At 50.9% G+C, this 57,671-nt stretch carries 56 protein-coding genes, 1 tRNA gene and 1 pseudogene (1 of these 58 running past the window's edge); 2 read left to right on the top strand and 56 right to left on the bottom strand.

Annotation, left to right across the window (positions count from 1 at the left end):
• The 34 genes from B5F29_RS11255 to ychF all read right to left on the bottom strand — a co-directional run.
• Positions 1 to 649: the 5' portion of an ABC transporter ATP-binding protein gene (locus B5F29_RS11255; RefSeq protein WP_087154732.1), read on the bottom strand. The gene continues 275 nt to the left of window position 1, outside the view; only the first 649 of its 924 coding nucleotides appear in the window; it begins with the start codon at positions 647 to 649; the stop codon falls past the left edge of the window.
• A gap of 40 nt (positions 650 to 689) precedes the next feature.
• On the bottom strand, positions 690 to 1,514 hold the full coding sequence (locus B5F29_RS11250) for an ABC transporter permease (RefSeq protein WP_087154731.1): 825 nt from the start codon (positions 1,512 to 1,514) through the stop codon (positions 690 to 692).
• Positions 1,511 to 2,506 carry an ABC transporter permease gene (locus tag B5F29_RS11245; protein ID WP_087154730.1) on the bottom strand — a complete coding sequence of 332 codons (996 nt, stop codon included), beginning with the start codon at positions 2,504 to 2,506 and terminating at the stop codon, positions 1,511 to 1,513. Before B5F29_RS11245 ends, B5F29_RS11250 begins: the two co-directional genes overlap by 4 nt.
• A 6-nt stretch (positions 2,507 to 2,512) precedes the next feature.
• Complete coding sequence (locus B5F29_RS11240) at positions 2,513 to 4,192, bottom strand: ABC transporter substrate-binding protein (RefSeq protein ID WP_087154729.1); 1,680 nt, start codon at positions 4,190 to 4,192, stop codon at positions 2,513 to 2,515.
• Positions 4,193 to 4,301: 109 nt separating this feature from the next.
• Complete coding sequence (locus B5F29_RS11235) at positions 4,302 to 5,852, bottom strand: ABC transporter substrate-binding protein (RefSeq protein WP_087154728.1); 1,551 nt, start codon at positions 5,850 to 5,852, stop codon at positions 4,302 to 4,304.
• A gap of 109 nt (positions 5,853 to 5,961) precedes the next feature.
• Complete coding sequence (locus B5F29_RS11230; protein WP_087154727.1) at positions 5,962 to 6,669, bottom strand: ABC transporter ATP-binding protein; 708 nt, start codon at positions 6,667 to 6,669, stop codon at positions 5,962 to 5,964.
• A gap of 20 nt (positions 6,670 to 6,689) precedes the next feature.
• Positions 6,690 to 7,481 (bottom strand): ABC transporter ATP-binding protein, encoded by a 792-nt coding sequence (locus tag B5F29_RS11225; RefSeq protein ID WP_087154726.1) that lies wholly within the window; start codon positions 7,479 to 7,481, stop codon positions 6,690 to 6,692.
• Position 7,482: 1 nt separating this feature from the next.
• The gene (gene nikC, locus B5F29_RS11220) at positions 7,483 to 8,334 is read right to left on the bottom strand and encodes a nickel transporter permease (RefSeq protein ID WP_087154725.1); all 852 of its coding nucleotides are present in this window, start codon (positions 8,332 to 8,334) and stop codon (positions 7,483 to 7,485) included.
• Positions 8,334 to 9,278, bottom strand: a complete 945-nt coding sequence (gene nikB / locus B5F29_RS11215) for a nickel ABC transporter permease (RefSeq protein ID WP_087154724.1) — start codon at positions 9,276 to 9,278, stop codon at positions 8,334 to 8,336. The genes nikC and nikB overlap by 1 nt, the downstream gene beginning before the upstream one ends.
• Entirely contained in the window at positions 9,275 to 10,117 is an 843-nt protein-coding gene (locus B5F29_RS11210) for a class I SAM-dependent methyltransferase (RefSeq protein WP_087154723.1), read from the bottom strand. Before B5F29_RS11210 ends, nikB begins: the two co-directional genes overlap by 4 nt.
• 109 nt (positions 10,118 to 10,226) lie before the next feature.
• The gene (locus B5F29_RS11205; protein ID WP_162608411.1) at positions 10,227 to 11,132 is read right to left on the bottom strand and encodes a LysR family transcriptional regulator; all 906 of its coding nucleotides are present in this window, start codon (positions 11,130 to 11,132) and stop codon (positions 10,227 to 10,229) included.
• A gap of 50 nt (positions 11,133 to 11,182) precedes the next feature.
• A complete protein-coding gene (locus B5F29_RS11200) occupies positions 11,183 to 11,932 on the bottom strand; it encodes a class I SAM-dependent methyltransferase (RefSeq protein ID WP_087154721.1) in 750 nt (249 codons plus the stop codon).
• 93 nt (positions 11,933 to 12,025) lie between these two features.
• Positions 12,026 to 12,955, bottom strand: a complete 930-nt coding sequence (locus B5F29_RS11195; protein WP_164488378.1) for a SufB/SufD family protein — start codon at positions 12,953 to 12,955, stop codon at positions 12,026 to 12,028.
• Between the two features lie 15 nt (positions 12,956 to 12,970).
• The gene (locus B5F29_RS11190; RefSeq protein WP_087154720.1) at positions 12,971 to 13,696 is read right to left on the bottom strand and encodes an ABC transporter ATP-binding protein; all 726 of its coding nucleotides are present in this window, start codon (positions 13,694 to 13,696) and stop codon (positions 12,971 to 12,973) included.
• Positions 13,697 to 13,799: 103 nt separating this feature from the next.
• Positions 13,800 to 17,423, bottom strand: a complete 3,624-nt coding sequence (locus B5F29_RS11185; RefSeq protein ID WP_143449149.1) for a coiled-coil domain-containing protein — start codon at positions 17,421 to 17,423, stop codon at positions 13,800 to 13,802.
• 2 nt (positions 17,424 to 17,425) lie between these two features.
• Positions 17,426 to 19,783, bottom strand: coding sequence for an efflux RND transporter permease subunit (locus B5F29_RS11180; RefSeq protein ID WP_162608410.1), 2,358 nt, complete (start codon positions 19,781 to 19,783; stop codon positions 17,426 to 17,428).
• Positions 19,784 to 19,926: 143 nt separating this feature from the next.
• Positions 19,927 to 20,469: a TetR/AcrR family transcriptional regulator gene (locus B5F29_RS11175; protein WP_087154717.1), complete on the bottom strand. Its 543-nt coding sequence runs from the start codon at positions 20,467 to 20,469 to the stop codon at positions 19,927 to 19,929.
• A 20-nt stretch (positions 20,470 to 20,489) separates the two neighbouring features.
• A complete protein-coding gene (locus B5F29_RS11170) occupies positions 20,490 to 21,251 on the bottom strand; it encodes an AIM24 family protein (RefSeq protein ID WP_087154716.1) in 762 nt (253 codons plus the stop codon).
• An 83-nt stretch (positions 21,252 to 21,334) separates the two neighbouring features.
• The gene (aroD, locus tag B5F29_RS11165; RefSeq protein WP_143449148.1) at positions 21,335 to 22,087 is read right to left on the bottom strand and encodes a type I 3-dehydroquinate dehydratase; all 753 of its coding nucleotides are present in this window, start codon (positions 22,085 to 22,087) and stop codon (positions 21,335 to 21,337) included.
• Positions 22,088 to 22,094: 7 nt separating this feature from the next.
• Positions 22,095 to 22,964, bottom strand: a complete 870-nt coding sequence (locus B5F29_RS11160) for a quinate/shikimate dehydrogenase (protein WP_087154714.1) — start codon at positions 22,962 to 22,964, stop codon at positions 22,095 to 22,097.
• Positions 22,965 to 23,056: 92 nt separating this feature from the next.
• Complete coding sequence (gene ftsZ, locus B5F29_RS11155) at positions 23,057 to 24,193, bottom strand: cell division protein FtsZ (protein WP_191394124.1); 1,137 nt, start codon at positions 24,191 to 24,193, stop codon at positions 23,057 to 23,059.
• Between the two features lie 128 nt (positions 24,194 to 24,321).
• Positions 24,322 to 25,056 carry a cell division protein FtsQ/DivIB gene (locus B5F29_RS11150; RefSeq protein ID WP_087154712.1) on the bottom strand — a complete coding sequence of 245 codons (735 nt, stop codon included), beginning with the start codon at positions 25,054 to 25,056 and terminating at the stop codon, positions 24,322 to 24,324.
• Positions 25,057 to 25,087: 31 nt separating this feature from the next.
• A complete protein-coding gene (gene murA / locus B5F29_RS11145) occupies positions 25,088 to 26,338 on the bottom strand; it encodes a UDP-N-acetylglucosamine 1-carboxyvinyltransferase (RefSeq protein WP_162608409.1) in 1,251 nt (416 codons plus the stop codon).
• A 65-nt stretch (positions 26,339 to 26,403) separates the two neighbouring features.
• The gene (locus B5F29_RS11140) at positions 26,404 to 27,507 is read right to left on the bottom strand and encodes an FtsW/RodA/SpoVE family cell cycle protein (protein WP_087154710.1); all 1,104 of its coding nucleotides are present in this window, start codon (positions 27,505 to 27,507) and stop codon (positions 26,404 to 26,406) included.
• Between the two features lie 87 nt (positions 27,508 to 27,594).
• Positions 27,595 to 28,551 carry a phospho-N-acetylmuramoyl-pentapeptide-transferase gene (gene mraY, locus B5F29_RS11135; RefSeq protein WP_087154831.1) on the bottom strand — a complete coding sequence of 319 codons (957 nt, stop codon included), beginning with the start codon at positions 28,549 to 28,551 and terminating at the stop codon, positions 27,595 to 27,597.
• Positions 28,552 to 28,678: 127 nt separating this feature from the next.
• A tRNA-Gly gene (locus B5F29_RS11130) sits at positions 28,679 to 28,749 on the bottom strand.
• Between the two features lie 190 nt (positions 28,750 to 28,939).
• Entirely contained in the window at positions 28,940 to 30,691 is a 1,752-nt protein-coding gene (locus B5F29_RS11125; protein ID WP_442911278.1) for a peptidoglycan D,D-transpeptidase FtsI family protein, read from the bottom strand.
• Positions 30,692 to 30,782: 91 nt separating this feature from the next.
• The gene (locus tag B5F29_RS11120; protein ID WP_242955648.1) at positions 30,783 to 32,954 is read right to left on the bottom strand and encodes a peptidoglycan D,D-transpeptidase FtsI family protein; all 2,172 of its coding nucleotides are present in this window, start codon (positions 32,952 to 32,954) and stop codon (positions 30,783 to 30,785) included.
• Between the two features lie 24 nt (positions 32,955 to 32,978).
• Positions 32,979 to 33,464 carry a cell division protein FtsL gene (locus B5F29_RS11115; protein WP_143449147.1) on the bottom strand — a complete coding sequence of 162 codons (486 nt, stop codon included), beginning with the start codon at positions 33,462 to 33,464 and terminating at the stop codon, positions 32,979 to 32,981.
• Positions 33,465 to 33,493: 29 nt separating this feature from the next.
• Positions 33,494 to 34,429, bottom strand: coding sequence for a 16S rRNA (cytosine(1402)-N(4))-methyltransferase RsmH (rsmH, locus tag B5F29_RS11110; protein WP_087154707.1), 936 nt, complete (start codon positions 34,427 to 34,429; stop codon positions 33,494 to 33,496).
• 11 nt (positions 34,430 to 34,440) lie between these two features.
• Positions 34,441 to 34,872 carry a division/cell wall cluster transcriptional repressor MraZ gene (gene mraZ, locus B5F29_RS11105; RefSeq protein WP_087154706.1) on the bottom strand — a complete coding sequence of 144 codons (432 nt, stop codon included), beginning with the start codon at positions 34,870 to 34,872 and terminating at the stop codon, positions 34,441 to 34,443.
• Between the two features lie 240 nt (positions 34,873 to 35,112).
• A complete protein-coding gene (locus tag B5F29_RS16315) occupies positions 35,113 to 35,274 on the bottom strand; it encodes a Spo0E family sporulation regulatory protein-aspartic acid phosphatase (protein ID WP_143449146.1) in 162 nt (53 codons plus the stop codon).
• On the bottom strand, positions 35,240 to 36,133 hold the full coding sequence (gene lgt, locus B5F29_RS11100) for a prolipoprotein diacylglyceryl transferase (protein WP_087154705.1): 894 nt from the start codon (positions 36,131 to 36,133) through the stop codon (positions 35,240 to 35,242). The genes B5F29_RS16315 and lgt overlap by 35 nt, the downstream gene beginning before the upstream one ends.
• A 112-nt stretch (positions 36,134 to 36,245) precedes the next feature.
• On the bottom strand, positions 36,246 to 37,346 hold the full coding sequence (gene ychF, locus B5F29_RS11095) for a redox-regulated ATPase YchF (RefSeq protein ID WP_087154704.1): 1,101 nt from the start codon (positions 37,344 to 37,346) through the stop codon (positions 36,246 to 36,248).
• Positions 37,347 to 37,585: 239 nt separating this feature from the next.
• On the opposite strand from ychF, the gene B5F29_RS11090 reads away from it, so the two are divergent.
• The gene (locus B5F29_RS11090; RefSeq protein WP_087154703.1) at positions 37,586 to 39,493 is read left to right on the top strand and encodes a DUF6020 family protein; all 1,908 of its coding nucleotides are present in this window, start codon (positions 37,586 to 37,588) and stop codon (positions 39,491 to 39,493) included.
• Between the two features lie 46 nt (positions 39,494 to 39,539).
• Here the strand turns inward: B5F29_RS11090 and rseP are convergent, their stop codons facing one another.
• The 8 genes from rseP to B5F29_RS11050 form a co-directional block, all read right to left on the bottom strand.
• Positions 39,540 to 40,571, bottom strand: a complete 1,032-nt coding sequence (rseP, locus tag B5F29_RS11085; protein ID WP_087154702.1) for an RIP metalloprotease RseP — start codon at positions 40,569 to 40,571, stop codon at positions 39,540 to 39,542.
• A 1-nt stretch (position 40,572) separates the two neighbouring features.
• Complete coding sequence (locus B5F29_RS11080) at positions 40,573 to 41,715, bottom strand: 1-deoxy-D-xylulose-5-phosphate reductoisomerase (protein ID WP_087154701.1); 1,143 nt, start codon at positions 41,713 to 41,715, stop codon at positions 40,573 to 40,575.
• A 44-nt stretch (positions 41,716 to 41,759) separates the two neighbouring features.
• Entirely contained in the window at positions 41,760 to 42,575 is an 816-nt protein-coding gene (locus B5F29_RS11075) for a phosphatidate cytidylyltransferase (protein ID WP_087154700.1), read from the bottom strand.
• On the bottom strand, positions 42,575 to 43,285 hold the full coding sequence (locus B5F29_RS11070; RefSeq protein WP_087154829.1) for an isoprenyl transferase: 711 nt from the start codon (positions 43,283 to 43,285) through the stop codon (positions 42,575 to 42,577). Before B5F29_RS11070 ends, B5F29_RS11075 begins: the two co-directional genes overlap by 1 nt.
• A 91-nt stretch (positions 43,286 to 43,376) precedes the next feature.
• Positions 43,377 to 43,931: a ribosome recycling factor gene (gene frr / locus B5F29_RS11065; protein WP_087154699.1), complete on the bottom strand. Its 555-nt coding sequence runs from the start codon at positions 43,929 to 43,931 to the stop codon at positions 43,377 to 43,379.
• Positions 43,932 to 43,944: 13 nt separating this feature from the next.
• Positions 43,945 to 44,640 carry a UMP kinase gene (gene pyrH, locus B5F29_RS11060; protein ID WP_087154698.1) on the bottom strand — a complete coding sequence of 232 codons (696 nt, stop codon included), beginning with the start codon at positions 44,638 to 44,640 and terminating at the stop codon, positions 43,945 to 43,947.
• 178 nt (positions 44,641 to 44,818) lie between these two features.
• Entirely contained in the window at positions 44,819 to 45,850 is a 1,032-nt protein-coding gene (locus B5F29_RS11055) for an IS30 family transposase (protein ID WP_087154697.1), read from the bottom strand.
• Positions 45,851 to 45,893: 43 nt separating this feature from the next.
• Positions 45,894 to 46,145, bottom strand: coding sequence for a helix-turn-helix domain-containing protein (locus B5F29_RS11050; RefSeq protein WP_087154696.1), 252 nt, complete (start codon positions 46,143 to 46,145; stop codon positions 45,894 to 45,896).
• A gap of 136 nt (positions 46,146 to 46,281) precedes the next feature.
• Between B5F29_RS11050 and B5F29_RS11045 the strand changes: the two genes are divergently transcribed.
• Positions 46,282 to 47,268 carry an exonuclease domain-containing protein gene (locus B5F29_RS11045; protein WP_087154695.1) on the top strand — a complete coding sequence of 329 codons (987 nt, stop codon included), beginning with the start codon at positions 46,282 to 46,284 and terminating at the stop codon, positions 47,266 to 47,268.
• 37 nt (positions 47,269 to 47,305) lie between these two features.
• Here the strand turns inward: B5F29_RS11045 and B5F29_RS11040 are convergent, their stop codons facing one another.
• The 14 genes and pseudogenes from B5F29_RS11040 to B5F29_RS16440 all read right to left on the bottom strand — a co-directional run.
• The gene (locus B5F29_RS11040; protein ID WP_087154694.1) at positions 47,306 to 47,488 is read right to left on the bottom strand and encodes a helix-turn-helix domain-containing protein; all 183 of its coding nucleotides are present in this window, start codon (positions 47,486 to 47,488) and stop codon (positions 47,306 to 47,308) included.
• Between the two features lie 222 nt (positions 47,489 to 47,710).
• Complete coding sequence (locus B5F29_RS11035; protein ID WP_087154693.1) at positions 47,711 to 49,225, bottom strand: glucosaminidase domain-containing protein; 1,515 nt, start codon at positions 49,223 to 49,225, stop codon at positions 47,711 to 47,713.
• Position 49,226: 1 nt separating this feature from the next.
• Positions 49,227 to 49,634: a phage holin gene (locus B5F29_RS11030; RefSeq protein WP_087154692.1), complete on the bottom strand. Its 408-nt coding sequence runs from the start codon at positions 49,632 to 49,634 to the stop codon at positions 49,227 to 49,229.
• Between the two features lie 107 nt (positions 49,635 to 49,741).
• The gene (locus tag B5F29_RS11025) at positions 49,742 to 50,074 is read right to left on the bottom strand and encodes a hypothetical protein (RefSeq protein WP_087154691.1); all 333 of its coding nucleotides are present in this window, start codon (positions 50,072 to 50,074) and stop codon (positions 49,742 to 49,744) included.
• A 142-nt stretch (positions 50,075 to 50,216) separates the two neighbouring features.
• A complete protein-coding gene (locus B5F29_RS16560; protein WP_164488377.1) occupies positions 50,217 to 50,366 on the bottom strand; it encodes a hypothetical protein in 150 nt (49 codons plus the stop codon).
• 16 nt (positions 50,367 to 50,382) lie between these two features.
• Positions 50,383 to 50,745, bottom strand: coding sequence for a hypothetical protein (locus B5F29_RS16310; RefSeq protein WP_143449145.1), 363 nt, complete (start codon positions 50,743 to 50,745; stop codon positions 50,383 to 50,385).
• The gene (locus B5F29_RS11020; RefSeq protein WP_087154690.1) at positions 50,627 to 51,817 is read right to left on the bottom strand and encodes an RNA-directed DNA polymerase; all 1,191 of its coding nucleotides are present in this window, start codon (positions 51,815 to 51,817) and stop codon (positions 50,627 to 50,629) included. The genes B5F29_RS16310 and B5F29_RS11020 overlap by 119 nt, the downstream gene beginning before the upstream one ends.
• A 136-nt stretch (positions 51,818 to 51,953) precedes the next feature.
• Positions 51,954 to 52,112, bottom strand: coding sequence for a hypothetical protein (locus B5F29_RS16445; RefSeq protein ID WP_162608408.1), 159 nt, complete (start codon positions 52,110 to 52,112; stop codon positions 51,954 to 51,956).
• A 13-nt stretch (positions 52,113 to 52,125) separates the two neighbouring features.
• Complete coding sequence (locus tag B5F29_RS11015; protein ID WP_087154689.1) at positions 52,126 to 52,740, bottom strand: hypothetical protein; 615 nt, start codon at positions 52,738 to 52,740, stop codon at positions 52,126 to 52,128.
• 72 nt (positions 52,741 to 52,812) lie between these two features.
• Positions 52,813 to 53,943, bottom strand: coding sequence for a hypothetical protein (locus B5F29_RS11010; RefSeq protein ID WP_087154688.1), 1,131 nt, complete (start codon positions 53,941 to 53,943; stop codon positions 52,813 to 52,815).
• Positions 53,944 to 53,978: 35 nt separating this feature from the next.
• Complete coding sequence (locus B5F29_RS11005; RefSeq protein WP_087154687.1) at positions 53,979 to 55,007, bottom strand: hypothetical protein; 1,029 nt, start codon at positions 55,005 to 55,007, stop codon at positions 53,979 to 53,981.
• A 15-nt stretch (positions 55,008 to 55,022) separates the two neighbouring features.
• Positions 55,023 to 56,063: a siphovirus ReqiPepy6 Gp37-like family protein gene (locus B5F29_RS11000; RefSeq protein WP_087154686.1), complete on the bottom strand. Its 1,041-nt coding sequence runs from the start codon at positions 56,061 to 56,063 to the stop codon at positions 55,023 to 55,025.
• 12 nt (positions 56,064 to 56,075) lie between these two features.
• Positions 56,076 to 56,951, bottom strand: a complete 876-nt coding sequence (locus tag B5F29_RS10995; RefSeq protein ID WP_087154685.1) for a phage tail domain-containing protein — start codon at positions 56,949 to 56,951, stop codon at positions 56,076 to 56,078.
• Between the two features lies 1 nt (position 56,952).
• Positions 56,953 to 57,671 (bottom strand): annotated as a pseudogene (locus tag B5F29_RS16440) (phage tail tape measure protein); the annotation flags it as partial.

The following is a 57,671-nucleotide window of genomic DNA, read 5'->3' as shown; positions in this document are numbered from 1 at the left end:
TCCGGTCCACCGTCTCCAGGGCCAGCTCCAGATCGTGCGTGATGATCAGCACTGCGGCTCCCATATCCGCCAGTTCCCGAAAATGCCGCATGGCGCGTTTGGCCACCTTCAGATCCAGCCCCGGCGTGGGTTCGTCCGCGATCACCAGTCGGGGATTCTCGATCATGGCCGTGGCGATCAGCACCCGCCGGTTCATGCCTCCCGACAGTTCAAACGGATACAGATCCTCCACTTCTTTTTTTAAGTCATATCTTTTGAATATATCATCCAGTCTCTGCCTGGTCTGCGCGTCTTTCCGGCCTTTTCTGATCTGGTATCCCACCTTCGCGAACGGGTTCAGATAAGAAAGACTCTGCGGCACCAGGACAATCTCATTTCCCCGGAGACGCGCGATCCGGTCCGCGGTCAGTTCTTCTCCGCGATAAACGATCTTTCCTCCCATGGACGCGTTATAAGGCAGGACGCCCATCACGCCGTGGGCAAGAAGACTTTTCCCCGATCCGCTGGAGCCTACTACCGCCACGATTTCGCCTTCATGCACTTCCACATTAAGATCCCGGATCGTAGGAAGCTCCACCTGACGCATGCCTCTGTCGTACTGTGTAAACGATATATTCATATGTTCGATTTTCAGAACCGGAACTTTCATCTTGGTCTGTCCTCCTCCCGTAATATCCCGGATCATGCGCCTACTGATGCACGCTGTTCGGATCCAGCAGTTTTCTCAGGCTCTCGCCCATCACGTAGAACATGACGACTGTAAATACCAGCAGGAGCCCCGGGAAGAGAGCCAGCCACCATTTTCCCGTCACCAGGTACTTCATGGCTTCCGAAAGGACGATGCCGATGGCGGGCTGTTCCGTAGAAAGGCCGAACCCTAAAAAAGTAACGCTGGATTCATGCAGGATGGCATGAGGAAAGAGCAGCACCAGTCCGACGATAAACTGGGGGATAAGATGGGGAAGCATATGTTTTCCCGCGATATACCATCTGCCTTTTCCCAGCCTGCGGGCGATCTGGATATAAGGGCTTTCCCTCAGCTGGATGACTTCCGCGCGGATCAGACGCGCAAGAGAAGGCCAGTGGGTCAGGGACACACCGATGATCACACCCCGCAGACCCTTTCCCAGAGCCACGGATATCAGGATCAGCAGCAGGATATGCGGCACTCCCATGATCAGGTCGATCAGGAAACTGATCACGCTGTCCGCCGCCTTTCCCATCGTGGCGGATGTGATCCCCAGAACCAGGGCTACGGCCGCGCTGACCGCCGCGGAGAGGATTCCGATCCATATGCTCATGGAAAGCCCCTTCAATGTCCGCGCCAGCATGTCTCTGCCCAGCCAGTCCGTTCCGAAGGGATACCGGAGGCAGGGCGGGATATTCACACGGGAAAAATCCGTCACTCTGGCAGTTTCTGTGCTCAGGCTGCCCCATATGCATACCACCGCAAGAAAGGTAAGTGAAAAGCCCAGTCCTGCCAGCACCCGGATTCTGCGGTTGCCCATTTTCATTCTGCCGTCCCCCCTCTCCGTATCCGGGGATCAATGACCCCATACAGAATATTGGCGGCCAGATTTCCTCCGAAAACAAACAGCGCGCTGACAATCGTGATCGCCATCAGAAGCGGCATGTCGCTTCCCAGACCCGCCGCAACCGCCGCCTGCCCCAGGCCGGGATAGGAAAAGACCTGCTCCACCAGCACGGAGCCGCCGAATATCTCGCTGATCGACGCGAAATGGAGCGTAACCGCAGGGAGCAGGACTCCGCGCAGAGCATAGCGCCGGAGCAGTCTGAGACCTTTCTCCCCCCGCATCCTTGCAAAAAGAATATAGTCGCTTCCCATGACCTCGATCATCTTCTCCCTGGTATGCAGCGCAATATTGGAGATTCCCGTAATACTGAGCGTAAGCGCCGGGAGCACCGCATGGTAGATCCGGTCCGCCAGAGTCACCCCGCTGGCCTCCACTCCGATGGGAACGCTCAGGCCTATGGGGAACCATCCCAGCCAGACGGCGAAGACCATCAGCAGAAGCAGCGCCAGCCAGAAAGCCGGCGTACTGGAGATCACCAGGCAGTATCCTTTGATGCATTTATCGACCAGCCTGCCCTGGTTCATACCGGCCAGAGCGCCCAGGGCAAACCCCAGGATTCCGGACAATATCCAGGCCATCACCATCAAAAACAGCGAATTGGACAGTTTGACCGCGATCACCCTCGTCACCGGCTGGCGGTAAAGCAGGGAAGTACCCATATCTCCCCGGATAAAATCTCCTGCCCACGACAGATATTGTTCCACCGGGGACGTATTCACGCCCCAATACTCTTCCAGCTTTTCCCTCTGTTCCTGGCTCATGCTTCCCAGGGCCGCCTGACCCACATTCGCCTGCAGAGGGTCTACCGGGGAAGCTTTCATCAGCCCAAACGTAACAATACTGATGCAGATGACCAGCAAGGTCATCCGCACCAGATTTTTTAACAGAAAAACAGGCCATCGTCTGTTCATATCCGCTTACCCTTCCCAGGACCACTGATCTACGTTGTTTACGATGGACCAGCCGTGGCCGTGCGGATGGATTTTCTGCTCCGCAACCTGAAGGCCGTCCCTCACAAAATACAGATGATCCACATTGCACAGCCAGATCCACGGGATATCTCCGTCCTGCGTGACGCCGGTCGTGCCGTCCCACTGGGCCTGCTGCCACAGCTCATACGACTCTTCCAGGGAGTCTGCCTCCAGGGCCGCGTCCATATAAGCGTCCACGGTCTCGTTGCCGTACGGCGAATACTCTGCCAGACCGATTCCCGTATCGGAAAGCGTATGGTAAATATTGTACAGTTCCATCGGCGTATGCGCTCCCCAGCCCCATACCAGAGGGTCCGACTGCGCGCGGTCATAAGCCACGTCCCAGCCCACGCCTTCTGTCGTCACTTCGATGCCCAGCTCCCGGAGCTGGTTGGCCGTATCCTCCGCAAGAGCCTGACGGACAGAATCGCCGGTACTGAACATCAGCGTAAACTCTGCGCGCACGCCGTCCTTCTCACGGATTCCGTCGCTGCCTTCCGTCCATCCTGCTTCGTCCAGGATCCTTTTCGCTTCTTCCAGGTCATATTCCACCTCGGCGCCACTGTTGTACCACGGCATCTTGTCGCATACGCTGTACGCCGCCATACCATAACCGTTCAGCACATTGTCGATCATCTCCTGGCGGTCAATGCCGATATTGATAGCCCGTCTCACATTTACGTCCGAAGTAAACGCGTTCCCATATACGATCCCGTCTGCTTCCTCCGGTTCCGTACACGGGAGATTGAAGCCGCGGTTGTCCACCGTCTGGACGCTCAGCAGCCCGTATCCGTCTATCTCCTGGTCGCTGTAAGAGGCCGCCGTGTGCGCCACGTCCACCTGTCCCGCCATGGCTGCCGCCAGCGCCGCATCTTCTTCCATGAACAGCACCGTCACTTTTTTGATCTTCGGCTCTTCCCCGTAATAATCCGGGTTAGCCTCAAAGATCACCTGCTGGCCCTGATCCCACTGCGCCATGATATAACGGCCGGAGCCGATGGGGTTCATCCCGTAGTTCTCAGCATACGCATGCTCCGGGACGATTCCCACGATCGCCATGGTGTACGGCCAGATGGAGTAAGGCCTCGTCATATGAAATTCCACCGTCGTATCGTCCACTGCCACCGCTTCTTCCATCATGGTAAAATCGTTGACCGAGCTCTTTTCTTTGCAGTTATTGTATGTAAACGCCACATCCTCCGCCGTCAGCGGCTCTCCGTCCGTAAATTTCACATCGTCACGGATCTTCACGGTCCAGGTCAGGCCGTCCCCGCTCACACTGTATTCCGTCGCCAGATCGGTATCGATCTGGAGATCCTGCGTGGTCACGGTCAATGTGCTCTGGATCAGCGGTTCATGCACATGCTCTCCCGCTCCCCATCCGTACGCCGGATCAAATCCGGAAGAGGGCTCCGATGTGGGCGGCATGGTGACGACGACCTCGTCCTTCACTGCGGTCTCTTCTGCCGCTGCCCCCTGGGCATCCGTCTCATCTCCGCCCTCCTGCGTATCCGCTGTCTGCGTCTGCTGTGTCTCCTGTGTCCCGACCTCTCCCCGGCCGCATCCTGCAAATACACCTGAAACCCATATCACCGCGCACAAAAAAGCGGCTGCTTTTCTCTTCATAATCTCCCTCCTTCATAAGTTTGACAAGAGTGTAGCAATCCGCTTTTTTCATCACAAGCCCCGGTGGGGGATTCCGGCCATTCCAAGTCAGAATGAAGCCATAACTGATTCAGTTTTTATCCAGATCTACCGTGATCTCATAATAATCGCAAGGATGCGCCGTCAGTCCGGTTACCCCTTCTCCTGAAACGATCGACATCTTCAGATGGGAAGCAAAGACAAATGCGTTGTCGTCCAGGATCGTCTGCGTCATCTTCGTAGCCAGCACCGCGCGTTCCTCGGGGTCGAAGGTGCCGCTCATCTGCTCTTCCAGTTCTTCCAGCCGGTCGCTGTGATATCCGCCCCGGTTCTTGGTAGAATCATCCAGGCAGTGAGTGGTAAAGAAATATTCCGGGTCTCCGGTGGGGGCGCAGACAAAAGCGCTCGCATAGATGTCCCATTCACCGTTTTCGATAAAATCCAGATGATTGGCGGTACAGTTCACCTCTACCAGGATACCGATCTCTTTCAGCGACGCCTGTACGCTCTCTGCCAGAAGCGGCAGCTCCTGTCTGCTGGGATAAGTCAGCCAGCGGATCGAGAGGATCTCGCCGTCCTTGTCCACATAGCCGTCGCCGTCCGTATCAGTCCATCCGGAAGCGGCCAGGAGCCTTCTGGATTCCTCCGGATCATAAGGCTGCGCAGTCACAGAAGCATCGCCGAACGCGAAGCTCTCCGGAAACGGCCCATTGGCCGCGCTTCCGTTGCCTTCCAGCAATACCTGTGTGAATCCCTCTTTATCAATGGCCCCGGCAATGGCCGCACGCACATTGGGATCCTGCAGCGCCTCCGTCGCGTAGTTCATCTGCGCGAAAAACGATCTGGACGTCTCCACGGAAGAGATGGTATAAGGATCATTTGCGAACAGGGACAGACTGGAATAAGGGAGTCCGTATGCCGCGTCCAGTTCTCCGGTCTGCATGGCCATCGTCATCGTATCGCCGTCCGTGATCGTCCGGACGTAGATCGTATCCAGTTTGGGCGTCCCGTTCCAGAAATTCTCGTTTTTCACCAGTGTCAGTCCCACGTCCGTCTCCACTTCTGTCGCACGGTACGGGCCCGTGCCCGACACATTCCCGTCTTCGGTGATGCCCGCCTGCATATCGATGATGCAGCCATAAGGGTCGGCCAAATAATTCATCAACGCCGGGACCGGCTCCTGCGTGCGGATCGTCAGCGTCTGTCCGTCTGCTGTAATCTCCCGGATCTTCAGATCTCCTTTCGCGCGTTCATGCACCTCGACCAGGTGATCCAGGCATTCCTTTACCGCCTCCGCGTCCATGGCTCTTCCACTGGTAAATGTCACTCCGTCCCGCAGCGTGACGACCCAGGTATTTTCGTCCACCAGTTCATACCCCGTGGCCAGCCACGGTTCCAGTTCCATGGAATCAGAATACTTGAATAAAGTTTCCCCAATCCCGTACCGGATGCACGCCCATCCGGAATAACCATTATGCGGATTGACGTCTTTCTCGTCATTTTCCGCGTTAAACGTGGTATCGCCGTAATAAAACACCTTTTCGCCCGTGCTCTCCGCTGTCCCCTGCTCCGGCGAACCGCAGCCGGACAAAAGGCAGACAGCCAGAAGACAGACGGTCAAAATACCGGATCTTTTTTTCATCGATATATTCCTCCATGCTTTTCATTACAATGATGTTGGGGTCCCAAGGCCGAAAATCCTCCTGCAGGCAAGCTTGCATCGGATTTCCGGCCTTTTGACCCTGGTATCATCACAATATAGCTTCTACCAGCAGTCTGGTATAAGATTCCCTGGGATTCTGGATCACCTCATCCGGAATGCCCTCCTCTATGATCTTTCCCTGATACATGATCAGTACCCGGCTGCAAAGATACTGCACCAACGCAAGATCATGGCTGATCAGCAGAAGAGACATGCCGTTCTCTTCCTGAAGGCGTTTCAGAAGCGCGGCAATTTGTGCCTGTACGGTCACGTCCAGCGCGCTGGTCGCTTCATCGCAGATCAGCAGCTGAGGTTCTACTGCCAGCGCCCTGGCGATCGCCGCCCGCTGGCATTCTCCTCCGCTTGCTTCATGGGGATATCTGTAAAAAAATCTTCTGTCCAGTTCCACCAGATCCAGCATCTCACAGGCCCTTTCCTTTGCCTGCTTCTTTCCCATTCCCTGATTGCACATACCCTCCATGATTCCGTCTCCCAGCGTGCGCCTGGGGTCAAAGGAATCCTGCGGTGTCTGAAATACCATCTGTACTTTTCCGTCCAGACGGACGCTTCCCTCCTCAGGCATGATCAGACGGGTTATGATCTTTGCGATGGTGCTTTTTCCGCATCCGCTTTCTCCCGCCAGTCCCAGACATTCGCCTTTTCCGATATGGAAGGATACTCCGTCCACCGCTTCAAAAGGCACTCTGTTTTTATAAAATACTTTTTTCAGATCTTTTGCTTCCAGAATATTCTGCATACTGCCTCCCGGCCTGCCTGTCAGGCCTGTCTTCTGCGCACGCGCAGTACGGCGTCCGTCAGTTTCCTGGTATACGGATCCTGAGGGCTGCGGATCACCGTCCCGGCATCTCCATATTCCACCAGCTTTCCCTGATACATTACCGCGATCTTATCTGCCATATATTCCACCACGCCGATGTTGTGGGTGACGACCACGATGCCTGTCCCGTACAGATCTCTCATCCGCATCATTTCCCGCACGGCCTGTTTCTGTACCGTCACATCCAGCGCGCTGGTAGGTTCATCCGCCAGCAACAGATCCGGTTTCAGAATCATCGCCATCAGGATTCCTGCCCTCTGGCTCATTCCCCCGGACAGTTCAAAAGGATAACTGTCCAGGATCCTGTCTCCGTCGGAAAGGCCCAGTTTCCCCAGAAGCTCCTTTGCCTGTCCCCGAATCTCCTCCCGGCCCATATCTGTATGTTCCCGGACACACTCACACAGCTGGTCTCCTACCGTCCGCACCGGACAAAGCGCCGCTCCGGTATTCTGGAATATCATGCCCATACCGGGTCCTCTCAGCTTCCGGGCTTCCTCGCCCTTCCTATGAGTTATATTCTGCCCCTTATAGAAGATCTCTCCTCCTGTGACCGATCCCCCGCTTCCCAGAAGGCCCATCACCGACCGCAGCAGCGTGCTCTTCCCGCTGCCGGATTCTCCTACGATCCCCAGGATCTCTCCGGGATTCATCTGCAGGGACACATCCCGGACAACTGTTTCTCCGTCATAGGAGATACTGACATGCCTCATATCCAACAGCGGCTGACTCATATCACTCTCTCCTCCTTTTTCCGCGGTATCTGGGATCCAGGAAATCCCGTACTGTATCTCCGGTCAGGTTAAAAACCATAACCGTCAGAAAGATCGCGCATCCCGGCGAAAGGATCACCCAGGGCGCGGTCTGGAGCATGCTTCTTCCGTTGCTCATCATGGATCCCCATTCTGCCGTGGGCGGAGCCGCTCCCAGCCCCAGGAAAGAAAGTCCTGATATCTCCATGATCATCGTCCCGATATCCAGAACCGCGGTCACAATGACCTGCCCGGCGATATTGGGAATGATATGCTTCCGGATGATTTTCCACGTACCGGAACCGGACAGTCTGGCCGCCATAATATACGGAGCGTCCTTCACAGCCAGCACCTGGCTCCTGGTGATACGGGCATATCGGGGCCAGGAAATACACGCCAGCGCGATCACCGCATTCAGCACGCCCCCGTTTAACACGCTCGCCGCCGCGATGGCAAATACCATCCCCGGAAAAGCCAGAAACACATCCGAGACTCTCATCAGGAAAGAATCCAGCTTCCCGCCGTAATATCCGCAGACGATCCCTACCGCACCGCCTGCCAGAGTAATGATTGCCACCAGAAGCAGCGCAGAAAAGATCGTGGTCCGGGACCCCATGATCACCCTGGACAGCATATCCCGCCCGTACCGGTCCGTGCCGAGCAGGTGATCCGGCCCCGGAGGCTGCAGCGCATTTGACAGATCCTGCGCGTAAGGATCATACGGCGTCAGATAAGGAGCAAAAACAGCAATCAAGATGACACAGAGAGTCAATATTCCAAAGATCAAAAGTTTATATCCTGCGGCTCTTCCCGCCTTTCTTTTTCGTCCTGCCATCACGCTTCCTCCTGCCCCAGGCGGATCCGCGGATCCAGATAATGATAGATCAGATCTGTGGCCAGGTTAATGACCACATAGATCACTGCCATCCAGATCACGTAGGCCTGAATCACCGGATAGTCCCGCATGGCAATGGCGTCCACTGCCATCTTGCCCACGCCGTCCCACATGAAGATGGATTCTACGATGGCAGTCCCTCCCAGAAGGGATCCGACAGAAAGCGCCAGCAGCGTGATAATCGTCAGCATGGATGTTTTCAAAACGCTTCCAAAAAGGATCTTTCTTTCCCTGACGCCTCTCGCTCTTGCCCCTGTCACGTAATCTTTCTTCAGTTCTTCCAGGACCGCCGCCCGGACTTGTCTCGTATACTTTGACGCCATGGCAATGGCCAGAGTCAAAGTGGGAAGGACAATGCTTTTCCATCCCCCGCTGCTGCCCATAACCGGAAAAAGCCCTAATTTCAGGGAAAAGAAATAGATCAGCAGAAGTGATACGAAAAAGTTCGGAAGAGAATTGCCGATAAAGCTCAGGAAACGGATCAGATAGTCTGTGAAATGATTCTGCCGCACTGCCGACAGTATCCCTAGCGGGACAGAAATCAAGATCGTAACCAGCACCGATGAAACAGTCAGACTGATCGTCGCCGGGAGTTTCGAGACAAATTCCGGAAACACCGGACGGCCGGATACGAAGGACTCTCCCATATCTCCCTGCAGCGCCCGCAGCAGCCATCTCCCATACTGCTCCGGAAGAGGACGGTCAAGCCCCAGTTCTTCTCTCATCTCCTGCTTTTCTTCCTCCGTCAGCGCGCTCCCTGTGGAAGATTCCATCACGTCGATGACATCTGCCGTTCCTACATTCATAAGAATAAAAGACAGCAGCGTGATTCCGAACAAAATCGGAACCAGCTGCAGTACTCTTTTCAATATATATCTTTTCATACCTGTGTCCTGCTCTTTTTCTCCGCGCAGATCTGGAACAGAGGCGTCGCCTCATAGTGTACCTTTTCCCACTCTTCCCACACACGTTCACCCGCATTGGAGATCAGGGCCACAAGCTCCAGGTCTGTCTCCCTCAAAGCCTCCGCGTCCCATTCCGGACGGTGTTTCCTGGAAAGAGGCAGTTCTCTTGCCAGATTCTCCAGATATTTTGCCCGTTTTCCTCCCAGCTGGTCATGGACAATCCCCGGATACAGTTCATGATATCTGGCATGCGCCGCGTCGTGGCGTTTTTTCTGCTCTTTGTCGAAAAGATACAGATACCAGTTGGCGTCAAAATACACCATGCGTCCGCCCGGACGAAGCACCCTTTTCCACTCTTTCAGAGCGCCTTCGGGATCCTCCATGTTCCAGAGCACATTCCTGGAAACCACCAGATCAAAACTCTCCGACTCCAGCGGAAGATGTTTCCCGTCGTAGGAAAGGAAACGGATCTGCGCGCCATATGCCTCCGCATTTTCTTCGGCGTGTCGGAGCATCTCCTCCGTCACATCCACGGCTGTCACATGATGTCCTGCCAGAGCCAGGTTCATGGCAAAAAAGCCGGGTCCCGTACCCACATCCAGGATCTTGAGACTCTCTCCTTCCGGCGCATATTCCAGGATCATATCTCTCCATACATCCCTGCGCCAGTCGTTCATCTCCGCCACATTCTGACGGGAATAGCTCTCAGAGCGCACGCCCCAGTATGATTTAAGTCCATCCAGAACTTCTTTTTTGCCATCACCGCACACAGTCACGGAAATTTCCTGACAGACGGCTGCTGTTCCCTGTTTACTCATACTTTATTCTACCTCACTTTACGCTACCTATTATACGAACCAGAAAATAATACCGCAACCCCGCCGGGGGGTTGCGTATCCATTCCATTTTTTTATCCATTTATTCCAATCAGATATGCTCCTGGATGAAACGCAAAAACTTGTCTGCCCATTTCCCGGGAATCTCCCCATCTTTCCGGATATATCCGAAGCAGACCGGCCTGTCCTCTCCACTGAGAGAGATTCCCTGACGCCGCCCCGGCTCTTCTCCCGCGTCCAGATAATCGCCGCTGATATTTCCGAGGCCTGTACGGCAGAGAAGATCATTCATCACATAATCGCTGTTGGTTATCACAGCCACCTGGATGTTATTCCTGCCGTCTTTTCCTCCCGTCATGCCCCAGGACCGGTCCAGAGAAAATTCATCCTCATAGCACTGCACCAGTCTAACGGGCCTGCGCAGGTCCTGTCCGGCCGAATCCGGTTCTTTCTCTCCGGAACCATCCCCCGGATACAGCATCGCGCGCACTCTTTTTAACTCTGTAAACGCCAGATGGCCCCGTTCCAGCTGATACTCAAAAAAAGGCATCTGATCTTCCATCACATAGACAAATCCCAGTTCGTCGATTCCTCTGGCACACCTGCGGATCACTTCCTCCGTACTGGCTGTGACCACATGAAAGCAGACGTTTTCCTGCTGGTTCGCATTGTAGAAATCCGCAAAACAGGCAGAGATCCAGGAACTGGGGTTAAAAGAGACATGCAGTTCTTCCGCGCTGTCGGTTCTGGACAAAGACATCATCTCTTCCATGTTGTCCATGACTCTGCATGCATATTCATAGACCTGCTCTCCCCTGGCCGTAAGGCGGATCCCTCTGGTCTCCCGCGCGAAGATCGGAAATCCCAGTTCTTCCTCCAGAGACCGGATCACTTTGCTTACATTGGGCTGCGTCGTATACAGCACCTCCGCCGCTCTGCTGAATGATTTCAGGTCGGCACAGACCACCAGGTACTGCAGCTGCTTTGTCTCTATCATAATATCCTCCAAAGATGACTCTATGTGAAAAAAGCCGGGGGACGATACCCTCAGCTTTTCACCGCGCTCACCAGAAACATGGGAGTCGATGCATAGTTTACTTTTTCTTCCTGATCCCAGACCCTTTTCCATACCTGTTCATCTGCCCAGACCTGCGCTCCGCTGCAGGCGCGCAGCGTCTTCAGATCCCATGCGGGACGCATGGTCCGGCTCATGGGTACTTGTCTGGCGATCTCTTCCATGGCGTCAATATCTGTGCAGGTATAATGATCGTCCAGATGAAGCGCTTCCACCGCCCGGCGGTCCTTCTCGTACTCCCGACGCTTTTCCTCGTCGAACAGATGATGGTACCAATTGGCGTCAAAATTCAGGAGACGGCCTCCTTCTTTCAGGACCCGCATCCATTCCGCATAGGCTCTCTCCGGCTCTTCCAGATTCCAGGTCAGATTCCTGGAGATGACCACGTCGAACGTGTGATCGGGAAATGTCAGATGCTGGGCGTCCATCCTGCAGAAATGTATCTTTTCTGCCAGAGCGCCCGCATTCTTTCTCGCCTCTTCCAGCATGGCTTCCGTATAATCCACCGCCGTCACATCATATCCCTGCCGGGCAAGCAGAATGGCAAAAAATCCGGGGCCCGTACCCACATCCAGGATTTTCAGCGCCTTCCCTTCCGGCAGATACCGGGAAATTTCCCGAAGCCACACCCGATCCTGCCCTGTGGACAGTTCATGCTGATTTACCTGAGAATAGCCCTCGGCCCTTCCTGTCCAGTAGTGCTCTATCTGTGATAAAATCATATGATCTTCCTCCGATTTTCAACATCAGAAAAAGTTTATCATACGCCAGAAACACACACAAGCCGGGTGGGGGGATACTTTTGGCTGCATCTGTTATTTCAGGAAACCGCTTACGATCTGTTCTTCCGCTTCCTTCTCCGTCAGCCCCAGCGTCATCAGCTTGATGATCTGGTCTCCGGCGATCTTGCCGATGGCTGCCTCGTGGATCAGGCTGGCATCCAGATGGTTGGCGTCCAGAGAGGGCACTGCGTTCACATGTCCCTGATCCATCAGGATCGCGTCGCATTCTGTATGTCCGTAGCACTCATTATTTCCGCAGATCTTGGAATTGAAAACCTGAGTCGATTCGCCCTTCGCCACAGAACGGGACACTACATTGGCCGTGGATCCCTTACCGTTCAGATCCACCTGGAAATTCGTCTCCGCGTACTGCTTTCCGTGAGTCATGATTTTTTCTTTAATGATCAGTGTGGCTCCGTCATCCAGGTCGGCTTCCGTCTCACGGATCGTGGAATCCACACCCTTAATCTGGGTCGTCTCCATCTCCATGTAGCTGTCCGCGTCCATATGAATGACTGTGGTAGGATTCAGAATCCTTTCTCCGGTTCCTTCTCCTTCTCCATAATGTTTCTCTACGTATTTTACTTTGGCGTTTTTGCCAATGTGGAATGTATGGATACCGTCATGCTCCGTCGTATCGTCTCCGCCGCAGTGGATACCGCATCCGGCCACAATCGTCACATCCGCGTCTTCTCCGATGTAAAAATCATTATATACAAGATCTTTCAGTCCGTTCTGGCTGACGATCACAGGGATATGCACGCTCTCGTTTTTGGTGCCCGGCTTGATGATAATGTCGATGCCCGGTTTATCTTCTTTGCTTACAATATCGATATTGGCAGTCGTATTGCGTCCGGCAAGGGATCCGTTGGAACGGATATTGTATGCGCCTTCCGGCACGCCGTGGAGATCCGCGATCTTCTCCAGCATGTGCATCTGCAGCTGATCTATTTTCTGCTCCATCTTCTGTCCCTCCTTCTATACAATCTTGTCCATCAATGTGCTGCACGCCTCTGAGGAAGTCAGAAGCTTCGGCAGGATCTCTTCCCGGCTCCCCTGCATGGTCACTTCCCCGTCCGCAATCACGACGATGCTGTCCGCAATGTTCAGGATCCGTTCCTGATGAGAGATGATAAGGATCGATCCGTTAATGGATTCTCTCATCCCTTCAAATACACGGATCAGATTGTTGAAGCTCCAGAGGTCGATCCCTGCCTCCGGCTCGTCAAAGATGGAGAGCTTTGTGCCTCTCGCGATCACCATGGCGATCTCTATCCGCTTCAGTTCTCCGCCTGACAGGGACGCGTTGACCTCCCTGTTAATGTAATCTTTCGCGCAGAGTCCCACTTCCGACAGGTATTTGCACGCTCTGTTCAGCGATAACGGCTCCCCGTGCGCCAGATTGATCAGATCCAGTACCGTCAGTCCTTTAAAACGCACCGGCTGCTGGAATGCGAAACTGATTCCTTTCTTCGCACGGTCTGTGATAGACAACTCTGTAATGTCCTCTCCGTTGAACAAAATACGTCCCGACGTTGGCTTCACGATACCGGCGATGATCTTTGCCATCGTGGATTTTCCGCCGCCGTTCGGTCCCGTGACCGCTACAAAACTGTCTTCTATCTTCAAATTTACATGTTTCAGAATTCCTTTTTCTTTGGAATCTTCTGTAACCTGATAACAGATATCCTGTAACTCGAGCATATATCCGCCTCCTGTGTATCATTTTCCATGGAGCGCCGGCGGCACTCCATTAAATTATGATAACAGTGTAGAAATTCTTTGGCAAGACCTATTTCGGGAAATCTCAGGAAGTTTTTTTCTCAGTTTTTTTCCGGTTTTTTCTCACGTACCGGAACAGTCCCGCCGCGGCAGCGCACAAAACTGCTGCGGCAGCGGCGCCCTCCCATGCTGGAACTTTTTCCAGTTCTAAAATGTACCCGCTTTTTTCCATGTGCAGATCAGCGGCCAGAAAACTGCCTGTCTTTTCAGTCTCCGGCATACCGTCCGCCAACGCAGTTTCTCCGGAAATCACAGCCAGACAGTTCCCCCTACGGGAGCTTTTCACTCTCAGGGAAACCTCTGATCTCAGGTTCTCCTCCTGATCAATCTGATAAACGTAAACGCCTTTTAACCGATAAGCGCCGGACAGCCCCTGTTCTTCCAGCATCTGCTCGAAACTCGCTGATTTTTCCTCGGACACTTCTCTGACTTCCAGCGAGCTGTCCGGATAAAATTCTCCTCCCAGCAGGATCTGTACATTCCCATCTTCCGTACCTGCCGACAGAGAAGGAATATACGCACGGTATATGGAATGCACCGACAGATTCCTCCTGACAGAGCTCAGATCCTTGCTCTCCCAGAAAACATATTCCCCTTCAGGAGCGTCAAGCTGCGGATAGTCTTCCTCCGGCAGACTGTCCCCATAAGAAAAACTGCCCTGCCATACGACATCGTCTCCATCCACAAAGCGCACGGTAAATTCCCGGAAATTCCCGGGCATGTCATTTATCGACAGCATTTCCTCATAGCTTACCGACGCGGCTTCGCTCTGCCTGGTCACTCCGTCCACGGCCCCGCTGCCGTTATCTACAAAATAGTTGTCATTCACAGTTCCTTTTGCATCTCCCGCGACGGCTCCTCTGTACGCGCCTTCTTCATCGGGTTCCAGATAGGCACAGATATAGCATCCGCTGATATCTTCTCCCTTTCCTGCCGCGCCTCCCAGATAGGATTTGCCGCCAACGCCTCCCAGGAAATAACAGTCCCGGATCAAAAGTTCCGACCGTCCGGCAATTCCGCCCACATAGCTTCCGTCCTCTGCCTGTACATCCTCATAACTCTCGCAGGAAGCAATCACGCCATAATCTGCCTTTCCCGCAATGCCTCCGGCATAGTCTTTCTCCACCAGCACCGCCGCCGTATTGACACAGTCCATGACAAGCGCCTGGACATGTCTGGTGATCGTCTCTTCTTCATCATTTTCATCCTCGTCTTTTTCGCCCAGAAGATCCGACATCCATCCGGAGATGTCCCCGGACCCGTCTTTTGAAATACTTCCGACGATTCCGCCGCCCTGGCTGTCCGCCCGGATCTCTCCGGAATTATCACAGGATACGATCTTCCCGTTTTCTTCCGTCCCGTCCATCAGTTCCGACATATCCACGTAAACGGACCGGTCTTCGATCCTGCGCGACAGATCGTCCAGACCGTCGGATAAAATTCCCCGGATATTTTTAAAACACTGTTTCATATCATCCATGCGGTCCAAGAGCGTATCCAGATCGCTCTCCAGAGTCTCTCCTGTCAGATCCGCCCGGTCGGAAACGCCGTCACCCCGGCTCTGCAGATCTTCTCTCATCCCATCCAGTTCGTCCCCGAAATCATCCAGCGTGTCCTGGACAGATGAAATCAGCGCCTGAATCTGATCGTCCATTGTGATAAAATCCTGACGCAGGCTCTCCGCTCTTCCAGGCAGCGTGCCGAGGGTTTCCACGATTCCCTGCAGCTGGACGCGGATATCTTCACCGAGCTCTTTTAGTTCCTGTATCAGAGCAGCCGCCTGGGCAGCCTCCGCTTCTCCCGGAAGCAGGGATCCTTCCGTTGTCTGCACATATGCCACCCGAATCATCCTGCCTGCGGCGGAGGCGGTATCCGCCCCCTCTTCTTCCTCCGCAGACTCCTCCGGTTCTGCGGCAGGTTCCGCAGTCTCTACATCGGACGTTTCTGTCTCCACGGCGGGCTCCTCCTGCGCCGCGGCGGGTTCCTCTGCATCAGCGGCAGATTCCCCTGTCTCAACGGCGGGTGCCTCCGGCTCCTCCCCGGATTTCCCTGCCTCCCCGGCAGGCTCCTCCTGCGCCGCGGCAGATCCCTCCGCATCAGCGGCAGGTCCCTCTGTCTCAGCGGCGGGTGTCTCCGGCTCCTCCCCGGATTCCTCTGGCCCCGCGTCAGACGTCTCCTGTTCGTCGGCAGTTCCTTCCTCCGCCGGGACATCGTCGGTTTCTCCCGGGTCTTCCTCCCCGGCTCCGGCGCTCTGCAGATACCCCTCCAGTGCCTTTAGTTTTTCTTCAAGCTCACCCATCTGAGCCTGATACTGCTCCAGAACTGTCTGGAGCTCCCCTCCGGTCTGCTCCGCATACGGTTTCAGCAGTTCCAGGATCTCCTGCATGCGCTGCATGTCGTTTCTGATCTGAGCCGTCCGTTCTGTCAGGGCTTCCAGATCCATGCCGAGCTGCATACCGTCGATCGTATCTTCCAGCGCGTCGATCCGGTCCTGCAGTTCATCCCGTCCTTCTTCCGCAAGATTTCCATAATCATCCAGATAACCGCTGACCGACGCGCGGAGGCTTTCCAGCTGGTCCGACAGCGCATCCACATTATCCCACAGATGGTCCCCGGTCTGCTCCGCGGCGTCCGCAAAAGCATCCGCCGCGTCGGACAAGGCGTCCAGCTCGTCTTCCAGTTCCCCGCGGTACTCCCGGTCATAGGCAGCCGCTTCGTAAGGCTCAAAATATCCTGCTATTCCTCCTACGCATTCTCCGCCGGACACGACGCCCTCATTCCGGCTGTAAGTCAGGCTGCCGCTCTGGCTTCCGGCAATTCCTCCCACAGCTTTTCCTAGATGCTCGTATCCCACGGTACCCTGGTTGACACAGTACGCGATCGTACCGGACGACACGCCGGCGATTCCTCCGGTACGATCCGAGCGCTCATCCTTTGCAAGGCCTGTCACAGCATTCGGAATAGAGACTTCCATTCTGCCGTCCCCGTCCATCTCCTTTTTTACTTCCTGGCTGGTATTGATTCCTCCGGTATTGACACAGTCGGTGACAATTCCCTCATTACAGCCGGCGATCCCTCCGGTACTCTCCCTTCCGTCGATCAGCGCCTCATTCGTACACCGCTGTATTTTCCCGGTCTCCTGATTCACCCCGGCGATTCCTCCGGTCTGGTTCTGCCCGTTCAGCGTCCCGCGGCTGACGCAGTTTCGTATAGTACCTGCGTTGTTCCCGGCTATGATCCCCACATGTTCCTGGTCTTCACCGCCCAGTATCTCTGCTTCCACCGTCAGATTAAGAATCGAGCCATCTTCTCCCACATACCGGAACAGCCCGTAGTCCGACGTCCCTTCCTCCAGAACCAGTCCCGTGATCTGATGACCGTTTCCGTCAAACGTCCCATTCATCACAGGTATACAGATATCCTGATACCCGCTCAGATCCAGATCCGCCTCCAGACGGAAAATTTTCCCGGTGGAAAACGTTTCTTCCCTGCATTGATCCGCCAGAATCAGGAGTTCATCCTCACTGGAGACCGGGATGGGCTGTGGCTCCTCCGCCTGTACATGTATTCCTGTCTGTGCTGTTAAAATCGATGCCGTCAATATGGCAGCCAGCATCATTTTTATTTTCTGTGTAACTTTTCTTTTCATAATCAACGTCCCTCCGTCGGCCGCGCGTTCTGTCTCTGATGTCCGTGTATTCTTCTCATTCTCCGTATATTCCATTTTACGCTGCTCTTCTGTATCAGGCCGTCAAAAACATACAAGAGCTGCGGCAGCACCAGCATGACCAGGACAATCGAAGTCAGCGTTCCGGTTCCCAGTGTTGTCCCCAGAGAAGCGATCACGGAGTTGGAAGTCATCTGTCCGATCAGAAATCCTGCCACGGTCAGGATACTTCCGGAAGTAATAATCGTTGCGAAACACTGACTCAGGGTTTCTACCACCGCGGTTTTCTTATCCTTTATCGTTTTTCTCAATTCCACGTAACGGTTGGTAATGACGATCGCGTAGTCGATCGTGGCTCCCATCTGTATCGAACTGACGATCAGATAGCTAAGAAAAAACATTGGCGTTCCCGTGACCGTCGGCATTGAAAAATTAATCCAGATACTGCTCTGTATAGTCGCCACCATGATAATCGGAAGACTGTACGAACGGAATGTAAAAAACAGGATTACCAGCACAAAAACAGCCGTCAATATGCTGATCATCACATTATCGGTCAGAAATGATTTGCTCAGATCATAATCACTGGTAGAATCCCCGACCACATAGACTTCATTATAATATTTCGCCGCGATTTCTCTCACCCTGTCAATCGTCGCAAATGTCTCATCGCCTTCTACCGGGCCGGACATGGTGAATAAGAGACGGGAATATTCTTCTCCTTCCAGCTGGTTCCTCGCTTCGCTGATCTGTTTGTGCATGTCCTGAATATCCTGCGACAAATCCTCCGGGAAATCAAACGTCTCATTTTCTTCTTCTCCATAAAGGAAATCGATCATGGAGATGAGCGGAATCTCAAATTCGTCAATGGAGTCCAGAAACGCGCCGTATTTTTCCTCTTTCCAGGCATAGAACCGGTACAGAAGCCTGACTGTCTCCATATCCATACCTGTGACCTCCGCCATCTCGCGGGGGTTCAGACGGTCAGTCAGGACGTATTTCTCATCCTCGTCGACCGCAATGTTCGCCAGTCCCATCGTCGATTCCACCTGATCCAGCTCTTCGATCTCCGCCATAACGGCGGCTTCTCTTTCATAGTCTCCTTTCGGCACTACCACTGCCATACTGTTATCCAGTTCAAATTTTTCCGAAATCTCCTTTTTGGAAGTCAGATATTCATTCATCTTTGCAGATTCTACAGAATTGACATCATATATGTACGGACAGTTTCCCGACAGCCAGATACCCAGCGCCGCCGCACACACAAAAACGGGCAGCGTTACTTTCCGCACATCGACGACCAGTCTTCCCCACCCGTCGATCCTGGGAACAAAGCTTTTGTGCATCGTCCTTTCTATATACCGTTCTCCAAACATAATCAGGGAAGGCATAAACCCGAACACAGAAAGCATGCTCATAACAATCGCCTTTGCCATCACCCTTCCCAGGTCCATCCCTATGCCGAACTGCATGAACATCAGCGCCACCATTCCGGCAATCGTGGTCAGGGAACTGGAGGCGATCTCCGGGATCCCTTTTGTCAGCGCACGGATCAGGGCTTCTTCACTGCTGACCAGCGCTTTTTCTTCCATATAACGATGGAAGAGGATAATCGCGTAATCGATCGCGAGAGCCAGCTGAAGTACAACGCCCACCGCGTTTGTGATGAATGAAACCGTTCCGAAGATAAAATTCGTTCCCATGTTCAGCACAGCGGCCATACCGAACGTCAGCATAAAAATCGGGATCTCTGCATACGTGCCCGAAGTGAACCACAGAACCAGAACGATGATCACCACCGCGATGACCAGGATCACTCCCATCTCCCTCTGCAGTTCCGCGCTGTCATCTTTATCCACCGTAGTGTAAACCCAGGCGTCGTAATCTTCCAGAAGATCCCGGATTTCCGCCATGGCATGCTGAACAGCTGCTTCTTCCTCTTCGCCCTCAAATGTGATGCTGTACAGGGCGGACAGATCACGGTACACATCCCGGAGCGCTTCTTCGTCCGTGACCTCTCCAAGTTCCTCTGCCTCTTCATCACTTTCCTCATAAAACTCCACTTCGGAGACACCACGGATCTCCCTCAGACGGTCTGCCAGCTCCTGCGCGGCACGGAAATCAATATTATCCACCATCACCTTCGCGGTTCCCAGCGTAACAAACTGTTCCTCCATCAGATCGAGCCCCTGCCGCGTCTCCGTGTCCTCTGCCAGATAACTGGTCAGTTCATTTTCCACTTCTACTCTTGGGATCATAAAAAGACAAAAAACAAACAGGACCATGAAACCTGCAAAAATCTGGTTTCTCCTGCCTACAATCCATTCTGCTGTCTTCCTCAAGTCTCTTCCTCCTTGCTTCGATGTTACAAGTGTAACACCCGTGTCAGGTATCATAATACAAAACACGATGCGAGACAAGCGCGCAGAACCGGATTGTGACAAAACCGCCCTGTTTGTTTTCTAAAGATTATTCTTGACGCCGGTCAAAGTTCCGGAGTCTCATTTTTCAGAAGGAGATCCGCCATCTGTCCCGGAGATTCTTTCATTCCGTTTTCCATCCAGCATAAGATAAGCATGCCAAACTTTCCGGCTTCTCCATAAATCCAGTATTCGGTCTCCGGGGATTGTTCCATTCCGAAAACATGTTCCGCCAGATACCCGCAGTACTGGATCAGGTTTTTCATGATCCGGTCATACAGCTTGGCATGATACACATTTTTCAGAAGCAGGTGATTCTCCCCGCAGATGCGGAAGAGTTCTTCTGCCAGCCATTTTTTGTCAGGATTTTGCATCTCCCGGATCCGGTTTAAAAGATTCCGGAATACTTCATCGGCATATTGTTCCAGGATATCGTCTTTCGACTTATAAAGCCGATAATACGACATACGGGAAACTCCCGCTTTTTTTGCGATCTCCGTGATCGTAATATCTTCATATGGCTTCTTTTCCATTAAAAGTAAGAGTGCCGTATACAGGCACTCTTTCGTCATTGTCTCTATTTTTTTGTCCGTCGTATGCTCCGTCATCTTATTTCTCCTGAGCGCGTCTATTTTGCCACAGGCGCAAGCAAAACTTTTCCTGTTCCGCGATATACGTTGACCAGACCTTCTCCGGATGCTGCGGAACCGATCAGAGATTTTCCGGAACGTTCCACTGTAAATTCCAGACTTCCGCTCCAGGCAATCGCCATATTGCCGTCCACTTTCAATACATCATTATTCAGCGTGATCTCGATCAGCTCCTCACGGGGACTCACAGACTCCAGACACACTACTCCCGATCCGCTCAGGCCCAGATTGAACAGGCCTTCTCCTCCCGCCACTGCGGACGAAATATTGGATCGCATCACTGCTTTATGCTTCAGGCTGGATTCACATGCCAGAAAAAGACCGTCGTCCAATACGATCGACCCATTCCAATCGCTTACATCTTCCAGAAGAAGATATCGGTAAGTCGGTTCAAGCACCAGGACGCCGTCTCCGGTGTATTCCGGTTTGATCGCGGATTCGCCCGTCACCTTGCCTCTTACGGCTTTGCCGAACAGATCCCCCACACCTTTGATCCCGGTCGTAGCGTTCACATTGCCCGCCATCCACTGCATGGCCCCTGCCTGTATGGTAACGTTCGCCTTGCTCAGATCGCAGATCACCTGACGTCTGCGCACATTCATCTCATTGCAGAAATACGCGTTCTGCGCGCTGGACGGCGTGACGCTCAAATCCCGGAGATATTCCACAGTCGTAAAAGCTCCGCGGTTCTCCAATATCCGAATATCGTCGTTGTCTGTAAAATTCTTGATCTGAAACATAATACCCTCCTCCTTGGAATTAACTCTATAATCTCATTATATTTCAAATCTGCCCGGAGCACAACTTAAGGTTCTCTTAAATATTATAGTATTTCCAGCAGCTCCGACATCTTTTCCACCGGGATCTGTCCGGGAGCCGACGCGGTACCGGCGGAAGCGAAGGTCACTGCCGATCCGGTCAGCCTGCCGCTCATCCTGCTGACCGCGCCCAGCTCTCCCATGGACATGGTTATCACCGGGATCCGCATCTCCCGGTCCGCCTGTAATGTGGCCTGCATAAGGTTCAGCACTTCCTGCTCTTCACAAGGCATCACCGCCAGTTTGGCCGCGTCCGCCCCCAACTCTTCCATGCTGAGCAGCCGATTCCTCATATCCTCCACAGAGGGCGTGCTTTCAAAATCATGGCTGGACGCGATCACCCGGCATCCGTGCAGCTGCAGCAGCCGGATTGCCGAAGAAGCATGCTCGCCAAGCCGAAAGACCTCCAGATCCACCATGTCCGCGCATCCCGAAGCGGCCGCCGCCTGGCAGAGGCGCAGATATGCTTTCTGATCCGCCGTGTACTGCCCGCCCTCTGCAGCCGTCCGGCAGGTAAACAGAAGCCTTTTCTCTCCCAGCCGTTCCTTTATCCCCTGCAGGGTCATGATCACATCTTCCGGACTGTCCGCGCGCTCATAAAAATCTGCCCTCCACTCCGCGAGATCCACAGAAAGACTGCGGATCCGTTCTGCCTCCTGCCAGATCTTTTCCTGCTCTGTCTCTACGATCGGCACGCAGATGCCGGGGCGTACTTTTCCGAAAGTATCTTCTGCTGTCAACCAAGTCTTTTTCATCATCCGCACCTTACCTGAAATATTTCTCTTTGATCAGTTCCACCGGCATCTCTTTCCCGGTCCAGAGAGAAAAAGCATAGGCTCCCTGATACAGGAGCATATACAGTCCGTTGAACGCGGGGCATCCTGCTTCTTTCGCCATCTTCAAAAAGCGCGTCTCTCTGGGATTGTAGATCACATCTGATACGATCAGCTCCGGACGCAGGTAAGAAGCATCCGGGAGAAGGCATCCGTCTTCCCTGGGACTCATACCCACCGAGGAAGCGTTGACCAGTATTGCGCTGTCTTCGATACTTTTTCTCATCTGATCCGTATCCCTCAATTCATACATGCAGATCCGGCAGTCCGTACTCTCATTGACCCGGCTCACCACCTGGGATACCGCATCCCAGGACGCTCCCGGCCTGGCAAAGAGATCGATCCCGCGCACGCCGTCCAGCGCCGCCTGCGCGATGATGGAAGCGGCCGCTCCCCCGGCCCCGAACAGTGTCATCTTCCCTCCAATGATCTGGTATCCTGCGTCCTTTACCGCGCGCATGTAGCCTTTCCCGTCTGTATTGTATCCGGTAAGCACTCCGTTCTCCTGCACCACCGTATTCACAGACCCGGTCAGCCGGGCCTCCTCGGACAGCACGTCCACGCGTTCGCACATGGCCCGTTTAAAAGGCATCGTACAGTTCCATCCCCTGGCATTCATGGCGATCAATCCGTCTACAGCCTGCTCAAAACGGTCCTCTTCCACATCAAACGCCAGATACACATAATCCAGTCCATGATAGTGAAACGCTTCATTATGCATGGCCGGAGAGATACTGTGTTTCGCCGGGTGCCCCAGCAGACAGGTCAGGCCCGTATATCCGGTAATGGGCAATTCTCTCATTTTTTCTCCTCCATTTACTGTATGCGCAAAAAGAAGCCCTCGCGTGACAGTTCTCTCATACCGCTCCGCGATGGCTTCCCCTATCTTCGTTTTTACCTGTTCTTCTGGAAAAACTGCGGAATTTTAATCTCCTGTTCCTCCACAGAACTCTCCGGCTTCTTAAAGGTCTTCAGGCCTGGAAGAGGCTGAACTGATGTCTTCTTAAGCTCTGGTTTCTTCAAACCGGACACAGGTGTCTGTGTCTTCTGGCCTACCGGTCGGTAAGCCGGCAGAACAGATTTCGCTCCGGCGGTATCCTGAAGGCCGGTAGCGATCACGGTAATGCTGACTTCATCTGTATGACTGGAATCATACATGGCTCCAAAGATCACATTCGCGTCCTCGCCTACCTGCTCCTGTACATAGCTTGCCGCCTCGTTGGCATCAATCAGAGAGATATCACCGGATACATTGATGATGACATGAGTCGCTCCGGCGATAGTAGTCTCCAGAAGAGGACTGGTTACAGCCTGTTTTACCGCCTCCAGCGCCTTGTCGTCCCCTCTTGCCGTACCGATACCGATATGCGCAATACCCTTGTCAGTCATGACTGTCTGTACATCTGCGAAGTCAAGATTGATCAGGGCAGGCATATTGATCAGATCCGTGATCCCCTGTACTGCCTGCTGCAGCACCTCATCCGCTTTCTTTAAAGCTTCAGGCATGGTCGTCCTGCGATCCACAATCTCCAGAAGTTTGTCATTAGGAATCACAATCAGCGTATCCACAGACTCTTTTAACTTTTCGATCCCCAACAGCGCATTATTCATGCGCTGTTTTGCCTCAAAACGGAAAGGCTTCGTCACAACTCCCACCGTCAGGATGCCCATCTCTTTGGCTGCTTTTGCAAGTACCGGAGTAGCTCCCGTACCGGTTCCGCCGCCCATGCCGCAGGTCACAAATACCATATCCGCTCCCTGAATGGCTTCCTTCAGTTCCTCAATGCTCTCTTCTGCCGCCTTCTCTCCAATTTCAGGCTTCGCGCCTGCTCCAAGTCCCTTGGTCAGCTTCTCGCCGATCTGGATGGCAGTCGGAGCTTTACAAAGCTTCAGAGCCTGCTTGTCCGTATTAACCCCGATAAACTCTACTCCACCGATCTGCTCATCTACCATTCTATTTACAGCATTATTTCCTGCTCCGCCTACACCGATCACGATGATACGGGCAGCTGCTTCAGTTTCATTCGTCATGATTTCCAACAAGGCAATTATCCTCCTTCAAACACGATATCCCACGCTATCTTACAATACTATTATTCTAGCCCCTTTTGCATAAATACGCAACTACATTTTTGCGGTTTTATGCATTTTTTTCAGGCTTATTTGGCTGCTTCCAACGAGATGTGGGTACTCTCATCGGTATAATTTTCCATATGTAGTGTTCCGGTCTTATCTTCAAGATCCGGCTCCAGCTGTTTAAGCCTGGCCACCTTCTCATCCAGATTGTCTCCTTCTCCAAGAGCCACCCTGACGCCTCCCATCTGGAAATACAATTCTCCCGCACTGCCGAACCGGATTTCATCCGGCTTCAGATCATATTTGGAAAGCAGCTGTGTCACATCCAGAATTGTGTCAAAGATACTTTCGTCCTCCACACGCAGAGTCTGATACAGAGTCAGCTCTTTAAAAGATAATCCGCTGATCAGCGGCACATCCTCCATCACTTCCTCTGAAATCTCCACCACGATTCCATCCTTGTCAAAGTACACATTTTTCCCCAGATACCGTACATACGCCACGATACTTTTTTCATATACCCGGATCGTGACGCTGCCGGGCGAATCGATCGTCACTTCCATCGTATCAATGAAGGGAATTTCCGGCTGTTCCATGTAGTGATACTGAAAATAAAGATACAAAGAATTTCTTTTATACCCGTCCTGTATCACAAAATCCGCAATTTCTTCTTTTGTATAATACTCATTCCCGATCACGGTCACCTGGCGGATCTGAAAAAAGCCCGCAACAGACAAAAGCAGTACCGCTACAACTGCCAGTACCGCTGTTGCCAGAATCACTTTTTTGATACCTTTTTTCTTCTCATGATACCGCATCTGTCCCAGATCATTTCCTTTGCTTTTCTGCTTATTGTACCATAATCCCCAGTTTTTTCAAATCCCCAATTATATCTTCATAACCGCGCTTCACATATTCCATTCCCCGGACACAGGTCTCCCCTTCTGCTGCCAGCGCCGCCATAATCAGGGCTGCCCCGCCGCGCAGTTCTTTTGCCTCCACCTGAGCGCCGTGCAGTCTGGAGTTTCCTTCCATCAGGACAAAAGACTCTTCCCCCTCGATGTCCGCCCCCATGCGCCGCAGTTCCGGCACGATCTGGAAACGTGCCTCAAAGACTCTCTCCTCGATAAAGCTCATACCGGACGCCACAGACAGTACTGCCAGCAGCACCGACTGCAGATCTGTGGGGAATCCCGGATAGGGCGCCGTCACCACATAGGGAACCGGACTGCACTGGCGGTCCATACGTACATAAATCCAGTCATCTTCCGATTCCACATGGGCCCCCAGTTTCTCCAAAAGTGTGGGAATTCCTCCCAGATGCGCCACAGGCACATGCAGGAGCCGGATATCCCCTTGTGTAAGAAGCGCCCCGAACAGATACGTCCCGGCTACGATCCGGTCTGCCGGGACGATATATTCTGCCGCATGGAGCTTTTTCACCCCTTCAATCTCTACAAGAGAAGTACCCTCCCCACGGATCCTGGCTCCCATTTTTTTCAAAAAGCTTGCCAGTTCCACTATCTCCGGCTCCATAGCCGCACCATGGATCGCCGTTCTGCCTTCCGCCAGCACGGCTGCCAGCAGAATGTTCTCCGTAGCTCCCACACTGGGAAAATCCAGATAAATCTCTGCTCCGCGTAACTTCTGTACTTCTCCTACCAGGGCGTCTTCCCGGTGTCCGAAGATCACGCCCATCTGCTGAAGCGCCTTCAGATGCAGATCAATAGGACGTTTGCCGATAGTGCATCCGCCGGGATATGGAAGTTCCGCCCGATGCAGACGTCCCAGCAGACTTCCCAGAAGCACCAGCGTCGAACGCATCTTGCCTCCTCCAGTTCCCGTGATCCGGTGATTGCCCAGCTGCCGGGTATCCACGATCAGCATATGTCCTTCCCAGCGGGATCTGCACCCCGCCATTTCCAGCATTTCCAGCATATGGTCCACATCAGAAATATGCGGGCAGTGATGCAGCAAAAATACTCCCGATCCCAGTACCATGGCCGCCAGAATCGGCAAGGCCGCATTTTTGGATCCTTGTATCAGCAATTCCCCATGCATTCTCTGGGGACCTTTGATATACAGTTCATTCCCGTCCAAATCCATTCCCTCCACGCCCGTCTCGCGGGTCTGCCGCTATATACCAGTATATGCGTTCTTTCCTCTCAATGTTCCTTTTTCACCTCTCTGGATACACTCAGAGCCAGACCGATCTCTGCCAGCAGAAAAACCACGGACGTGCCTCCATAGCTGATAAAAGGAAGCGTAATGCCGGTATTGGGTATGGTATTGGTCACTACAGCAATATTCAGGATTACCTGGATCATGATATGTCCCATAATTCCAGCCGCCAGGAGGGAACCGAACAAATCCTGCACGTGCGTGCTGATCACCATCAGCCTCCAGATCAGAAGTCCGAAAAGCAGAATCACCCCAACCGCGCCGGACAGCCCCAGTTCCTCACAGATGATGGAAAAGATCATGTCATTCTGCGCCTCCGGCACAAATCCCAGTTTCTGCATGCTGTTGCCCAGCCCCACCCCAAAGATTCCTCCTGATCCGATAGCATAAAGTCCCTGCATGGTCTGATATCCCTTTTCGTAAAGTTCCGGGTTTCGCCAGATAGCCAGACGCTCCAGACGATAGGACTCTACGCTCAGGAAAATGCTGATAAATCCGGTTCCCAGAAGTCCCATCCATATAAAAGGAAGATATCTTGGATTCGCCACAAAGATCAGAATCACCGCGATTCCCAGGATAATGACTGCCGTGCTCAGATTATTGGTCCCCACCAGTCCTACAATGGGCAGCACCGCCAGGATCACCAGAAACATATATTTCCAGGATCTCATATGCGACGCCTGACGGCTGACGATCGCCGCCAGCAATACTACTACAGCCAGTTTGGCAAATTCCGAAGGCTGAAAAGAAAGCGGTCCCAGCGCCAGCCATCTTTTGGATCCGTTATACTCCTGCCCCACAAACAATACCGCTGTAGACAAGAGCAAAGACAGCAGATATCCGGGGACAGCCGCTCGGATCCAGATATGATAATCTATCTGCGACACCAGATACATTGCCATCAGGCCGATACTGCTGGCAAAAAGCTGCTTTTTAAAATAATAGGCAGGATCTGCGAATTTGACCCTGCCATTATACGCGCTCGTACTGTAGAGAATGACCAGCCCGAATACAGCCAGGATCAGAACCAGGATCAGGAGTACATAATCTACAGATTCTTTCGTATCTGCCTGCCTCTGATTCGCCATGTTTTCCTCCGGCTTCTCATGCGTCTCTTATTTAGTTTATGCGCGTACCCGCAAAAAAAGAATCCCGCTTCCGCAGGATTCTTCTCCTCAGATCGCCGCAAGCGCCACCAGGCAGCACAGAGCGGTTATAATAGAAAACACCGTCACCACACGGGTTTCCGACCATCCGCATTTTTCAAAATGATGATGAATCGGCGCCATCTTAAAAAATCTTTTTCCATGTGTCGCTTTAAAATAAGTAACCTGAATAATCACCGAGAGCACCTCAACCAGATAGATCAGCCCCACAATCAGAAGAAACAGCGGAAGCCGCATCATATATGCCGCGGACGCCACAAAGCCTCCCAGCGCCAGTGAACCCGTATCTCCCATAAATACACTGGCGGGATATACGTTAAACAGTAAAAACCCCAGAAGGCCCCCTGTCACCGCACAGGTCACCGGAGCGATGCCGCTGTTCGTTCCCACAGCCACCACAGTAAAAAACACCGCCACCATCACTGTTACACTGGCCGCCAGACCGTCCAGGCCGTCCGTAAAATTTGTACCGTTCACCGTACCTATCACTGCGAAGAACAGAAGCGGAACCGCCAGCCAGCCGATATCCAGATATTTTCCTCCGCTAAAAGGAATCAGCATTGTCAGTCCTACATCCGATATCTGCACCATATAATATGCAAATACTGCCGTGACCACCAGCTGCCCTGCCATCTTCTGCGCAGGCGTCAGTCCCTCTGAGCGGCGCAGCACTACTTTGATAAAATCGTCCAGAAATCCCACCACACCGAAACCTACCGTCATAAACAGAACCGGAATAATCTTTGGAAAATCTTTCACATAAAAGAGAGACGTCACTACCACACCCAGCAGGAAGATGATCCCTCCCATGGTGGGTGTGCCATTCTTTTTCAGGTGGGTTTGCGGTCCGTCGTCACGCACTGTCTGTCCCACTTTCAGTTTTCTCAGTATGGGAATGATCACCGGTCCTGCCGCCGCACTGATAACAAAAGACAGAAGTACCGGAACAGCCACGCCAAAATCCATCATTTTTCACACCTCAACATTCATTCTTTCGTTTTCATTCTTTAAGAGTATACGTCTTTTACGGCTGATTATCAACCTGAATCAAATATTTTTATAGGATATAAGATCGCCGAAGGGCATAAGAAAAAGCAGGTAATGGGAATCGAACCCACCTCTCCAGCTTGGGAAGCTGGCGTTCTACCGATGAACTATACCTGCGAACGAAAATATTATACAACAATGAATTCAAAAAAGCAAGAAAATTTTCCCTGTAAACTTATCCTGTAAACTTATCATAGATTTCCCGGAATACGACAAAACAGAAAAGGACCCCGCCGCCGAACAGCGGCGGGAAACATGGCCAGGACCCCTGCGGCAGGAAATAAGGAACCCCTTTCAAAGTTCGCATTTACTCCTGTTCTTCTGTACCTTTTATCAGACTTTCATCCTTCTCAATCCCCAGATATGGCAGAATATTCGCGAAAATCTCCTTTACCACCGGAGCGCACACGGTGCCGCCATAGTAGACGCCCTGCGGATCATGAACGATACAGACCGCCAGTACCTGCGGGTCGTTGGCCGGAGCAAATCCCAGAAATGAAGAGATGTATTTGTTGGCGCTTCTGGGAAGCGTCTGGGATGTGGCCGTCTTGCCCCCGATTCGGTACCCTTCCAGATAAGCTTTATTTCCGGAGCCCTCGGATACTACTTTCTCCAGAATCTCCCTCATCTGCGCGGAAACTTCTTCGGTCACGATTCCTTCCTGTACTTCATAATCAAATTCTTTCAGAACCTGCCCCGAAGAACGTTCCTGAACCGCCACAGCGAAGTGCGGCGTGATCCTTCTTCCTCCGTTAATTACGGAACTTGCCATCGTTGCAAGCTGTACCGGCGTGATCTGAAACGACTGGCCAAATGTCATCGTCGCCAGCTCCACTTCGCCGATATTCTCTTTTTGATGCATGATCGTGGACGCTTCCCCCGGGATATCGATGCCGGTTTCGGTGAGGAGTCCATAGTCCACAAACGTGTCATAAAACAGATCCGTACCCATGGCAAGGCCCATCGTCATCAGGGCCGGATTACAGGAATTCATAATTGCGTGGGTAAAATCCTGATCCCCATGCCCACCAACCTTATGGCAGCGGATCCTCCGGTCTTCCACAATCTTATACCCGGGACAGTTAAAATGGTCTTCCAGCGTGCAGGTCCCGGTCAGCAGCGCTGCGGAAGAAGTAAAAATCTTAAACGTGGACCCAGGCTCATAAGTGTCATTGACGCTCTGATTCCGCCACATCTGGTTCAATGCGTCCTGTTTTTGTTCTTCTGTCATCAGAGAATCATCTACTCCCGTATTCAAAGTAAACGGATCATTCAGGTCAAATTCCGGCACATTTACGCAGGCATAGATTTCTCCGTTCTGCGGATTCATAATCAATATAGAGACGTAGTCCGCCTGTTTTGCTTCCATGACCTTCAGCGCTTCTTGCTGCGCGTAGGACTGAATGTTATAATCCAGGCTGACCACAAGATCATTGCCGGGCACCGACTCCACCCGCTCCTCTTTGGCGTTCTCGATCTCGATGCCTCTGGCGTCCGTCAATGTCAGAATCGTTCCCGGAATTCCTTCCAGATACTCGTCATACATGACCTCCAGGCCGATGATTCCCTGATTGTCGCTCCCCGTAAATCCCAATACCTTGGAAGCCAGTTCGTCATACGGATAATAACGCTTAAAATCTTCGTCCACCTTCACCCCGGCATAGTGATAAGCCCGGATAGCATCCCCCACCTCTTTGTCCACATTGGACTGAATCCGCTCAATCGAACTTACTTTTTCCACCCTGCTGCGCACTGTTTCCTCTGACAGTCCCAGTTCCTTGCAGAGCATCTGGATCACCGCTTCCGGATCCTCGATCTGGCTGTGTATCACGGAGATGGTGCAGACAGTCCGGTTATCGGCCAGTACCGTGCCGGTCCGGTCAACGATCCGTCCCCTGGCCGCTTTGATGCTCCGCTCTCTCTCATGAAGATCCTGCGCCAGTTCCTGGTAATATTCTGACTCAAATATCATAAGATAAACCAGTCTCCCCGCAAGGACGGCCATCATGCCAAAACAGGCAAAAAATACGATCAGTATCTTTTTTTTGTGAAAAGTCATACAATGCACAAAAACACCTCATAAGACTTTTTTGTTCCAAATCTATGAAACATTTTCTTGTCTTATGAGGCGTTAAATCATTCAAATCCAGTTATTCTGTCGGATCCGCATCGGGATCTTCTTCCGTCGCAATCTCCGGCTGCACGTCTACCAGATTCTGATTGACTGGAGTATCTCCCAGAACAGAATCGTCCTCCTCGTCCACACTTTCCGGATCCGGCATCTGCACGGTCTCCCCGGTCTGCGGATCTACGAGAGTTCCATCTTCCGGAGTCTCTTCTTCCTCTTCTTCCGCAGGCGTCTCCTCTGCAGCTTCTTCTTCCTGCGCAGCTTCCACTTCATCCACCATGTCTTCCGGAATCTCCTCAGTCGGATAGATATTCAGATACGGAAGAGCTTCTTCCATGATGTTTTTCCAGATCTCCATTGCGAAAGAACTGGAGGACTGCTTTTCTGCGTTTGGTTCATCCACCACCACATAGAGCACGACTTCCGGATTCTCCGCCGGCGCGAATCCGATAAAGGATACCAGATAATTGGTTTTATCTCTTGGGATCTTCTCCGCCGTACCGGTCTTGCCTCCCATAGCGTATCCCGCTATACGCGCGGCTTTTCCGGTAGCGTTATTGCCATTGGCGTCTGTCTCTCCATACATAGTGTTGTACAGGTACTGACAAATCAGAGATGATGTTTTTGAAGAGACCGGCTCTCTTAAAACCACAGGCTCAATGTTCTGTACAGTTCCTCCATTGCTGTCCAAAATCCTTTTCACCACATGGGGCTGATAGTAATAGCCCCCGTTGATGCAGGCAGAAAATGCCGCAGCCATCTGTATCATCGTCACATTATAGTTCTGCCCGAAAGAATTAGTCGCCAGATCTGTGGATCCCATCACCAGATTCTCGCTGGGTGCCGTGTCTTCCGAATAATAAAGAAGACTGTCCGTACGGGCTTCTCCCGGCAGATCGATCCCGGTGCGCAGTCCCAGATTGAACATATTCTGATACTTGGAGAAATCTTCTTCTCCTACCTTCGCCGCGATCTGCATCAATGCGTCATTGCAGGAGAACATCAGCGACCCCTGCAGATCAATGATGCCATGCCCGACTCTCTTGGAGCACCAGATTGTGTGACTTCCTACTGTCTGATTGCCGTCGCACAGGAAAGTATCGCCGTCATGAACTGCGCCGGTCTCCAGAGCCGCCGCGATTGTGATCGGCTTCGCAGTGGATCCCGGTTCATAGGTATCGCTCACGCAGAAATTTCTCCACAGCTCATTGAGTGCATTCAGCCGTTCTTCCTCGGTAAGATTCTCCGCTTCTTCTTCCGTATAAAGACCGTTGATCACCACATCATAGGGGTTATTCAGATCATAGACCCGGTTGCTGGCCATAGCCAGGATCTCTCCTGTATTGGGATCCATCATGATCGCCGCCGCGGTCTTGCTGCCGTCTCCTTCCCGGTAAGCATCCGTATATTTTTCCTGGAACTCTGCAATCGCGTTCTCCACAATCTGCTGAAGCGTAATATCAATAGTGGACACAACGCTGTTGCCGTCCGTAGCTGCGCGTACAGACTTTTCCTGCTCCAGATCTTCATTCAGATAATTGTAACTTCTTCCGTTTTCCCCATTCAGAGTCTCGCTGTACTCCTGTTCGATACCATATTGTCCCACATTGCCGGATACCGTGTATCCGATCACATTACATGCCAGCGTATCGTAGGGATACCTCCGGATATAATCCTCTTCCAGCCAGACACCTTCGATCCGGTTCGCGGAATCTTCCATCGCGGTCTCAAATTCTTCCACTTCGTCCTTGGTCAGCTGCTTCTCCAGTACCACATAATGACTGTCCGCGTTTTCCTGCATGATCCTGTCCAGTTCGGCCCGATCCTGTCCAAAATAATTAACCAGCGCCTGCAGGGTCGGTTCCACGCAGTCTTTGGTGGCATCGTCGCTGTGATATTCCCAGAGCACACCCGGATCCAGTATCAGATTATATACTTTCTCACTGGTGGCAAGAACAGTTCCGTTGCGGTCATAAATATCTCCCCTTTTATAGGGAAGCGTAATACTGTTCGTATCCTGCTGCGCAAGCACCTTCATGGTATACTGGTCTCCGCTGACCCGGTTAATATAGACCAGACGTATCATGATACCTACCAGCGCCAGAACTATAACGGAAAACGTCAGCGCCAGCTTTCTCTTGATCTTCAGTGTTATCTGTTTTCTTTTCGATATACGTCTTCGATATGCAGCCACTTAATGCTCCTGTCTGTATTCTGGTTATTTTCCAAGTATCTGATCTGCCAATGAACTCTCTTCCTCCGGCAACTCCCCGCTCTGTCTTACATAATCCTGGGTTCCGTTGTCATACAGAATGACCTGATCCGGTTCCGCATAGACCATGCCCAGCTCGTTGATCGCCACATCGCGAATATAATCCAGATCCATAGAAGTCATAATTCGGGTATAATTGTCATCATTTTCTTTTCTCAGCTCTTCCAGCTGAGTCTCCATAGACGCAATGTTCTTCACATGGCTGGTCGTTTCTGCTTGCAGCTGCAGATACCGTACACAAGACCACAGAACCATACAGGCCGCTGCAGCAAGAAAAAAAGTATAGAGAAGATTGGTATACTGCACCTTTTCTTTCCCAGCTTGTCTGTTTCGATGTTCTGCAGAACGCCGTTCCCTTCTCGGACGTTCCGCCGGCTGTATCTTTCGTACAGTATTTCCCTCTACATATCCATATTTCTTTTTTGAGGCCATCGCCAACACCCGCTTTCTTTCCTTTTTCTTTACTCCCTTTCAAAAACCCGAAGCTTCGCGCTCTTGGAACGGCTGTTTTCTTCCAGTTCTTTCTCCGAGGGAAGAATCGGTTTTTTGGTAACTACTTTGCCTTTTGGAATCTTCCCGCACACACATACCGGAAAAGAACTGGGACATGTGCAGGGATGTTCAAAAGTACGGAACGCATTTTTTACAATCCGGTCTTCCAGGGAATGGAAGGTAATGATGCACAGTCTCCCTCCCGGCCGGAGCATGTCCGCCATGTCTTCCAGAGAATCCTTGAGAACTTCCAGTTCCTGATTCAGTTCAATCCGGATTGCCTGAAATGTCTGTTTTGCCGGATGCCCTTTCTGCATCCGTATCTTCATGGGGATGGCTGACTTGATAATCTCCACCAGTTCCCCTGTAGTCTCAATCGGTTTTATCTCTCTCGCCTGTACAATATGTCTGGCAATGTTTTTTGCAAATTTATCTTCTCCGTAGTCTCTGATGATACGGTACAGCTCTGTCTCGCTGTAGGCATTGACAATATCTCTTGCTGTCTTATCCTGTCTCTGATCCATACGCATGTCCAGCGGTACATCTTCCCTGTAGGTAAAACCTCTTTCCGCTTCATCCAGCTGATAAGAAGAGACCCCCAGATCCAGCAGAATACCATCCACCTGCCCGACTTCCCGGTTCTTCAGCTCCTCTTTCATATGGCAGTAATTGCTCCGGATGATCGTCACCTTGTCTTTGAATTCTGCAAGGCGTTCCCCGGCAGCTTTTATAGCCGCTTCATCCTGATCAATCCCATAGAAATGTCCTTTCTCGGAAAGTCTTCTGCACACCTCAAAGGCATGTCCTCCTCCGCCCAGGGTTCCATCCACATAGATCCCGTCCGGGCGGATCTTCAGCTGCTCGATCGTCTCCTCCAACATGACGGAATAATGTCTGAACTCCATGAGCCGTCTCCTTACTCTCTGCTGCCCAGCCCGTTCAGATGCTCCGCGATCACATCCATATTGCTGAAATCTGCATTTTCTTTCCAAAGCTCTTCATTCCAGATCTCAATATGATCCAGCATCCCTGCCAACAGCACATCTTTTTCTATATGAGCGAATTCTCTGAGCGTCACCGGAAGCAGTATTCTTCCCTGCTTGTCCAGTTCACAGGTAGTCGCTCCTGCGATGATAAATCTGGTAAAAAGTCTGGCATTTTTATCGGTAAGAGGCAGTTTCTGAAGCTGCTGCACATAAGCTTCCCAACTGTTCATAGGATACACGAAAAGGCAGCCATCCAGTCCTCTTGTCACAACAAACTCGCCGCCGAGCAGTTCCCGGAACTTCGAGGGTATAATCAGCCTGCCCTTGGGATCTACCGTATGTCTGTACTCGCCCATGAACATCGATATGCACCCTCTTCCGCCTGAATGGCCCCACTTTTATACCTTTTGGAACCACTAAAAACCACTTTTCACCACTTACTTGTTAATCATACCCCGGATTTGCCAAAATTGCAATAGGTTTCTTAAGGGATTCTTCAGAAACTCTTTGTTTTTCCTTCATTTTCCGGTGAAAATGCACAAAAAAAGAACCCTCATAGGGCCGCAGCAGCAGTCCTATAAGAGTCTCTTTTCTTCTGTCTGTCAATATGAAGTTGTATTTTCCGCTTCGTAACGTTCGATCAGCCGATCCAGCTTCTGTGACTCTGCCAGCAGGCCTTCCAGGCTGCTGTCCTTCTCCACCAGATACTCCAGCTTTATGCGCTGACGTTCAATCGCCAGCTTGATCCTCTTCTGTCTGTCCATGTTCCTCCCTGACCGCTCTGCGCCTACCCATGATGATCAAAAACAGGGAAACAAGAATCAGCACGCCCGCCAACAACTGTGATACCGGAATACCCGTACTGCCGATCTGCAGCTGGTCTGTCCGAAGGCCTTCAATCCAGACCCTGCCAAGGCCGTATCCCAACACATATGTCAGGAAAAGTTCGCCCCGGAATTTTTTCCGGTCACGATACCAGTACAGAAAACAGAGAACACCCAGATTCCAGATGGACTCATACAGGAATGTCGGATGTACCTGAATAAACTGTTCTCCTCCAATCACCTGTACATGCGCCCACATTTCTTCCGTAATCTCATTGACTCGAACAGCGCTTACCGGAAGCTGCATGGCAAACAGGCTGTCCGTATATCCTCCAAATGCTTCTCTGTTGAAAAAATTTCCCCAGCGTCCCAAAATCTGACCGGCTACCAGTCCGATACAGGCTGTATCCAGAAGCAGCGGAAAAGAAAGTTTCTTTACACGGCTGTAGACATAAACCGTAGCCACTGCTCCAATGATCCCTCCATAGATGGCGAGGCCTCCCTGCCTCAGGTTAAAAATACTGAGCAGGTTGTCCTTGTAATGATCCCATGAGAAAATCACATAATATGCTCTCGCACAAATAACAGATACAATAATGGCGTAAATCACCATATCTGTGTATGTATCCGGATTCTGACCGGTCCTTTTCGCCTCTCTCTGCGCCAGGTACAGCCCCAGCAGGATGGAACATCCTATGATAATTCCGTAATAGGCGATATCGAATCCAAATACAGAGATGGATTTCCCCACATGCTCCAGGTAGATTCCCAGATGTGGAAAGTTGATTGATGTGTTCATTGTTGAAAGTCCTTTCCATGCAAACCGCCCTGTACGGCTTACGTCTCTATTTTATTTCTATTTACGACATTTTTCAACCGAATGTTGTCGACAGAATTCGACAAACATGTTCTTACACATTGAACAGGAATTCAATCACATCTCCGTCCTTAACCACATATTCTTTCCCCTCCGAGCCAACCAGCCCTTTTGCTCTGGCGGCCGCGATGGAACCGCAATCCAGCAGATCCTGATAGTTCACTACTTCTGCGCGGATAAATCCTCTCTCAAAATCTGAATGAATCTTACCTGCCGCCTGGGGCGCCTTGGTCCCCACTTTAATTGTCCATGCCCTGGTCTCTTTTTCTCCTGCTGTCAGATAGCTGATCAGCCCCAGAATACGGTAGCTTGCCTGGATCAATTTGTCCAGACCGGAAGTCTTGATTCCCAGATCTTCCAGAAACATTTTCTTTTCATCTTCTTCCAGTTCCGAAATCTCTTCCTCGATCTGGGCACAGATCACAAATACTTCGCTGTGTTCCGACGCGGCAAACTCACGCACCTTCTGTACATTGGGATTGGAAGCTCCATCATCTGCCAGATCATCTTCCGACACATTCGCAGCATAGATCACCGGCTTTGCCGTCAGCAGATTGTAGGAGGCAAACCACGCCTGCTCTTCCTCGTCATCCAGCCCGCCAAAAGTTTTGGCAGTCTTGCCTTCTTCCAGATGTGCTTTAATCCGCTGCATCAGATCCAGTTCTTTGGCAAGTGTCTTATCGTTTCTGGCTCCCCTGGAGGTCTTGGCGATCCTTCTCTCCAGAATCTCAATATCAGAAAAAATCAGTTCCAGATTGATCGTCTCAATATCGCGCAGCGGATCCACACTGCCGTCTACATGAACCACATTAGGATCCTCGAAACATCTCACCACATGGATGATCGCATCCACTTCCCGGATATTCGCAAGAAACTGATTGCCGAGGCCCTCTCCCTTGGAAGCGCCTTTTACCAGTCCCGCAATATCCACAAATTCAATCACCGCCGGCGTCACTTTCGCGGAATGATACAGATCCGCCAGCCTGCCCAGTCTTTCATCCGGTACAGCAACCACGCCCACATTGGGATCAATGGTACAGAAGGGATAGTTTGCCGACTCTGCGCCGGCCTTGGTCAAAGAATTAAAAAGGGTGCTCTTGCCCACATTGGGGAGTCCCACGATACCTAATTTCATATATCTTCACATCTCCTTTATTTATCAGTGTTTTCAGGCTTTTCAATTTGCTTCTACGCCCTTTTTACGCCCTCAGTCCAAAAGAGTCCGGCGCAATTACAAAGTTTAGCACAAAGGCCTCTTTTTTTCAATCGCAACCGGCAATTCTTCCGAAAATAACTTCCGCTCTTCTTGCATCCCTGATTCATGCGTGCTATAATCCCATTTAATTTTATACCAGAAAGAAGGGAATCTATTTCATGTACCAAACTGCTTCAGGTAAGACACCTTTCAGATTTCTGTATTTCATCGCCAGTGCTCTTACCCTCCTGGCACTTTCCGCCGATCTGAATCCTCCGGAAAGCGGCGAAAGTCTTTTATCCGTGATCGAATCTTTTCAAAGCGTCCATATCACGGATATTATTCTGTTTTTGTTTCTGCTTTATTTTTACCGTCATGCGCTTACCGTATACAAAACCAGCTTTCTGTCGGTTCGTGCAAAATTATGCTGTCATATTCCGGCAGCTCTTTTTGCTGTATTTATGATTCTCGGACACTCCTTTTACGCAGACAACAGCTGGAATCTGGTTTTCGAGAGCAGCATGCAGCTTCTGAAATCCTGCATCGCTCTGTCGGGATGGTATGCGCTCTTTTTCTGCTGCACCGTCTGCCTTTTCGATTTTGCAGACAGGCTTCCGTTCATGCATTTTGAAAAAAAACAGGTTCCTTATGTGATCCGCCGCTATCTCGGCGCGCTGGAAACACATCCTTTCAGGACCTGCTTTCTCACTCTCCTGATTGCCTGCTTTCCCTATATGGTTCTCTCATATCCGGCAATATTTACGCATGATACGCGGACACAACTCGTCAATATGTACCAGGGTCTGAAAGAAACCGCAACGCTGCGCAACCAGCATCCGATCGTCCATTCCCTGACCATGTATTTTTTCACCGAACTGGGACGGATCCTCTTTTCCTCCATGAACACCGGCATGTTCCTTTACGCTCTTTTTCAGCTCCTGCTGCTTGTGGCAGCCATGTCCTGGACCGTAAAGCTTCTCATGGAACTGAAAGCTCCCTGCCGGGCTGTCATCCCGCTGATGCTTCTCTTTCTTCTGTCACCCACGACACAGAACTATATGTTTACCTGTATTAAAGACGTCCCGTTCTGTGCATTTTTGATGGTTTTTCTGGTCCAGCTTTTTCGTATCGTCACCGGAAGATGCGGTGAAAACCGACAACGGGTATTTCATCAGATCCTGCTGACCGTCTCAGCTCTGGGTATGTTCTTTTTCCGGCAGGACGGCATTTATCAGTTGCTGATTACCTTCCTGGTACTGCTGGCCGCCAATCGGAAAAGCAGAAAATTATGGAGAAATATGGGAATCGTTTTCCTGTGCCTGTTTATTGTCTGGAACAACATCCTGCTCCCGGCCTTTCAGGTAAGACCTTCCAGTCGGAGGGAAATGCTGTCGATCCCGTTTCAGCAGACCGCGCGTTATATACGGGACGCAGGCGATCAGGTTACCGAAGAAGAGGCGGAAGCCATTTCCGCCATTCTTGACTATGAAAATCTGGGCGAACTTTATAATCCCAATCTGTCGGATCAGGTAAAAGGCACCTTCAACGACGATGCCACCGGCGAGGATCTCGCAGCATATTTCCGCGTGTGGTTCCAAATGCTGCTAAAGCGCCCCGATATATATGTCCAGGCCACCATGAATAATATATACGGCTATTTTTACCCTGACGGCTACCTGAACAGCGTCAATTCCTACGCCGAAAGCGAAGAGCATATGGAGAAACTGAATGACTCTCTGGAAACATACGGAGCGGATTTCCATTATCCGTCTTTTCTGCAGAGTATACGAAATACATATGAGACTTTCCGGGACGCTCTTTTCTCTCTTCCGGTGCTCTCCCTTCTGCGGATGCCTGCTTTCTATGTATGGGGACTGCTGCTGTGGGCTTTTTACTGTCTCGCAAGACGGAAACGCGATTCCCTGTCCGTCACGACGCCTCTGCTGGTCGCCCTGCTGGTCTGCATTGCCGGTCCGGCATACGGCTGGTATTTCCGGTATCTGTTTGCCATATCTCTATGTCTGCCGTGCGTTATTCTGACAGGACTCTATATTTCCTCCGGGCAAAAGACCGACGGACAAATCTGAAAAAAGGGGCAGCTCTTTTCCAAGAGCCTGCCCCTTCAGCTTTTCATCAGAAGAATACATTTTTCACATCATTGAACAGGATCACTACCATCAGGCACATGAGCAGCATGAATCCCACAAAATGTACCATTCCCTCTTTCTCCTGCGGGATCGCCTTTCCCCGAACCGCCTCAAGGATCAGGAAAACAAGCCGTCCGCCATCCAATGCCGGAATAGGCAAAAGGTTCATGACACCCAGGTTTACCGTCAGAAGCACCGACATCATCACCATACTCAGGGTCACATAATACCAGCCGTCCGCCCGGTTAGCCTCGTATGTCTGTCCGATGGCATCCACGATTCCAACAGGTCCCGACATGTCATCCAACCCAACATTTCCCTGTACCAGTTCCGCCAGACTTTCGACCGTCGCTTTCAGCCAGTATCTCATCTCCGCCGCGCTGTAGCCCAGTGTCTGGAATACATTTCCATGTGTCCTGGCCTCCGCTGCGCCGAAGCCATAATAATACCAGCCGGTTTCCTCGTCTTTCATCGGAGTCAGAACCACGGCATGCGTCTCACCGTCCCTGCGGTAAGTCACCTCCAGAGTCTCGCCCTGATGCAGATTATTGAACAACGTGATCTCCCTGTACAGATATACACGTCTTCCATTCAGGCGGATGATCTCGTCCCCGTCCTGCATCCCGGCCGCTTCTGCCGGATATCCCGGCGTTACGTTAATCACCGGGCGGTCGTATCCCAGACAGGACACCAAAATCACCGACAGCACAAATCCCAGCAGGAAATTAAAAACCGGCCCTGCCGCCACTACGGCGATCCGCGCCCACACAGATTTGCTTCCGAAAGAACCTTCTTCGCTGCTCTCTTCATCTTCCCCTACCATCATACAGGAACCGCCGAAGGGAAAAAGCTTCAGAGAATACCGGGTGCCTCCCCATTCATGGCTCAGCAGCCTGGGTCCCATACCCACAGAAAATTCTGTCACCGTGATTCCATTCCATTTTGCAAGTAAAAAATGCCCCAGTTCGTGAACGATCACGATCAGGCTGAATATAATAAGCGCCAGTATGATGCTCAATTTACCACCTGCCTTTAATCATTTCATAGGTTTCCTCTTCCGTCTCCAGGATCTGCTCCACCGTCGGCTCCGGGATCACGCGATGGGCCTCCATACAGCTCTGAATGATCTCCGGAATCTCCAGGAAACCGATCTTTTTCTCCAGAAACATGGCTACCGCGCGTTCATTAGCCGCATTGTATACAGTCGGAAGGCTCCCTCCTGCCGCTGCCGCGTCAAACGCCAGCCGCAGTCCGGGGAAATTCTCCATATCCGGTTTCTCGAAAGTAATCTGTCCCAGTGTCCAGAAATCCAGCCGGTCTCCCGGCAGATATCTTCGTTCCGGATAATAAAGCGCATACTGGATCGGCAGCTTCATGTCCGGAGTCCCCAGCTGAGCAATCACAGCCCCGTCTACAAATTCCACCATGGAATGAATGATGCTCTTCGGCTGAACCACGATCTGGATATTATCCGGTTCCACGCCGAACAGCCACCGGGCTTCCATCATCTCCAGGCCTTTGTTTACCAATGTCGCAGAATCGATGGTAATCTTGCGTCCCATATGCCAGTTCGGGTGTTTCAGCGCGTCTTCCACCTGTACATTTTTCAGTTCTTCCTTTTTCTTGCCGCGGAAAGGTCCGCCGGACGCAGTCAGAAGAATCTTTTTCAGCTGAACCCTGTTCTCTCCGTTCAGGCACTGAAAAATTGCGCTGTGCTCGCTGTCTACCGGCAGAATACGTACCCCTTTCTCCTTTGCCAGCGGCATAATAATATGCCCCGCAGTTACCAGCGTCTCCTTGTTTGCCAGCGCGATATCTTTTCCTGCCTTCATTGCCGCAATGGTAGGACGGATTCCTATCATTCCCACAATGGCCGTTACCAGAATCTCGGATTCCGGCTGCGCTGCCACTTCCAGAAGTCCCTCCATCCCGGATACGATCTTTACATCCAGATCCGCTGTCCGGATCCTCAGTTCTTTTGCTTTTTCTTCCGTCCACACGGCCGCCAGCGGCGGACGGAATTCCCTGATCTGTCTTTCCAGCAGATCAATATTGGAACCTGCGGCCAACGCCGTGATCTCCAGGTCTCCGTTATTTCTGGCCACCTCCAGAGTCTGTGTCCCGATGGAACCGGTAGATCCCAGTATCGCTATTTTTTTCATCTATTTTCTCCTTTTTCTTCCGGCATATACCCGCCGGAAAGTTCCTATGATACAAACAGAACCGCCAGGGTATAGATCATGGGCGCCGTCACGATCACACTGTCGAAACGGTCCAGAATTCCTCCATGCCCAGGTATCAGTTTCCCGTAATCTTTGATTCCATGCTGCCGCTTCACTGCGGAAGCTGCCAGATCGCCGATCTGCGACGCCACTGCGCCCACCGCGCAGATCGCCGCGTACGCTGCGGGAGGTTCCTCGATGAAAGCCGCATAGACAGCCCCCAGCGCCGCCGCTCCAAGCACGCCTCCCACAGCGCCCTCGATGGATTTTTTCGGACTCAGGACAGGAGCAAGCCTGTGTTTTCCGATCAGCATGCCGGTACAGTACGCGAATGTATCGCATCCCCAGGAACAGAGAAAGATCAGCCATACCAGATAGAACCCGTCGTCTCCCATTCTGGTCTGATAGATGAAGGACAGCATGACCGGGATATAGACCACGCCGAAAAATACCGCCATTACCTGCTGAGTCTCATATCTGGGAAAAGTAAACACATAGACGGCAAGGATCAGGATAAACAGCGCCGGAAGCACCAGCCACATCTTTTCCATCTGCAGCGTCTGTCCGCTTCCGGAACAGGCTCTGCACAGGATCATCCACGCCGCCGCGCCAAGGTACCCCGCAGCCGCCAGTATATCGTCCGGGTCCTTCAGGCCGAATACCTTGTAAAACTCCCGCAAACCGATCATGCTGATGGCAAGCACCAACGCCCACAGTACGTCGCCGCCGCGCCAGCAGGTCAGCACGATCACCGCCACCAGGACGATCCCGCTAAGGAGCCTCGTAATAAATGATTTCATCAGGATTCCTCCTTCGGCTCTTCCTTGACGCCGCCGTACCGGCGGTCTCTACTATTATATTTCTCAATGGCCTTTTTCAGTTCTTCTTTGGTGAAATCCGGCCACGGGACATCCGTAAAATAGAATTCCGTATAGGCAAGCTGCCACATCAGATAATTGGACAGACGAAGTTCCCCGCTGGTTCGGATCAGAAGATCCGGATCCGGGATCCCCGCCGTATCCAGATGATCCGAAATCACATTCTCCGTGATATCTTCCGGACGAATACCTTCTTTTACGATTTTCTGCACAGCACGCCGGATCTCATCTCTGCTGCCGTAATTAATCGCGATCGTAAAATTCAGGCCGTCCTGATTCGCCGACTCTTTTTCCAGTTTTGCGATGCTCTCCTGAATGTCCGGAGCCAGTCCGGTCTTGTCGCCGATCACACGTACACACATATGGTTCTTTTTCGCAGTCTTCACACAGGTTTTCATATAATTGCGCAGCAGCGTCATCAGCGCATCCACCTCATCTTTGGACCGTTTCCAGTTCTCAGTGGAAAACGCATACACTGTCAGATATTTAATTCCCATATTCCAGGCGTCTTCACAAATGCGCTCCACATTTTTCGCGCCCTGCACATGTCCATAATTGCGGGGCATCCCTTTTGCTTTCGCCCATCTTCCATTGCCGTCCAGAATAATTGCCACATGCTGCGGAATTTTCATTTCCACATCTCCTTCCGCCCCGTTTCCGGGGAAATCTACGGAAAACGGGCAGATGCACCCGGCACCTGCCCTGTCTTCCACCAACTGAACCTTATACAGTCATGATCTCTTTGGTCTTCTCTTCGATCGCCTTATCAATCTCTTTCACATACTTGTCTGTCAGTTTCTGTATCTTCTCTTCCAGGTCCTTCTGATCGTCCTCGGTCAGTTCGTTATTTTTGTTCATTTTCTTAAATGCGTCGTTGGCGTCCCTTCGGATATTGCGGATGGCGACTTTCGCCTCATCGCCTTTTTTCTTCACGTCTTTAGCCAGCACTTTACGGCGTTCCTCCGTCAGTTCCGGAAATATCAGACGGATCGATGAGCCGTCATTCGTAGGATTGATCCCCAGATCGGAAGTCATGATCGCCTTCTCAATCTCACGGATCATCTTTTTCTCCCAGGGCTGGATCATAATCACCCTCGCCTCCGGCACTGAAATATTGCCTACCTGCTGCAGCGGCGTCGGCGTACCATAATAATCCACACGAATCTTGTCCAGTACGTGCGGATTCGCTCTCCCCGCCCGGATCGAAGCATACTCCTTCAGAAGCGCATCGTAAGATTTCCCCATCTTGGTCTCATACGGCTGTAATCTTTCTTCCATGTTCAGTTCCTCCCTATACCGTTATTTTCGTTCCTGTAAATTTTCCGTTTACTGTATTGACAATACTGTCCTCCTCATTCAGCCCGAATACCAGCATGGGCATACGGTTCTCCATACACATGATGGATGCGGTCAGATCCATCACGCCAAGCTTCTGGTCGATGACCGACTGAATGGAAATTTCATCGTATTTCTTCGCGTCTGGATTCAGTTTCGGATCACTGTCATACACGCCGTCAACAGCCTTCGCAAGCAGAATCACATCCGCTTCGATCTCCACCGCCCTGAGCGTCGTGGTCGTATCCGTGGAAAAGTACGGATGTCCTGTTCCTCCCGCAAAAAAGACTGCTTTTCCAGCCTCCAGACTCTCCATCGCCGCGTCCTTCGTGAACATCTCCGCCATAGGGCCGCATGTAAACGGCGTAAAGATTCTGGTTTTCATCCCCGTGCTTCGGAAAATCTCCGAGACATAGATACAGTTCATCACTGTAGCAAGCATACCGATCTGATCGGATTTCGCACGGTCGATATTCTCACTTGTACGTCCCCTCCAGAAATTGCCTCCGCCGATGACGATCCCTACCTGGATCCCGTCATCCATGATTCTTTTTACCTGACCCGCCACCTTCAGGCAGGTCGCCTCGTCAAACCCGGTGTGTTTATCCCCTGCCAGGGCCTCACCGCTTAATTTTAAAAGCACACGTTTCATATCGCACCTCGGTTGTATAGTCATTTTTACTCTATCACAATTCCCAATTTTTTTCAACCAAATAGCTCGTCCGAATCCAGCACTAAAAATGTCAACATTAAATGCGAAAGAATTTTCGTTTTTTCTCTTTTCTACATAATGCACAAAAACACATTCTATTTTTGTGCATATTAAATAATTATATTGCTTTTAACTCCATTTCAAACATTTCCCGGCTGCTGCAGTAGCCCAATTTCCGGCGCGGGTATTCATTGATCCAGTTTTCCACGCGTTCGATATCTTCGTCCGTCTTTTCGTCGATATCCGTCCCTTTTGGAATATGGCGGCGGATCATTTTGTTCTGGTTCTCGTTGCTTCCCCGCTCGTAACTGCTATACGGATGACAGTAATATATCGTTGTCCGCTTTTCCTTTTTTCTGCAGGAACGCTCCATTCCCTCATAGTCGGCGAATTCCGATCCATTGTCTACCGTTATACTTTTAAATACCTGATAAAACAGATCGCCCCATTTCTTTTCTATTCTGTCTAATGTCCTTATAACGCTTTCGGATTTTTGATCCGGCAATTTTGCGATAATTTCAGCCCTTGTTTTCCGCTCCGTCAAAACCAACATACAAGATTTTGTTATTCCCTGTTTTCCCTTTACGGTATCCATTTCCCAATGACCGAACGTTTCGCGCCCATTTATTTCGTCCGGTCTGTTCTCTATGCTCTCCCCGCGGCTTGCGCGTGATTGACGCACTTTTTGTTTTTTCTTTTTCTGATTCTTCTTTACGGGCAGATCCTTATTTGTCAGCTTTAAAAATATTCCCTTTTCGATATATGAATAAAAAGTCGTTGTGCATATCATTGTTGAAAACTCGTCCTGATGTTCCCGCGCTTTTGCCAGTGCAGCGTCCGGGGAATACTTTTCTTCCGAAACCAATTTTTCAAGATAGTTCGCCAGTTTAATATCGTTCCCGATTTTCAGTCCTGCGCCCTTTTCTTTCAGATTCTCCCGCGCCTTTCTGTCCGCTTCGTCTGGATTATATCGTTCTTCCTCTGTCAGATCGCTATTCGTGTGAATATATCTTCCCCGTTTTAACTCTCTGTAAATTGTGCTGACGTGTTTATGTAAAATTTCCGCTATTTCTTTCGGTTTGTGTCCTGCTCTGATAAGAGTATCAAGGCGAAGCCGATCGTTATATGTCATATGTGAAAAATTCTTCATATGTGTTTTACCTCCATAAAAGAAACGCCGTCGGGCGCGTCCCTCACGGCGTTTCTTCATCAGATAGTAACCACATGATATTTACCTTTAAAACCTTTGCAAATATTTTCAATTCATAATCAGTCACAAAACGCGTTCCTATCTCAATTCTGCTTATGCTATCCCGTTCAATCGTGATCCCCTCAACTTGCATTTTAGCCGCAAGTTCAGACTGCGAAATGTTCCGCAACGCCCGCGCCTGTTTTATCCTGCTCCCGCATATATTCTTTTTCCCGCCATAATCATATATTTTCACTTTACCGCATTTCCTCTTTTTGTGCTAATATTCAGCATTTTTCTTGACATTAGCACATTAAATGCGATAATCTGTGTTAAAGATCAGCAGCCCCCAAAAACTGACCTAAAAAATATCAAAAAGGAAGGTGCAATATATGTATATCAGTATTTCCGTCGATGAAAACGGGCGTCCCTGCGTTGTTGCCGGGCAACCCGAAGCGATCAAGCGTCCAGAAAAGAAAAAAAGTTCTGTATCATTCCCGGATGATTATATCGTGATCGATATCGAAACAACCGGGCTTGATGTTCGTTTCTGTGAAATCATTGAAATATCCGCTGTCAAGTACCGCGCCGGCTCCGAAACCGATTCCTTCAGCACACTTGTAAAACCGACCGAACCGATCGACGACTTTATAACTTCGTTGACCGGGATCACAAATGAAATGTTGGAATCTGCCCCGGACATATCGTCCGCGATCTCTGACTTTTATAATTTCGTGGGTAGTGAAACGCTCGTCGGGTACAATGTTAATTTCGATATAAATTTCTTATATGATAATTTGATGATGTGTAAATCCGTCCCCCTCTCGAATGATTTTATCGACGTTATGCGGATTTCTAAAAAGCTGCTGCCCGATCTGGATAACTATAAACTTTCTACCGTCGCAAAACATTTAAAGGCTTCCGCGCCTTCTCATAGATCCCTTGATGATTGCCGGGCTTGCAACGAATGTTTTCTGCGATTGAAAGAAGAAGCGCTTCGGCAGTTCGGCAGCATTGACGCCTTTCTTTCGTCCGCGTTCGCTCATAAGACTAAACTATCGGCGAAAGATATAACGGCGACAGCGACGGTTTTTGATGAAAACAACCCGCTTTTCGGAAAAAACGTCTGTTTCACAGGTGCGCTTGAAAAAATGGTTCGCCGGGACGCTATGCAACTTGTCGTCAATCTCGGCGGCTCCTGCTCCGATAATATAAATAAACATACAAATTATCTTGTCATCGGCAACAATGATTTTTGCGCGTCCATAAAGGACGGAAAAAGCAATAAGCAAAAGAAGGCTGAAGCCCTGATCCTGAAGGGGAACGACCTTGAAATTTTAACTGAATCCGCGTTCTATGATATGGTTCTGGATCAGTAGGTGGCGAAGGGCGGCTTTTATAGCCGCCCGCCCTCTTTTATGCGTTTTCCGTTCCCGTCTGCCACGTCAATATCTTTTCAACGATCAACTTTTCAATATATGCCGGACACTGCCGTTCGCCATTTTCCCAATTTGATATAGTTCGATATGGTATTTCCAACCATTCCGCAACGGCTTTCCTCGATAATCCGCGTTCTTTCCTCGCTTCCTGAATCGTCATATCCTGCGCCCCTTTCCTTTCGTTTTCTTTGGCTCTTTATATAAGAATATACCCATTGAGTGTATTTGTCAATTTCTTTTTTACCCATTGAGTGTATTTTTGTATTAAAAGGCGACTGCTATTTGCAGTCGCCTTTATCTGTGACATATTATCCGCCAGTTGAAGGAATGGTTTGCTTTTAATTTATGTCCGCGCCCTTTCGCGGGCTGAACCCTCCTTTCTTTACGCTTTTTTCAGATAAGCCGCGCTTGAAAATCCCGTGTATTGTGTCCCGTCCATTACAAACTGAATGTAAAGCCATTTCACGCCGCCGGACACGTTATAATATCCGTAACACTGAACCTTCGTTCCCTCCGGGATCAGGCACAACGCCTTTTTATTCGTCCCGGCGTCGTTCCTGCAGTACAGATTCGCCGTTGTGATGTATGTCCCGGCGACGCCGCCGTCGAATTTGTGAGCGTAGCACGTCGCCGTTACTTTCCGCGCCGTCGGCTGCGCCTGATCTGTGGAATTCTCATTCTTTGCCGTCTCCGCGCTGCCGTTTAAAATCCGATTGACTTCGGACTGAACAGCGTCGTAATCATAACCTGCCGCCGTCAGATCGCGTTTCCGGGCTGCGCCGTTGCCCCACTGTCCCGCTATGACCTCATGGGCGACTTCCGAAATACTTTTTCCGCCTGTCTTATCAGGCTCCGCGATCGCGCTGTCGTCATATTTGGGCGTAATGAACCCGCGTATATACCGACCATTTAACGAAATTGTCCGTTTCTTGACCGCGTTCCCATAATTCCCTTCGGTCACGACCATATACCCGGACGCCGTGTTGACATATGTAACAGCGCCGACGTGATCCGGATTCCCGGTATTATCCCCCTGTCCGCTGTCGTCCCAATCATACAGAACGGCGTCCCCCGGCGCGGGAATATAGGCGTCGTTTTCCTGCCATACTTTCAACTTTTTAGCGGCTTCGATCAGATAATAGCAGGAAATTTCTATCGGCATGATTGCAAGATATTTCAGCGCGACCGCAATCGCCGACCAGAAACACGCACACCACGCCCAACCGTACTGCATACGCGTTTTTCGCGGAAGCTGATCCGTCGGAAGCGTGTTGTATGTGTCGATGATCGATTTATAGGATCCGTCCGATTCCTTTTTCCCCACCTGACTGTTTGCGTAGTCAACGACCTTCTGTCTGCTATACATATTATATCCCCCTTTCTGCGCGTCCTGCTGCCCCGTGGCGGCGTTTTCCTGCCCGGTCATATATTTGTCCCATTCTGTCAAATTGTGCGCCGCAACGACCGCCAGAACGTCCTGAACATAGGTTGACGACGTGGCATATCCTGCCGTCTTGATCTCGGACAGATAGGCTTCCGGCGTGTCCTGCTCCCTTACATTCCGATAACGCGCCAGTTCCAGAAATTCATAATATCCCCGGACGCCGGATTCCATATCGTCATACACCCGGAAATTGTCTGAAATGGGCGTCAACGTTCCGGGCGTGTATTCTTCCATTGTCCGCATATTCACGGACGCGCCCGTCCACTTTGTCCCGCATTTCATCCCGAAATAATTATGAAATTCCGCCGCCAGACGTGACAGTCCATAGCCGGATTCTAAACACGCCATACCGATCGCCCCGGACACATTTTTATATCCGTATGCTTCCGCGTACTTTACGCATAACGGCGCGATCTGATTTATAAAAACCTCACATTCCGCTTGTGTCGCCATATCAAACGCCCCCTTCGGCAGCGTCCGGGATCCCTGCGACCGTTTCGTCCTCAACCGCTTCCGCAACTTCAAATTCAATCATGCTGCCAGATTCTGCGATTTTCATTCCCTTAACCGCCGCTTCAATCATGTCGTCCACAAACTGATCTGTCATATTGATTCCGGCGCTTTTCAGGGCTTCGCGCAATGCGTCCTTTACAAGCTGCTTTCGCTCCGCTCCCGTCTTATCGCCGAATGTCTGCTCTGCCATGTAGACAAACATTGTCGCCATTTCCCGCGCTGTTTTCAACTGATCCGCCGTCATTTTTGACCGGATGAACGGAACCAGATCGCGCCGGATGACATACGCAACGACCGCCATAACGAACATAACGGCGAATTTTAAAAGTTCCATAGTTACCTGATTCATAAAAACACGTCCTTTCTTTTTTTGGTTTTCTCCTTGTTTCTTTATCACATAACCCCCGCGTCATCCTCGCCGGATATTGTGATCTTACTTGTTTAGGTTCCCTGTTTTCAGTGTAAAAAGCCCGCCGCGATTGCAGCGCCGACCGCTCCGGCAATCGCCCCGACTATCCCGGTCATCAGGGATTCCCACCGTTTCCCCGGCTTCGATTCGATATTTTCCAGATGTTCCCCTTGCTTTGATATTTCTTCCCCCATTTGCCGGATTGACGTTGCAAGACGTTCGATCTGCAGCGCCAGTTTATTAAATTCCCTGACCGATTCTTCAACAATCGAAATTCGCTTGTTCTGCCGCTCGTTTTCGTCTTTGATTCGCTGATTTTCAGAATCCATTCGGCGGGCGAATTCCTCGTGTTCGCTCCGTGTGATATAATCCTGATCCATGTTTTCTAACTCCTTTCGTGTGCGTGTTTTTCCTTTATGCGCCCATGATACAAAACAAAACCCCGACGAAGTGACTAATTTCTGCCACCCCGCCGGGGATATTCAGGAAAAGATCCGGAAGCCGGATCCGCTTCCGGCATAATTACGCGGCGTCCTCCGCCTGCTCGTCCAGAACCTCCGCCACGACCTCCCGCAGATTGAACATTTTCGGAATCTGATCGCGCGTATATGTCCCGTTCTGAACCATATTAACCCATACAATCACAAGCCCGCTGTTTTTATCGAATGTCATATTGTGCGCCCCCTCTCTACATCATAAGCCCGGAAACGATGATTGTCAGTTCTGCGACGGATAACTGCGCCGCCTGAAGCTGCGCCTTTAAATCCCGGTTTTCGATCTCCTGCTGCGTCATTTCTCGTAATGCGAAACGCGTCCCTTCGTCCCACGGGTACGAACAGATCAATTTCATATCCCGGTATATTGTCCCGTTAATTTCCACTTCCGACAGATTGTCGTCCGTGAATGTCCCGTCCGGGATCGGCTGTCCGCTTTCATACGTTGTTCCGTTCAGGATCGCGTCTAACTCTGTGCCGTCTTTCAGCCGGATCGATACGTTCGGGAAAATCGTATTGTTTGAACTCTCCGCGATAGTTTTTGTGTTTTCTGCCATTGTTGCCGCTCCTTTCTTTTCTGATTTCTTCCGAAAACAGTTCGTGAAATAGTTTATCCATATTCCGCCGTGTGCGGTATGAATCAAAATGTCTTATGTGTCCCTGCCATGAATTATAGGCTTGCTGAACGTCTGCAAACGCGATTTCCCCGGCGTCCAGTTTCCGGCGCAGGGTTTTCAATTTGCGTCGTTCCCGCGTGATTGTTCCGTGATCCGGACGCATAACCACGCGTCCTGTTTCTGTCAGGTGCGTTTTCGCTTTCAGAAACTTAAATTCGTTCGATAACTTGACGATTCGCGTTTTCTTTTCGTTCAGTTCGATTCCGATATCAGCATACATTCGCCGGATCTGTTCCAAACATTCCTGCAGGTATTCCCGGCTTTCATGGATCAGATAAAAGTCATCCATATAACGTCCGTAGCCTTTTATTTTTAGCTGCTCTTTGATAAAGTGATCGATCTGATTCGGATAAAACACGGCTGTCATTTGTGAAACCTGCGATCCCAATCCTAGCGACTTTTCGCCGAACGCGTCCACGAAATCCATTATCAGATTCACGATATCCGGATCATATCCGAAAATCTTTTTGTATTCCCGGAATACGACGTCGTGATCCACGGAATCAAAATAGGAATGTAGATCGCCCATTAAAATATAGCCGTCATTTGATCCATGCGCCCGGTAATATCTCCATAAATGGACTTTTAACCGTTTCAGCGCGAAATGTGTTCCCCGGTCTTTCAGGGACGCCGCGTTGTCATAAATCAATTTCGGGCGAAGCGTCGGAACCAGAACGACGTCGTTTAATGCTCTGTGGACGACGCGTTCGTTTATGTGGATCGACCGTATTTCCCGGCGTTTCCCGCGTTCACAAACTGTAAACTGAACGAATCCGTCCGACATTCTGTCCCGGCTCTCTAGCCGCTTTTTCGTGATCCGTGTCCGTTCGATCCTGTCTAAATAATACGCTTGTGATGAATATTTCCACATAACGCCGTTTAGACATTCTTTCGCGGCGTCCATAAGGACGTTCGGATCGCATAATTTGTTGTAAGTTGGTAAATTCTCCATATCCTCATAAATAACGCCCGCTGATAGCCCGACGAAGTGTGTTTCTTTAAAGCACTTCCGGGCGTCAGGCGGTAAATTTCAGCGGTTCCCCGCTGCGGTCATGCGTTCCTATCGTTCTTTATCCGGCGAATCCTTATCATGTCCGCCTTGCTGACGATATCGGGGCGACGCCGCCGTCGTTGGACGCTCCGTTGTTGTTGCTGTTGCCGTTGTTGTTGAAATTGCAAAAGTTCGTCGTGTTCGCGGCGGACGGATCGGCAGTCCAGTACCACATCCGGGCGGCTGTGCAACGCATAACCGAAAATATTTTATTGTTTTCTTTGCTGTTTACGGCTTTTCTTTGCCTTTTCCTTTTCCAGACGCGACGCCTTTTTCTCTGGATGAAGGAATTCGTCGTAATCCCTGATCGTTGACTTTTTCCACCTATACAGATAATTCTTCGTCATTTCCAGTTGTTCAGAAAATTCCATGTAGCGCGACAAGTCGATATCGAAAAATTCTTCGATGAAAAGAACCTCCTGCCGGATCCGCGCGATGTCGCCGATCGCGTCATTCTCCAACAAAATCCGTTTAACGAATTCGTTTTGTGTCCGGCATAAAATCTCATTCGCTGCCGCGATATTTGAAACCAGATCCGACGAATATCGGAACAAATTGTCCCTGACCTTTTCAATAATCCATTCTGGATATTGCGTCAGAATCCGCGCCTTTTCTACCTCATTTTGAAATTCGTCGATTCTTGCAATCAGGCTTTTTAATTCCGGGTATTTCTCGCGGACTTGCCGCCCGACAATCGCGTCATATTTTGTTCGCTTTAACCCGAAATTCCGCATAATCATTTGTGTAACAATGTGCCGTAATTTCACGGCTTCGGTAAATGCGTCCAGTTTTGACGCCGTTTGTTTCCATGACGGGACAGACATTATTTATTCCTCTTTTCTGTTTCGGTCATATGCGCCGCCGCTGCCGGGCGGCGCGATTGCCGGATTATCTGTCTATGACAGAACGATAAACGGGGCGACGCCGCCGTCGTTGGACGCTCCGGAGCCGGCGCTGCTGTGGCCGTTGTCGGAGAAAAGGCAAAAGTACGTCGTGTTCGCGGCGGACGGATCGGCAGTCCAGTACCACATCCGGGCGGCTTTACCCTTGTTATATCCTGCGCCTTTCAGAATGTGCGCGTTCCCTCCGGCAAATAACGGAAGCTGATTGAACGCTCCGCCGTCGTACTGATCCGCCCAACCGTGGAACCCGACAAGTTCGGGATTGCCCGGAAGGAAGATCCGGCGGGACGCCCACGCCCACGTCCCCTTGTTATTTTCCAGACGCCGGATCGTCGTCATATACCCCTGCAATTTCGACGTGAATTTATTTGCTTCCGTTTCCAGATTCGCGGGCATGAGCGACGCCGCATATCCTCCGGCGTTTGTGTTCGTGCTGTTGTACTTGTAATAAGTATTCAGGCAATCGCGCGGGCAGGCGACAATATGGGGAACCGTCAAGGCGGTATCGCCGCAATTCAAGTATGAATTTTTTCCGGCGATCTCAAACTGGATTTTTTCGCCGGATGTGTTCGTCTCAATGAAGTAATCTCCGACCGCGAATTTGTCCCATTTTCCCGCTTTAACAAGCGTCATCAGATCGTCGATGTCCCATTCGACGCCGTAATATCCATACGACGCTATTTGTTCCCGCTTTAAGATTGCGTAATCTGCCGCCAGTGTTCCATGATCCGAAATGACCTGCAGGATCTTCTCGTTCATCGTGTACGCCAGTAAGCCGGAAATGACCTGCTTTTTCAGGGCTTCCGCTCCCGGATCGTCCTCTGCTTCCAGATCGACCTCCTGCGGGAATTCCTGAATGATAGACGACTTCAGGATATACGTTTCGATTTTCTCGATCGCGTCCTGCTGCCATTTGATAATTTTTCCGGCGATAACTTTCAGCGTGTCGCCCTCTGCCAGTTCCGGGAAATCCCCGACCTGCTCGGCAACGTCCGGCAGCTTGATTTCTTCGCATATCTGCGCGAACGTCGCCTTTTTTGTTCCGTCGGACTGCTCCACCGGAAAAAGATCCGTATTCCCCATACTGACGATAGGCGTCAAGTCTTTAAACATCTTCTGCGCCATTTTGTAAAACTCCTTTCTTTTGATTATTTATATAGCTAACAGTGACACGTTTCGGACGTTTTTATCGTCCAGAACGCGATCAACTGATCGCCGTCTGTTGTTATCAGTTCGTCGCCGTCCGACGTGATAAGATCAGCCGGGATTGTGCCGGAATAGATAATGTCGAACAGCGATTGAATCATCAGAATCATTTCGCCCGCCGGATCCGTGGAGAATATACCCTTGATTCCGTTAAACCAGTTCAGAAAGTCGGAAGTCCATTGTCCCGTATTATTCAAATACCAGTTATTGAACGCGCTTTCCTGATTCTGTCGCCACTGTGAAAACGTGGACTGCTGCCCTTCGCTCCATTCCTCAAACGTGGATTCCTGTTCAGCGATCCAGTCCTGATATAACGCTTCCTGCTGATCGGCGTATGTCTGGAACGCCTGAAGCAACAAATTATAGTCGCTTTGCGCCTGTTCTTTGAATTCCTGAATTGCGGCGAAATATTCTTGATACTGATCGGAAATATTTTTCTTGTACGCCGTGAAATAGCTGTCAAATTGCGCCTGAATCTGCGTAAAGTCAATTTCGTTTACGGTTGCCGCCACCCAACCGCAGACGGCATCGTTCATTCTTGTATCGCTTATTTCTGCCTGTGTAATCCTAACCGTTCCGGCAGCGATATAGATATCCGCCAGTTTCAGATCGTAAATAGCCCCTTCGCGCGTCGGGGCGGGCGCTGTCGGCGTGTTTGCGTTTCCGCCTTTTACAATCGTTAAATAGATCCGGCGCTCCGTGTCGTTCCGGCGTAAAATAACAGCGTCGATTCTATCCAGTGTGCCGGAAGCCGTTTCCAGATCAAGCGTTGTCGGCTGCAGGAAATGTCTGTGTTTTCCGTTTATGTAGCCATACCCCGCCGCGACGGTAACGGACATATTATTGTTTGCCGTCACTTGCATTTGACCGTTAAAAACGCCGTTGCAGAAGAACGGGCGCAGCCAGTCCCCCATAGAATCAGCGTCATAATAACGATCGTTTTCAGAATTCCAAAAATAATCGTAGCTTCTTTCTTTTGCCATTTTTCCGCCCCTTTCCTATTCATCCCATTTTATTGTTTCAGGAAGCGGATCGCCGAACGTCGGAACGACGGTCATTCCGCCGTATTCGTACACTTCGGACAATTCCGTGATCCTCTGATTCATATACAGATTCCATTTGTTCTTCCTGACTGTTACAACGTCGCCTAAATCATAATCTTGTTTGTATGTGAAATTGATCGCTGCTTCCGTTTCGCACTCCAACGTTTCCGACACGATCGACGCGTTCAACGTTTCCTGCGCCCTCTGCAATAACGCCGCCTTGTATGCTGCCGACGTCATCCCGTCCGGATTTATGTCTTTCGCGTCAACAAATACTTCGCGTAAATCGTACCCCTGCCCGCCGCCTAATTCGTAATATGTCCGGGCGTCTCCTTCTCCCTGCCCGCCGACTATCGCGAACGTTTTCAAGTTCTGATTGTTGTACCGATAGATCGCGTTGTTCAGGTTATTATAATTTTCACTGAATACGACGCGGTTGTTTTCGTGCTGACTGAACGTCCGGTCTTTTCCTTTGTACGTTTCAAAAACGATTTTCCGATTCTTGAAATCCGGGCGGAACCGGAATCCGATTGCGCCCGCCCGCGATAACTTTTCTTCATACGTCAAAAGATTTTTCATCGTGACTTGAAATTCCGCCCGTTCCGTGAAACCGTTTAGTGTTCCCAATTCCACAAGCGGAAGCGGAACCGCGCCGGAATATAACTGACGCATAGCGACTTCAATATATCCCGAAAAATTCACGGTCTTTTTTATCAGACGGCGATCCATGTAGGACGATAAAAACCGCCCCTTTGCCGTGATCTCGTTTTTGATATCGCTTTCTTCTTTTTCGATATCCTCAATAATTCCCGCTTCGTCTGAACCTTTTTTTCCGATGATGTTTCCCGGCTGCAACAAAGACAGATTTTCGTCAGTAATCGGCGCGTGAAGTTCAAACGTCCCCGGTTCATAAAATTTTCGCGTCCAGATCAGGGATATTTGATTTTCTATCTGCCCTTTTCTGAATAAATTCTGTCCGTATATCCTGACTTCCATTTTCTCACGCTCCTATACTCCTAAATATCGGAACCGATATTTGATCGTCACGTTCAGATAATCAACGCCGGACGCGGCGTCGTAAATGAACGTATTCGCCCCGTGTACCAACTGTATGAATTCGCTTTCTTCGTCCAGATATTCGTTTATTTTCTGTGTTTCCCCGCCCTTTATCAAATAGGCGTTCTTTTCGTTTGTCCCGGTTGTGATTTTTACCACGTCGCCCGGCTCCATGTCGAACGGATAGTCGTCCGTTCCGATCTGAATGTGGATATCCTGCTGCATATGGTATAAAACCGGATTTCTGACCGCTCCCAACGCTTCCATAAGGACTTCTATTCCGATATGATCCGCCGCCGAATCGTTTTCAATGTTCTTTACTAACTCCGCGATTCGGACGCCGAATTCTTCCAGTTCGTCCGTGAATTCATGGACGAATTCAAAACACGGTTCCCACCCTGCCATTGTGACAGTAGTATCAGCGGGATCTTTAAAGAACGGATCCGGACAGATCAGGGAAATGACAGCATTTCGGCACACGCCCGCTTCGTCGATTTCGATTCCCTCGACGTAATAATCGATCTGTCGCTGTTCTTCGTTCTCAAAATAAAAGAACGTCCCCGGCGATTTTGGTTTGAATGACTTATACAGAAAATCCCGGCGGGACTGATAATCGGAATCAAATTCCGCCGTGATGACGATATTCCGCTGCTTCGTTGTGCTGCCCTGATATGTGGATCCGTCCGTCATCGTGTTTTCGCTTGTCACAACATTATTTGACACGGAATAGATCCCGTCGCATGATATCAGAAAAAATTCGGCGTCATCCTCATAGCTGAATTCGATCTGAACGTCATCTTCGTTTTTGCATACAATTTTCTTTGACATATCAGCGTCCCCCCTGCAACTGAAGAACCAGATTCCGCGTCTGATTCCTCGTCTGACGTGCTACCTCATACGGCGATAGGGGATCCGGGCTTTCAATGTTGATATTCTGAATAAAGTCGCCCCTGCTCCTGCTGCTGTCGCTGCTTCCTTTCGCCGCTGCCGTTGCCCGCGCGATTGCGTCATCAATATAGCCTTCTGTCCGGCGATAAAATATATCAAGCGGCAGAATTGCTTCGTCCCCGGCTTCTCCGCCGCCCTGCAGCTTCCCGCCTAACATTCCGAAAATCGTCGGATTCCTCATAATACCGCCCAACGCGTTCCATGAAATATGCGGAACAGGCACTTTTATAGTAAATCCCGCGATTGTCTTTTCCGCCGTTCCCCAATCGATCGACAGCTTCGGAATATGTATCGACTTTATCGCGTTCACGAACGAATCCATTATCTTTTTCCCGGTGTCTGCCAGACTGAACCCGTCGAAAACGCTTTTGATTTTGTCGATAACATTCGTCTTAAACCACGAACCTATATTTTTGAATATGTTTGTGACGTTGTTATATGCTGTCTGAAACGTAGACTGAAACCATGTTCCGACCGATGACAACGCGTTTTTGACATCCGTCCACCGGGCGGAAAACCACTGTCCGATCCCCCGGAAAACGTTCGTGACGTTCGTGTATGCTGTCTGAAACGTTGTCAGGAACCACGAACCGACCGTAG

The sequence above is a fragment of the Lachnoclostridium sp. An196 genome, from assembly GCF_002160135.1.
Classification (GTDB): domain Bacteria; phylum Bacillota; class Clostridia; order Lachnospirales; family Lachnospiraceae; genus Hominiventricola; species Hominiventricola avistercoris.
Note: the sequence above shows the minus strand (reverse complement) of the source record. Positions and strands in the feature narration are given on the sequence as shown.

Excerpts from the sequence above, each read along its gene's own strand:
- B5F29_RS11250 (WP_087154731.1), bottom strand. The coding sequence starts at position 1,514 with ATGAAAATGGGCAACCGCAGAATCCGGGTGCTGGCAGGACTGGGCTTT.
- B5F29_RS11245 (WP_087154730.1), bottom strand. The coding sequence starts at position 2,506 with ATGAACAGACGATGGCCTGTTTTTCTGTTAAAAAATCTGGTGCGGATG.
- B5F29_RS11240 (WP_087154729.1), bottom strand. The coding sequence starts at position 4,192 with ATGAAGAGAAAAGCAGCCGCTTTTTTGTGCGCGGTGATATGGGTTTCA.
- B5F29_RS11235 (WP_087154728.1), bottom strand. The coding sequence starts at position 5,852 with ATGAAAAAAAGATCCGGTATTTTGACCGTCTGTCTTCTGGCTGTCTGC.
- B5F29_RS11230 (WP_087154727.1), bottom strand. The coding sequence starts at position 6,669 with ATGCAGAATATTCTGGAAGCAAAAGATCTGAAAAAAGTATTTTATAAA.
- B5F29_RS11225 (WP_087154726.1), bottom strand. The coding sequence starts at position 7,481 with ATGAGTCAGCCGCTGTTGGATATGAGGCATGTCAGTATCTCCTATGAC.
- nikC (WP_087154725.1), bottom strand. The coding sequence starts at position 8,334 with ATGGCAGGACGAAAAAGAAAGGCGGGAAGAGCCGCAGGATATAAACTT.
- nikB (WP_087154724.1), bottom strand. The coding sequence starts at position 9,278 with ATGAAAAGATATATATTGAAAAGAGTACTGCAGCTGGTTCCGATTTTG.
- B5F29_RS11210 (WP_087154723.1), bottom strand. The coding sequence starts at position 10,117 with ATGAGTAAACAGGGAACAGCAGCCGTCTGTCAGGAAATTTCCGTGACT.
- B5F29_RS11205 (WP_162608411.1), bottom strand. The coding sequence starts at position 11,132 with ATGATAGAGACAAAGCAGCTGCAGTACCTGGTGGTCTGTGCCGACCTG.
- B5F29_RS11200 (WP_087154721.1), bottom strand. The coding sequence starts at position 11,932 with ATGATTTTATCACAGATAGAGCACTACTGGACAGGAAGGGCCGAGGGC.
- B5F29_RS11195 (WP_164488378.1), bottom strand. The coding sequence starts at position 12,955 with ATGGAGCAGAAAATAGATCAGCTGCAGATGCACATGCTGGAGAAGATC.
- B5F29_RS11190 (WP_087154720.1), bottom strand. The coding sequence starts at position 13,696 with ATGCTCGAGTTACAGGATATCTGTTATCAGGTTACAGAAGATTCCAAA.
- B5F29_RS11185 (WP_143449149.1), bottom strand. The coding sequence starts at position 17,423 with ATGAAAAGAAAAGTTACACAGAAAATAAAAATGATGCTGGCTGCCATA.
- B5F29_RS11175 (WP_087154717.1), bottom strand. The coding sequence starts at position 20,469 with ATGACGGAGCATACGACGGACAAAAAAATAGAGACAATGACGAAAGAG.
- B5F29_RS11170 (WP_087154716.1), bottom strand. The coding sequence starts at position 21,251 with ATGTTTCAGATCAAGAATTTTACAGACAACGACGATATTCGGATATTG.
- aroD (WP_143449148.1), bottom strand. The coding sequence starts at position 22,087 with ATGATGAAAAAGACTTGGTTGACAGCAGAAGATACTTTCGGAAAAGTA.
- B5F29_RS11160 (WP_087154714.1), bottom strand. The coding sequence starts at position 22,964 with ATGAGAGAATTGCCCATTACCGGATATACGGGCCTGACCTGTCTGCTG.
- ftsZ (WP_191394124.1), bottom strand. The coding sequence starts at position 24,193 with ATGACGAATGAAACTGAAGCAGCTGCCCGTATCATCGTGATCGGTGTA.
- B5F29_RS11150 (WP_087154712.1), bottom strand. The coding sequence starts at position 25,056 with ATGCGGTATCATGAGAAGAAAAAAGGTATCAAAAAAGTGATTCTGGCA.
- B5F29_RS11140 (WP_087154710.1), bottom strand. The coding sequence starts at position 27,507 with ATGGCGAATCAGAGGCAGGCAGATACGAAAGAATCTGTAGATTATGTA.
- mraY (WP_087154831.1), bottom strand. The coding sequence starts at position 28,551 with ATGGATTTTGGCGTGGCTGTTCCGGTACTTCTGTCTTTTGTTATCAGT.
- B5F29_RS11125 (WP_442911278.1), bottom strand. The coding sequence starts at position 30,691 with ATGACTTTTCACAAAAAAAAGATACTGATCGTATTTTTTGCCTGTTTT.
- B5F29_RS11115 (WP_143449147.1), bottom strand. The coding sequence starts at position 33,464 with ATGGCCTCAAAAAAGAAATATGGATATGTAGAGGGAAATACTGTACGA.
- rsmH (WP_087154707.1), bottom strand. The coding sequence starts at position 34,429 with ATGGAGTTCAGACATTATTCCGTCATGTTGGAGGAGACGATCGAGCAG.
- mraZ (WP_087154706.1), bottom strand. The coding sequence starts at position 34,872 with ATGTTCATGGGCGAGTACAGACATACGGTAGATCCCAAGGGCAGGCTG.
- B5F29_RS16315 (WP_143449146.1), bottom strand. The coding sequence starts at position 35,274 with ATGGACAGACAGAAGAGGATCAAGCTGGCGATTGAACGTCAGCGCATA.
- lgt (WP_087154705.1), bottom strand. The coding sequence starts at position 36,133 with ATGAACACATCAATCAACTTTCCACATCTGGGAATCTACCTGGAGCAT.
- ychF (WP_087154704.1), bottom strand. The coding sequence starts at position 37,346 with ATGAAATTAGGTATCGTGGGACTCCCCAATGTGGGCAAGAGCACCCTT.
- B5F29_RS11090 (WP_087154703.1), top strand. The coding sequence starts at position 37,586 with ATGTACCAAACTGCTTCAGGTAAGACACCTTTCAGATTTCTGTATTTC.
- B5F29_RS11080 (WP_087154701.1), bottom strand. The coding sequence starts at position 41,715 with ATGAAAAAAATAGCGATACTGGGATCTACCGGTTCCATCGGGACACAG.
- B5F29_RS11075 (WP_087154700.1), bottom strand. The coding sequence starts at position 42,575 with ATGAAATCATTTATTACGAGGCTCCTTAGCGGGATCGTCCTGGTGGCG.
- B5F29_RS11070 (WP_087154829.1), bottom strand. The coding sequence starts at position 43,285 with ATGAAAATTCCGCAGCATGTGGCAATTATTCTGGACGGCAATGGAAGA.
- frr (WP_087154699.1), bottom strand. The coding sequence starts at position 43,931 with ATGGAAGAAAGATTACAGCCGTATGAGACCAAGATGGGGAAATCTTAC.
- pyrH (WP_087154698.1), bottom strand. The coding sequence starts at position 44,640 with ATGAAACGTGTGCTTTTAAAATTAAGCGGTGAGGCCCTGGCAGGGGAT.
- B5F29_RS11055 (WP_087154697.1), bottom strand. The coding sequence starts at position 45,850 with ATGAAGAATTTTTCACATATGACATATAACGATCGGCTTCGCCTTGAT.
- B5F29_RS11045 (WP_087154695.1), top strand. The coding sequence starts at position 46,282 with ATGTATATCAGTATTTCCGTCGATGAAAACGGGCGTCCCTGCGTTGTT.
- B5F29_RS11040 (WP_087154694.1), bottom strand. The coding sequence starts at position 47,488 with ATGACGATTCAGGAAGCGAGGAAAGAACGCGGATTATCGAGGAAAGCC.
- B5F29_RS11035 (WP_087154693.1), bottom strand. The coding sequence starts at position 49,225 with ATGGCGACACAAGCGGAATGTGAGGTTTTTATAAATCAGATCGCGCCG.
- B5F29_RS11030 (WP_087154692.1), bottom strand. The coding sequence starts at position 49,634 with ATGAATCAGGTAACTATGGAACTTTTAAAATTCGCCGTTATGTTCGTT.
- B5F29_RS11025 (WP_087154691.1), bottom strand. The coding sequence starts at position 50,074 with ATGGATCAGGATTATATCACACGGAGCGAACACGAGGAATTCGCCCGC.
- B5F29_RS16560 (WP_164488377.1), bottom strand. The coding sequence starts at position 50,366 with ATGACATTCGATAAAAACAGCGGGCTTGTGATTGTATGGGTTAATATG.
- B5F29_RS16310 (WP_143449145.1), bottom strand. The coding sequence starts at position 50,745 with ATGGCAGAAAACACAAAAACTATCGCGGAGAGTTCAAACAATACGATT.
- B5F29_RS11020 (WP_087154690.1), bottom strand. The coding sequence starts at position 51,817 with ATGGAGAATTTACCAACTTACAACAAATTATGCGATCCGAACGTCCTT.
- B5F29_RS16445 (WP_162608408.1), bottom strand. The coding sequence starts at position 52,112 with ATGCGTTGCACAGCCGCCCGGATGTGGTACTGGACTGCCGATCCGTCC.
- B5F29_RS11015 (WP_087154689.1), bottom strand. The coding sequence starts at position 52,740 with ATGTCTGTCCCGTCATGGAAACAAACGGCGTCAAAACTGGACGCATTT.
- B5F29_RS11010 (WP_087154688.1), bottom strand. The coding sequence starts at position 53,943 with ATGGCGCAGAAGATGTTTAAAGACTTGACGCCTATCGTCAGTATGGGG.
- B5F29_RS11005 (WP_087154687.1), bottom strand. The coding sequence starts at position 55,007 with ATGGCAAAAGAAAGAAGCTACGATTATTTTTGGAATTCTGAAAACGAT.
- B5F29_RS11000 (WP_087154686.1), bottom strand. The coding sequence starts at position 56,063 with ATGGAAGTCAGGATATACGGACAGAATTTATTCAGAAAAGGGCAGATA.
- B5F29_RS10995 (WP_087154685.1), bottom strand. The coding sequence starts at position 56,951 with ATGTCAAAGAAAATTGTATGCAAAAACGAAGATGACGTTCAGATCGAA.